Annotated in this window: 57 protein-coding genes and 6 pseudogenes (1 of these 63 only partly in view); 25 read left to right on the forward strand and 38 right to left on the reverse strand. The window is 58.7% G+C overall.

Translation table 11 applies throughout. From position 1 onward, the window contains the following. Window positions 1–349: 349 nt before the first annotated feature. From AC19YY_RS28735 to AC19YY_RS28755, 5 genes and pseudogenes are all read left to right on the forward strand, one after another. Window positions 350–724: a heme-binding protein gene (locus AC19YY_RS28735; RefSeq protein WP_223816886.1), complete on the forward strand. Its 375-nt coding sequence runs from the start codon at window positions 350–352 to the stop codon at window positions 722–724. Between the two features lie 33 nt (window positions 725–757). Beyond that, entirely contained in the window at window positions 758–1033 is a 276-nt protein-coding gene (frmR, locus tag AC19YY_RS28740) for a formaldehyde-responsive transcriptional repressor FrmR (protein WP_102605449.1), read from the forward strand. A gap of 65 nt (window positions 1034–1098) precedes the next feature. Further along, a complete protein-coding gene (locus AC19YY_RS28745; protein WP_060765788.1) occupies window positions 1099–2208 on the forward strand; it encodes an S-(hydroxymethyl)glutathione dehydrogenase/class III alcohol dehydrogenase in 1110 nt (369 codons plus the stop codon). 76 nt (window positions 2209–2284) lie between these two features. Then, on the forward strand, window positions 2285–2854 hold the full coding sequence (gene gfa / locus AC19YY_RS28750) for an S-(hydroxymethyl)glutathione synthase (protein ID WP_060765787.1): 570 nt from the start codon (window positions 2285–2287) through the stop codon (window positions 2852–2854). A 145-nt stretch (window positions 2855–2999) separates the two neighbouring features. After that, window positions 3000–3781, forward strand: a pseudogene (locus tag AC19YY_RS28755) (NAD(P)/FAD-dependent oxidoreductase); the annotation flags it as partial. A gap of 70 nt (window positions 3782–3851) precedes the next feature. Here the strand turns inward: AC19YY_RS28755 and AC19YY_RS28760 are convergent. The 3 genes and pseudogenes from AC19YY_RS28760 to AC19YY_RS28770 form a co-directional block, all read right to left on the reverse strand. Continuing rightward, window positions 3852–6848: a Tn3 family transposase gene (locus tag AC19YY_RS28760; RefSeq protein WP_133077468.1), complete on the reverse strand. Its 2997-nt coding sequence runs from the start codon at window positions 6846–6848 to the stop codon at window positions 3852–3854. Window positions 6849–6871: 23 nt separating this feature from the next. Further along, window positions 6872–7105: pseudogene (locus AC19YY_RS28765) on the reverse strand (putative toxin-antitoxin system toxin component, PIN family); the annotation flags it as partial. Beyond that, entirely contained in the window at window positions 7105–7344 is a 240-nt protein-coding gene (locus AC19YY_RS28770; RefSeq protein ID WP_102605451.1) for a ribbon-helix-helix domain-containing protein, read from the reverse strand. The pseudogene AC19YY_RS28765 and the gene AC19YY_RS28770, both read right to left, overlap by 1 nt. 314 nt (window positions 7345–7658) lie before the next feature. Between AC19YY_RS28770 and AC19YY_RS28775 the strand changes: the two genes are divergently transcribed. The 3 genes from AC19YY_RS28775 to AC19YY_RS28785 all read left to right on the forward strand — a co-directional run bounded on the left by AC19YY_RS28775 (window position 7659) and on the right by AC19YY_RS28785 (window position 8652). After that, a complete protein-coding gene (locus AC19YY_RS28775; protein ID WP_102605452.1) occupies window positions 7659–7901 on the forward strand; it encodes a hypothetical protein in 243 nt (80 codons plus the stop codon). A gap of 167 nt (window positions 7902–8068) precedes the next feature. Then, window positions 8069–8386, forward strand: a complete 318-nt coding sequence (locus AC19YY_RS28780) for a hypothetical protein (RefSeq protein ID WP_500605195.1) — start codon at window positions 8069–8071, stop codon at window positions 8384–8386. After that, entirely contained in the window at window positions 8383–8652 is a 270-nt protein-coding gene (locus AC19YY_RS28785) for a hypothetical protein (RefSeq protein ID WP_095030925.1), read from the forward strand. Before AC19YY_RS28780 ends, AC19YY_RS28785 begins: the two co-directional genes overlap by 4 nt. A 75-nt stretch (window positions 8653–8727) precedes the next feature. Here the strand turns inward: AC19YY_RS28785 and AC19YY_RS28790 are convergent, their stop codons facing one another. After that, window positions 8728–9348: a glutathione S-transferase family protein gene (locus tag AC19YY_RS28790; RefSeq protein ID WP_173883064.1), complete on the reverse strand. Its 621-nt coding sequence runs from the start codon at window positions 9346–9348 to the stop codon at window positions 8728–8730. Between the two features lie 342 nt (window positions 9349–9690). Between AC19YY_RS28790 and curR the strand changes: the two genes are divergently transcribed. The 9 genes from curR to AC19YY_RS28835 all read left to right on the forward strand — a co-directional run bounded on the left by curR (window position 9691) and on the right by AC19YY_RS28835 (window position 18314). Next, window positions 9691–10284 (forward strand): TetR family transcriptional repressor CurR, encoded by a 594-nt coding sequence (gene curR / locus AC19YY_RS28795; protein WP_095030926.1) that lies wholly within the window; start codon window positions 9691–9693, stop codon window positions 10282–10284. Window positions 10285–10398: 114 nt separating this feature from the next. Continuing rightward, entirely contained in the window at window positions 10399–11433 is a 1035-nt protein-coding gene (gene curA, locus AC19YY_RS28800) for an NADPH-dependent curcumin/dihydrocurcumin reductase (RefSeq protein ID WP_095030927.1), read from the forward strand. Window positions 11434–11550: 117 nt separating this feature from the next. Beyond that, a complete protein-coding gene (locus AC19YY_RS28805) occupies window positions 11551–11775 on the forward strand; it encodes a hypothetical protein (protein ID WP_095030952.1) in 225 nt (74 codons plus the stop codon). Window positions 11776–11873: 98 nt separating this feature from the next. Continuing rightward, a complete protein-coding gene (locus AC19YY_RS28810; RefSeq protein WP_095030928.1) occupies window positions 11874–12335 on the forward strand; it encodes a (2Fe-2S)-binding protein in 462 nt (153 codons plus the stop codon). A gap of 1 nt (window position 12336) precedes the next feature. Beyond that, window positions 12337–14529: a xanthine dehydrogenase family protein molybdopterin-binding subunit gene (locus tag AC19YY_RS28815; RefSeq protein WP_095030929.1), complete on the forward strand. Its 2193-nt coding sequence runs from the start codon at window positions 12337–12339 to the stop codon at window positions 14527–14529. A 10-nt stretch (window positions 14530–14539) separates the two neighbouring features. Continuing rightward, a complete protein-coding gene (locus AC19YY_RS28820) occupies window positions 14540–15760 on the forward strand; it encodes a cytochrome c (protein WP_095030930.1) in 1221 nt (406 codons plus the stop codon). Window positions 15761–15773: 13 nt separating this feature from the next. Then, a complete protein-coding gene (locus tag AC19YY_RS28825) occupies window positions 15774–16982 on the forward strand; it encodes an XdhC family protein (protein ID WP_133077470.1) in 1209 nt (402 codons plus the stop codon). A gap of 28 nt (window positions 16983–17010) precedes the next feature. Continuing rightward, on the forward strand, window positions 17011–17349 hold the full coding sequence (locus tag AC19YY_RS28830) for a putative quinol monooxygenase (protein WP_095030932.1): 339 nt from the start codon (window positions 17011–17013) through the stop codon (window positions 17347–17349). Then, window positions 17346–18314, forward strand: coding sequence for a radical SAM protein (locus tag AC19YY_RS28835; protein WP_133077471.1), 969 nt, complete (start codon window positions 17346–17348; stop codon window positions 18312–18314). The genes AC19YY_RS28830 and AC19YY_RS28835 overlap by 4 nt, the downstream gene beginning before the upstream one ends. On the opposite strand, the gene AC19YY_RS28840 is transcribed toward AC19YY_RS28835, so the two are convergent. The 6 genes and pseudogenes from AC19YY_RS28840 to AC19YY_RS28865 all read right to left on the reverse strand — a co-directional run. Next, window positions 18292–18891: a nucleotidyltransferase family protein gene (locus AC19YY_RS28840; protein ID WP_102605456.1), complete on the reverse strand. Its 600-nt coding sequence runs from the start codon at window positions 18889–18891 to the stop codon at window positions 18292–18294. The genes AC19YY_RS28835 and AC19YY_RS28840 overlap by 23 nt on opposite strands. A 243-nt stretch (window positions 18892–19134) precedes the next feature. Continuing rightward, entirely contained in the window at window positions 19135–20259 is a 1125-nt protein-coding gene (locus AC19YY_RS28845; RefSeq protein WP_095030935.1) for an alkene reductase, read from the reverse strand. A gap of 95 nt (window positions 20260–20354) precedes the next feature. Next, the gene (locus tag AC19YY_RS28850; RefSeq protein WP_500605196.1) at window positions 20355–21032 is read right to left on the reverse strand and encodes a type 1 glutamine amidotransferase domain-containing protein; all 678 of its coding nucleotides are present in this window, start codon (window positions 21030–21032) and stop codon (window positions 20355–20357) included. Between the two features lie 85 nt (window positions 21033–21117). Beyond that, window positions 21118–22275: an iron-containing alcohol dehydrogenase gene (locus AC19YY_RS28855; protein WP_500605197.1), complete on the reverse strand. Its 1158-nt coding sequence runs from the start codon at window positions 22273–22275 to the stop codon at window positions 21118–21120. Between the two features lie 27 nt (window positions 22276–22302). Next, on the reverse strand, window positions 22303–22788 hold the full coding sequence (locus AC19YY_RS28860; RefSeq protein WP_256579817.1) for an SDR family NAD(P)-dependent oxidoreductase: 486 nt from the start codon (window positions 22786–22788) through the stop codon (window positions 22303–22305). A gap of 300 nt (window positions 22789–23088) precedes the next feature. After that, window positions 23089–23295: pseudogene (locus AC19YY_RS28865) on the reverse strand (transposase); the annotation flags it as partial. Between AC19YY_RS28865 and AC19YY_RS28870 the strand changes: the two are divergent. From AC19YY_RS28870 to AC19YY_RS28880, 3 genes and pseudogenes are all read left to right on the forward strand, one after another. Continuing rightward, window positions 23261–23682: pseudogene (locus AC19YY_RS28870) on the forward strand (EamA/RhaT family transporter); the annotation flags it as partial. The pseudogenes AC19YY_RS28865 and AC19YY_RS28870 overlap by 35 nt on opposite strands. 481 nt (window positions 23683–24163) lie before the next feature. Next, a complete protein-coding gene (locus AC19YY_RS28875) occupies window positions 24164–25720 on the forward strand; it encodes a methyl-accepting chemotaxis protein (RefSeq protein WP_057978233.1) in 1557 nt (518 codons plus the stop codon). 252 nt (window positions 25721–25972) lie between these two features. Continuing rightward, window positions 25973–26089: pseudogene (locus tag AC19YY_RS28880) on the forward strand (lysis protein); the annotation flags it as partial. A 602-nt stretch (window positions 26090–26691) separates the two neighbouring features. Here AC19YY_RS28880 and mobH read toward each other — a convergent pair. Continuing rightward, window positions 26692–28548, reverse strand: coding sequence for a MobH family relaxase (gene mobH / locus AC19YY_RS28885; RefSeq protein ID WP_057978232.1), 1857 nt, complete (start codon window positions 28546–28548; stop codon window positions 26692–26694). Between the two features lie 295 nt (window positions 28549–28843). On the opposite strand from mobH, the gene AC19YY_RS28890 reads away from it, so the two are divergent. Genes AC19YY_RS28890 through AC19YY_RS28900 form a run of 3 tightly spaced genes read left to right on the forward strand, consistent with a single transcriptional unit; the run spans window position 28844 to window position 30011 of the window. Beyond that, the gene (locus AC19YY_RS28890) at window positions 28844–29164 is read left to right on the forward strand and encodes a type II toxin-antitoxin system PrlF family antitoxin (protein WP_057978243.1); all 321 of its coding nucleotides are present in this window, start codon (window positions 28844–28846) and stop codon (window positions 29162–29164) included. Beyond that, complete coding sequence (locus tag AC19YY_RS28895; protein ID WP_057978230.1) at window positions 29164–29622, forward strand: type II toxin-antitoxin system YhaV family toxin; 459 nt, start codon at window positions 29164–29166, stop codon at window positions 29620–29622. The genes AC19YY_RS28890 and AC19YY_RS28895 overlap by 1 nt, the downstream gene beginning before the upstream one ends. A gap of 29 nt (window positions 29623–29651) precedes the next feature. Beyond that, window positions 29652–30011 carry a DUF3742 family protein gene (locus tag AC19YY_RS28900; protein WP_057978241.1) on the forward strand — a complete coding sequence of 120 codons (360 nt, stop codon included), beginning with the start codon at window positions 29652–29654 and terminating at the stop codon, window positions 30009–30011. An 8-nt stretch (window positions 30012–30019) separates the two neighbouring features. Here AC19YY_RS28900 and AC19YY_RS28905 read toward each other — a convergent pair whose 3' ends face one another. The 16 genes from AC19YY_RS28905 to AC19YY_RS28980 all read right to left on the reverse strand — a co-directional run bounded on the left by AC19YY_RS28905 (window position 30020) and on the right by AC19YY_RS28980 (window position 43957). Continuing rightward, entirely contained in the window at window positions 30020–31543 is a 1524-nt protein-coding gene (locus AC19YY_RS28905; protein WP_057978227.1) for a conjugal transfer protein TraG N-terminal domain-containing protein, read from the reverse strand. Window positions 31544–31558: 15 nt separating this feature from the next. Continuing rightward, window positions 31559–31897, reverse strand: coding sequence for a hypothetical protein (locus tag AC19YY_RS28910; protein WP_057978225.1), 339 nt, complete (start codon window positions 31895–31897; stop codon window positions 31559–31561). Continuing rightward, a complete protein-coding gene (locus AC19YY_RS28915; protein ID WP_057005376.1) occupies window positions 31894–33285 on the reverse strand; it encodes an integrating conjugative element protein in 1392 nt (463 codons plus the stop codon). Before AC19YY_RS28915 ends, AC19YY_RS28910 begins: the two co-directional genes overlap by 4 nt. A gap of 10 nt (window positions 33286–33295) precedes the next feature. Further along, window positions 33296–34231: a TIGR03756 family integrating conjugative element protein gene (locus AC19YY_RS28920; protein WP_057005375.1), complete on the reverse strand. Its 936-nt coding sequence runs from the start codon at window positions 34229–34231 to the stop codon at window positions 33296–33298. After that, complete coding sequence (locus tag AC19YY_RS28925; protein ID WP_057005374.1) at window positions 34228–34647, reverse strand: TIGR03757 family integrating conjugative element protein; 420 nt, start codon at window positions 34645–34647, stop codon at window positions 34228–34230. Before AC19YY_RS28925 ends, AC19YY_RS28920 begins: the two co-directional genes overlap by 4 nt. Window positions 34648–34841: 194 nt before the next feature. Further along, window positions 34842–35321, reverse strand: coding sequence for a RadC family protein (gene radC, locus AC19YY_RS28930; protein ID WP_231990967.1), 480 nt, complete (start codon window positions 35319–35321; stop codon window positions 34842–34844). Window positions 35322–35514: 193 nt separating this feature from the next. Continuing rightward, a complete protein-coding gene (locus AC19YY_RS28935) occupies window positions 35515–36264 on the reverse strand; it encodes a DsbA family protein (RefSeq protein WP_057005372.1) in 750 nt (249 codons plus the stop codon). 16 nt (window positions 36265–36280) lie between these two features. Then, window positions 36281–39145, reverse strand: coding sequence for a conjugative transfer ATPase (locus AC19YY_RS28940; RefSeq protein WP_133077473.1), 2865 nt, complete (start codon window positions 39143–39145; stop codon window positions 36281–36283). Beyond that, a complete protein-coding gene (locus tag AC19YY_RS28945; RefSeq protein ID WP_133077474.1) occupies window positions 39145–39579 on the reverse strand; it encodes a TIGR03751 family conjugal transfer lipoprotein in 435 nt (144 codons plus the stop codon). The genes AC19YY_RS28940 and AC19YY_RS28945 overlap by 1 nt, the downstream gene beginning before the upstream one ends. Next, window positions 39560–40996 carry a TIGR03752 family integrating conjugative element protein gene (locus tag AC19YY_RS28950; RefSeq protein ID WP_057978220.1) on the reverse strand — a complete coding sequence of 479 codons (1437 nt, stop codon included), beginning with the start codon at window positions 40994–40996 and terminating at the stop codon, window positions 39560–39562. The genes AC19YY_RS28945 and AC19YY_RS28950 overlap by 20 nt, the downstream gene beginning before the upstream one ends. Beyond that, entirely contained in the window at window positions 40986–41894 is a 909-nt protein-coding gene (locus AC19YY_RS28955) for a TIGR03749 family integrating conjugative element protein (protein ID WP_057978218.1), read from the reverse strand. The genes AC19YY_RS28950 and AC19YY_RS28955 overlap by 11 nt, the downstream gene beginning before the upstream one ends. Then, window positions 41891–42583, reverse strand: a complete 693-nt coding sequence (locus AC19YY_RS28960) for a PFL_4703 family integrating conjugative element protein (protein ID WP_048350987.1) — start codon at window positions 42581–42583, stop codon at window positions 41891–41893. Before AC19YY_RS28960 ends, AC19YY_RS28955 begins: the two co-directional genes overlap by 4 nt. After that, window positions 42580–42981, reverse strand: a complete 402-nt coding sequence (locus tag AC19YY_RS28965) for a TIGR03750 family conjugal transfer protein (RefSeq protein WP_028622317.1) — start codon at window positions 42979–42981, stop codon at window positions 42580–42582. The genes AC19YY_RS28960 and AC19YY_RS28965 overlap by 4 nt, the downstream gene beginning before the upstream one ends. 10 nt (window positions 42982–42991) lie before the next feature. Further along, on the reverse strand, window positions 42992–43318 hold the full coding sequence (locus AC19YY_RS28970) for a TIGR03745 family integrating conjugative element membrane protein (protein WP_082631599.1): 327 nt from the start codon (window positions 43316–43318) through the stop codon (window positions 42992–42994). 52 nt (window positions 43319–43370) lie between these two features. Then, window positions 43371–43604, reverse strand: a complete 234-nt coding sequence (locus tag AC19YY_RS28975) for a TIGR03758 family integrating conjugative element protein (RefSeq protein WP_057978215.1) — start codon at window positions 43602–43604, stop codon at window positions 43371–43373. Then, entirely contained in the window at window positions 43601–43957 is a 357-nt protein-coding gene (locus tag AC19YY_RS28980; protein ID WP_057978213.1) for an integrative conjugative element protein, RAQPRD family, read from the reverse strand. The genes AC19YY_RS28975 and AC19YY_RS28980 overlap by 4 nt, the downstream gene beginning before the upstream one ends. 376 nt (window positions 43958–44333) lie before the next feature. Between AC19YY_RS28980 and AC19YY_RS28985 the strand changes: the two genes are divergently transcribed. Continuing rightward, the gene (locus AC19YY_RS28985) at window positions 44334–44657 is read left to right on the forward strand and encodes a helix-turn-helix domain-containing protein (protein WP_024718120.1); all 324 of its coding nucleotides are present in this window, start codon (window positions 44334–44336) and stop codon (window positions 44655–44657) included. Further along, on the forward strand, window positions 44654–45943 hold the full coding sequence (locus tag AC19YY_RS28990; protein WP_173883009.1) for a type II toxin-antitoxin system HipA family toxin: 1290 nt from the start codon (window positions 44654–44656) through the stop codon (window positions 45941–45943). Before AC19YY_RS28985 ends, AC19YY_RS28990 begins: the two co-directional genes overlap by 4 nt. Window positions 45944–45958: 15 nt before the next feature. On the opposite strand, the gene AC19YY_RS28995 is transcribed toward AC19YY_RS28990, so the two are convergent. The 11 genes and pseudogenes from AC19YY_RS28995 to AC19YY_RS29045 form a co-directional block, all read right to left on the reverse strand. Beyond that, window positions 45959–46708 carry a TIGR03747 family integrating conjugative element membrane protein gene (locus AC19YY_RS28995; RefSeq protein WP_133077475.1) on the reverse strand — a complete coding sequence of 250 codons (750 nt, stop codon included), beginning with the start codon at window positions 46706–46708 and terminating at the stop codon, window positions 45959–45961. Continuing rightward, the gene (gene traD, locus AC19YY_RS29000; protein ID WP_500605198.1) at window positions 46705–48876 is read right to left on the reverse strand and encodes a type IV conjugative transfer system coupling protein TraD; all 2172 of its coding nucleotides are present in this window, start codon (window positions 48874–48876) and stop codon (window positions 46705–46707) included. Before traD ends, AC19YY_RS28995 begins: the two co-directional genes overlap by 4 nt. 10 nt (window positions 48877–48886) lie before the next feature. Next, window positions 48887–49438 (reverse strand): PFL_4695 family integrating conjugative element protein, encoded by a 552-nt coding sequence (locus AC19YY_RS29005; RefSeq protein ID WP_133077477.1) that lies wholly within the window; start codon window positions 49436–49438, stop codon window positions 48887–48889. After that, window positions 49435–49965 (reverse strand): transglycosylase SLT domain-containing protein, encoded by a 531-nt coding sequence (locus tag AC19YY_RS29010; RefSeq protein WP_500605199.1) that lies wholly within the window; start codon window positions 49963–49965, stop codon window positions 49435–49437. Before AC19YY_RS29010 ends, AC19YY_RS29005 begins: the two co-directional genes overlap by 4 nt. 35 nt (window positions 49966–50000) lie before the next feature. Next, complete coding sequence (locus AC19YY_RS29015) at window positions 50001–50738, reverse strand: TIGR03759 family integrating conjugative element protein (protein WP_133077479.1); 738 nt, start codon at window positions 50736–50738, stop codon at window positions 50001–50003. A gap of 9 nt (window positions 50739–50747) precedes the next feature. Then, a complete protein-coding gene (locus AC19YY_RS29020; protein ID WP_102604608.1) occupies window positions 50748–51404 on the reverse strand; it encodes a hypothetical protein in 657 nt (218 codons plus the stop codon). Then, complete coding sequence (gene pilL2 / locus AC19YY_RS29025; RefSeq protein WP_173883008.1) at window positions 51401–51985, reverse strand: PFGI-1 class ICE element type IV pilus protein PilL2; 585 nt, start codon at window positions 51983–51985, stop codon at window positions 51401–51403. The genes AC19YY_RS29020 and pilL2 overlap by 4 nt, the downstream gene beginning before the upstream one ends. Before the next feature lie 226 nt (window positions 51986–52211). Beyond that, window positions 52212–52520: a hypothetical protein gene (locus tag AC19YY_RS29030; RefSeq protein WP_048350974.1), complete on the reverse strand. Its 309-nt coding sequence runs from the start codon at window positions 52518–52520 to the stop codon at window positions 52212–52214. A gap of 450 nt (window positions 52521–52970) precedes the next feature. Continuing rightward, window positions 52971–53798: a DUF932 domain-containing protein gene (locus AC19YY_RS29035; RefSeq protein WP_048350973.1), complete on the reverse strand. Its 828-nt coding sequence runs from the start codon at window positions 53796–53798 to the stop codon at window positions 52971–52973. A 263-nt stretch (window positions 53799–54061) separates the two neighbouring features. Further along, a complete protein-coding gene (locus AC19YY_RS29040) occupies window positions 54062–54613 on the reverse strand; it encodes an STY4534 family ICE replication protein (protein WP_102604607.1) in 552 nt (183 codons plus the stop codon). A 319-nt stretch (window positions 54614–54932) separates the two neighbouring features. After that, window positions 54933–55122 (reverse strand): annotated as a pseudogene (locus AC19YY_RS29045) (adenine nucleotide alpha hydrolase family protein) (it continues 652 nt past the right edge of the window).

The following is a 55122-nucleotide window of genomic DNA, read 5'->3' on the forward strand; positions in this document are numbered from 1 at the left end:
CTTTTCGGTCACTTGCTTGACCGCCTGGATTTTGAATTCTTCGGGATAACGCTGGTTGCTCATGGCACCTCCTAATGGGCCTCATTTTAAGGCTTGGAGGTGTCTACGAAACTAGGGGCGATTCACTGTCTTGTGCATTTGCTCAGTCGGTAAAATGCCGACTCTCAAGCAACCAAACCAGTCATCACCTTGCACTCTGCGAAAGCCGCAATCAATCGAGAAACAATCCTCATGAAAACGCGACTCCATCGTCATCTGTATCGTAGGTGATGGGGTCGGGAGTGGGATGGTCGAAGCCTCGATCTCAAAGTAGAAGACGGCCTCGATTTAAGGTTTCATCACGAAAGCATTGGAGGAGCAAATCGTCCAAGGCCATCTACACTTCCAAGAGCTGCCTAGAATCCTACCGATGAAAGGTGGCGTCCCTGTCGCGCTCAATGAACACCTTGCGGGAACTATCCGCGTCGCCGGTGACATGTCACGTGATGATGGGATGATCGCCGAAAAACCGCTGTCAGACTCGCTAGCCCGAAACCTCGACAATGAATCTCTTGTTCGTTCTGAGTCAAGATGGCCGCCCCGCTATCTGCCCATTAAACAGGTAGTAGGCGTGCAAAAGGCTGCAGCGACTGTGAGCCGCACGATACAGCTGTATACTCCGGGGGAGTTTCACAATATACTCCCAGCCAGTATCTTGATATGTTCCCTGCCAGCACCAATGTAAAATTCCTGCTTCAGACTGCCAAAGGGTTATCACATGCCACATTCACCTGAAGAGAAGAAGCGCGTTCTGGCTAGAGTTCGCCGTGTAAGAGGTCAGCTCGATGCACTGGAATCAGCGCTGGAAGCGGGTGCTGACTGCGCGCCTGTCCTGCAGCAAATTGCTGCAATTAGGGGAGCAGTGAACGGGCTGATGGCTGGGGTACTGGAAAGCCATCTAAGAGAAGAATTCACGACATTAGTAGATTCAACTGAGGCGCAGCGGTCTACTATTGATGAGGTTATTTCCCTGGTGAAGACGTACCTGAAATAGCAATCAATGGCCTACCGCGATGACAGCCCAGACTAAATGAGCACCATCCTCTGGAGAAAAACCATATGAAATCTCGTGCTGCAGTAGCCTTCGAAGCAGGTAAACCGCTTCAAATCGTAGAGATCGACGTCGAACCACCTCGCGCAGGCGAAGTGCTGATCAAGATCACCGACACGGGTGTTTGCCATACAGATGCCTTCACCCTGTCCGGTGATGACCCTGAAGGCCTCTTTCCTGTCGTTCTGGGCCACGAAGGCGCTGGCGTTGTCGTTGAAGTGGGCGAAGGCGTAACTAGCCTCAAGCCTGGCGATCACGTAATCCCTCTGTACACCGCAGAATGCGGTGAGTGCCTATTCTGCAAGTCTGGAAAGACCAACCTATGCACCGCAGTGCGTGCGACCCAAGGCAAGGGTGTTATGCCGGATGGTTCTACGCGCTTCTCCTACAACGGCCAGCCTCTGTACCACTATATGGGGTGTTCGACTTTCAGCGAGTACACGGTGGTTGCTGAGGTGTCGGTCGCAAAGATCAACCCAGATGCCAATCATGAGCACGTCTGCCTGCTGGGCTGCGGCGTGACTACCGGTATCGGCGCTGTGCACAACACCGCCAAAGTACAGCCAGGCGACACCGTGGCTATTTTCGGCCTGGGTGGCATTGGATTGGCAGCAATTCAGGGTGCACGTCAGGCCAAAGCCGGTCGCATCATTGCTATCGACACCAACCCTGCCAAGTTCGACCTAGCTCGCCAGTTCGGTGCGACTGACTGCATCAACCCTAAGGATCATGAGCAGCCGATCCAGCAAGTCATTATCGAAATGACTGGCTGGGGCGTGGATCACTCCTTTGAGTGCATCGGTAACGTGCACGTCATGCGTGCTGCGTTGGAGTGCGCCCACCGTGGCTGGGGTCAGTCCATTGTCATCGGTGTTGCCGGTGCAGGCCAGGAAATCTCTACACGCCCATTCCAGTTGGTTACCGGGCGCACCTGGAAAGGCTCCGCATTCGGTGGCGTGAAAGGCCGTAGCCAACTGCCGAAGATGGTTGAAGATTCGATGAAGGGTGAGATCGAACTCGCCCCGTTCGTGACCCACACCATGCCCTTGGAGCGCATCAACGAGGCGTTCGACCTTATGCACGAAGGGAAGTCGATCCGTACGGTAATCAAATACTGACGGGTTCCCCCCTTGGGCATATGCCCAGGGGGGGGCTGTCGTATTCCCCCCACCCACGCAACGTTGGAGATACAAAGTGAGCAATGTAAAACTGCATCCTTCTCTGGATAACGGTATCAAAACTGCCATCGACGGGTTCGCCGGTGGCACCCTTCAGTGCCTATGCGCAACCAACAAGGTTGAGGTCGAGGTAGGTGCTCAAACTCTGCACAATCATGCGTGCGGTTGCAGCAAGTGCTGGAAGCCTGCAGGCGCGAAGTTTGCGGTGATCGCGGTTGTTCCTCGTGACAAGGTCAGCGTGACTGCTAACGCCGGAAAACTTGCTATCGTCGACGCAAACGCCACTATCCAGCGTCATGCTTGCAAAGACTGCGGTGCGCACCTGTTTGGTCGGATTGAAAACACTGGTCACGCCTTCCACGGCCTGGACTTTGTTCATACCGAACTGTCGCCACAAGCCGGTTGGGCTGCTCCAGGCTTTGCCGCGTTCGTTTCTTCGGTAATCGAAACCGGCACTCCGCCAGCAGAGATGGATGGAATCCGTGCCCGCTTCGGCGAAATCGGCCTTCCTACCTATGACTGCCTGTCCCCGGCACTGATGGACGCCCTGGCTACTCATACCGCCAAGCAGAACGGCGTGCTCTAAACTGTTTGCAACACCGTAGTCGATAAGCAATACCTCCGATAACACATAGTGCTATCGAGCGTACTCGCTCGCCCGTAAAAAGGCGGGTGAGCGAGTACATCCTTTTTTTTCAGTGCATCTTTCAAATTTATTTAGAGCGACTTCAATGAAACACAAAATCGTTATTGTTGGGGGCGGTGCAGGTGGATTAGAGCTGGCGACTAAGCTAGGTAAGCGCTTTGGGAAATCAGACAAGGCGTCTATTACTCTGGTCGATACCAATCTCACACACGTTTGGAAACCGCTTCTTCACGAGGTCGCTGCGGGTGCGCTCAGCTCGGCTACCGAAGAACTTAATTACCATGCTCAGGCTAATGGAATCACTTTTCCTTTGAGCTAGGCACGATGGAGGGCCTTGATCGAAAGGCCAAGACACTGAGTCTGGCCGCTGTTATGGATGAGGACGATAAGCCTCTCATCGCTCCTCGAACTCTCTGCTACGACACATTGATCGTTGCAGTTGGAAGCAACTCAAACGATTTCGGTATCACTGGAGCCAGAGAACACGCGGTTTTTCTGGACACCCGAAAACAGGCTGATTTTTTCCATCGCAAGTTGTTGAATGCTTATCTCTCCTCCACTAGGCACCAAGATGCTACAGGGGCGATCTCCATCGCTATTGTGGGCGCTGGCGCAACAGGTGTAGAACTCGCCGCAGAACTACGCCATGCGGCTGAAGAGCTTTTTAGCTATGGTTTGGGGCAGGTTAAGCCGGACAATCTTAAGATTACTGTGATCGAGGCTGGCCCTCGGATCTTGCCTGGACTGCCAGAGCGTATCAGTAACTCGGTGTTGAAACAGCTGACTCATCTGGGCGTTAACGTCTTGGTGAACGCTGCAGTATCTGGCATCGACGAAACAGGTCTCACGACACGTGAAGGCGGGGTTTGGGGAGCAACGGAACAGAAAGTGCACTTAAGCTCGGATGTCCTGGAGGCGACCTTTCACCGAAGAGATGTCACTGATCGTCGTCTGGATTGCGCAGCGGTCTCAGCTCACCTCGAGCAACCTCTTCCGGTACCGCGAAGGAGTACCGACCCAGCATGTTGATGTGCTCATAGATCAGCGGCGACAGCCGAGCCAGATCCTCCTCCTGCACCGGGTAGCCGTGCTGCCTTAGCCGTTCCACGGCGGCGGTCATGTAGAGGGTGTTCCACAGCACGATGATATTTACCACCAGGCCCAAGGCGCCGAGTTGGTCCTCCTGACCTTCGCGGTAGCGCTGGCGAAGCTCGCCGCGTTTGCCATGGAACACGGCACGGGCCAGGCTGTGCCGGCCTTCGCCGCGATTCAGCTGGGTCAGGGTGGCACGACGCTTGGATTCGTCATCAATGTAGGTCAGCGTGTGCAGAGTTTTCTCGATCCGTCCGAACTCTGCCAATGCCTGGGCCAGACGGGTCGGACGATCCCCCATTTGCAACGTGCGCATGATGCCGGTCGCCGGTACCCGACCGAGCTTGAGCGAGCCGGCGAGACGCAGCAGGTCATCCCAGTGCTCGGCGATCAGGTCGATTTTTACCGACTGGCGTGCCAGTCCGTTGAGCTTGCCATAATCCGCGTCTGGGCTCGTGCGCCAGAAGCGGGTACCGCCGACATCGGCTAGGCGCGGGCAGAAGTGATAACCGAGCAGGCGGAACAACCCGAACACCACATCGCTGTAGGCACCGGTATCGGTCATGATTTGTGTTGGCTGCAATTCGGTCTGTTGTTCCAGCACGACCGCTAGCAATACCAGGCTGTCGCGCAAGGTGCCAGGCACCGTGATGGCGTTCAGGCCGGAGAACTGATCGGAAATCAAGTTGTACCAGGTGACTCCCCGTCCGGTACCGAAATACTTCGGGTTGGGACCGGCATGCACGGTGCGCACCGGTACGACGAAACGCATGCCATCGGCGGAGGCCACCTCGCCGCCGCCCCAGACCTGAGCCAGCTCCAGTTGGCTTTGCGCAGACACCAGAATGGCATTGGCTGCTGACAGGGTGTCGTCGCGGAGATAGTTCTGGCTGACCCAGGACAGTCGGTCACGGCGCAGCGCTTGGTTATCATTGCGTATCAGTGGCTCCAGGCCGGTGTTGCAGGCTCCCCCCAGGAGTACGGCACACAGGCTTGTCACTAGGTTATCGGCCCGCGCATTGCGTTCGGACACATGGGTGAAGGCTTCAGCAAAGCCGGTGCGGGCGGCGATTTCCAACAGGATTTCTGGCAGATCGACACGCGGCATCAAGTCGGCCACGGCCGCACGCAGTTGCAGTAGCGAGTTCGGTTCCTCCAGCTTGTCCAGCGCTCCGAGGGACAGCTCAGTTTTACCATCAGCGCTCTCGCTCAACTGGATGGCAGGGTTTTCGGGCAAGCGGGCAGCGACTGCCTGCCACGTTGCATCCAGCTCGACAGACAAGGCGTCCAAGGTGGTTTTGGCATCGATGGTCAGGCCCAGCGAGCGGCAGATGATCGGTCGTGCCGTCAGCCATTCAGCGCCATCGAGCAGACCGATACGCGGGTCGGCATAGCGCCAACTGGGTGAAACAAAGACATCGCGACGACGTAGGGCAGTGCGCAGTGCATCAAGCGTACAGAATACATAGGCACCCATGTCGAGGGAGCCATCTTCGCGGGTGATGTGCTGCTGCCAAGCCTTGGCCACGATCTCCTGTGGAGCATCGTCTTCCGGTTTTCTACGAGGTAGGTTCAGTTGCAACCAGTCCAGACTAGCCGCCACACCCTTGCCAGCTGGACTGAAGCCAAAGCGAATATGCTTCAATAGGTCGGGGAGGAAACGGCGCACGCTGCGGTAGCGCTCCTCCAGGGCGAGGTAATACACATCGTTGGCCGGACGGATCAACGCGGTGACCTCTTCGAGGGCTTTCTCCAGAGTGATACGTGGCAGTTCGTTGAACAGCCGGGCGCGGACGTTGTCATCGCTAATTGAGCTATCCAACACCACCTTGCAGGCGGCGGCGAGCGTTGCTGCCGAGCGATCCAGGTCTTTTAGGCTACGCAACCGAGCTTTCTTGTCGGCCCTCTCTGCGTTGCTGAACAGGTCGCGCAGTAAAGCTTCCAGAACTTCCAGGGCGTCGTCATGCGCAGTCGCCTCCAGACAAAGCGCAAACGCCACCAACGTTGCCATCCGCCGCGATGCCGGCAGCCGGTTGATCGCTGTGACCTTGGCCGTGTTGGCAAAGCGTGCCAGGGCCGCGATTCGGCTGGGCGGGATATGCGCCGCTGCGGGCAAGGTGATGCCGATGCCACGCACGTCATCGAGCCGCCGCAGCGCTCGGATCAGTGCAGGCCCACTGATCATCACCGGGCCGAAGCGCAATTGATCCAGGCGGGAGTAGCGGTTACCTTCGACTACTACCAGTAATTCTTGCAGGTGCTGTCTCTGTTCATCGGTCACGCTGCGGCCCAAGGTGAGCCAGAGGCGTTCTTCGACCCGACTGCGCAGTTGCGCGATAAACCGCTCCAGTACGGTTACGCCAGGCAGTAAAACCTTGTGCGTCAGCAACCAGGTCGTCGCCCGATTGAACAGCTCACCAGGACGATCTGTCCCTGTCCAGCAGAGCGTATATAGCCAGCGAGCAAGTCGAAAGCCGACGCTGGAGTCAGCAAACACTTGATAGCCATAACGCTCCTGAATCTCGCCGGCATGACGTTGACGCTGACGGGTTTCAGCATAGGCCAGGATGCAAGTCGGATCATTGATGGCGAGCTGACGACTGAGCGCTTGCAGCACCTCATCCGGAACGGCTGAAAAGTCTTCAGGGAAGGTGCCCAGGTAGCGGACGCTGGTCAGTTGCGTGGCGTAGCCGAGGCGGTTGTGTTCGCCGCGCAGCGGCAGGAGGGCTTTGTGGTCGTCATCGCTCAGGTGAAAATAGCGTTCCAGCTCTTCGCGGCTAGGAGGATCGACATAGCGACCAAAGCCGTCGCGTTGCTCTTGAGTCAGAAAGTCAACCGGCATCGATCACAGTACCTCGGTGCAGACCGCTCCAGTACCATCGCCCGTTGCAGGTTATTGATCATGGCACCCACGTTGGCAAGCTGCAGGATAGCCTGAAGCTTGGGGTAACGACTGGCGCGACGAATTTCATCGAGCTGTGCCCGTGAGGTCACTACCTCGAAACGTGCCGCCCGCCAAGCCTGGTAGATCGCATCGGGCGCGCCATGCGGTGAAATCAGCGCGCTGAACAAGATGTTGGTATCCAACACGACCCGCATCAGCGCCTACGTGCCCAGTGGAGCGCTTGATCAACTGCTTCGGTCAGTTCTGCCTCATTCAGAGGGGCGTTAGCGGCCTTGGCCTGTTCGGCGCTCAGTACAAGGATGTGTGCCCGCACCGTTTCTTCGATGAAGCGCGACAGATCGCCCTTATGCCCACCGCCTTGGCTGGCTAGAAACATGCGAAGCGATTGGTCAGTGTCGGTGGAGACAGCGACGTTCCAGCGAGTGGTTTTCATGATTTTCTCGTCGAAAGGTGTTTATGTGCCTATACACTCACCATACGCCACTCTGCAACAGTTCGAATAAACCTTAGTTTTGTCTAACTTTGACGCGACATGACTCATATCAATTTAAGAGAACAGCACCAATTGATGAGCTCTGACCCACCTTGTGCATGGGATTTCTGACAAGCAAGCATTCAGAAACGCTATGCATCATCTTTGTCTATGCTCAAAACTCCCCTTCAAGAAAGTGAGGCATGGAGCATGGCGCCGGAGACACTGTTCATTACCGAGCGTGGTCTGTTGACGAACAGAAAGGACCCCACGACATGACCCAGACCGAGAAAACCCCTGAGCAACTTCAAGCGCGCATTGCCGAGTTGAAAGCCCAGTATCAGCAGCTGCAGGACAATTACGACGATGAAGTTCTCTTGTGCTCAAGCCTGCTGCGCGCCTTGGTCAACGCTGACGCTGGCTTCTGTGAGACGCTGGTCAAGCATGCCGATTGCTCGGCTGAGCGTAAGGCCGACGCGCTGGATTACCTCGTCGATGCACGCGCGGGGTATGGCTGAGTGGACTGATCATAACGGCGTTTTCGTTCAATCGCCCCCCACAAACAGGCCCACTGCGGTGGGCTTTTTTGCGTCGGCTGGACGCCACAACCCTATAGACTGGTCCATCAGTCATAGGGCGAGTGGTTAATCCACAGGTCGTCCCTTCCCCGATAGGAAACGCTGTAATGCCATTAACCATCACTAATCCTTACCGTCTGCGTTTGGAGTGCCTCCGTAACGTGTCGCCAGGCTGCGCGGACTTGGCCGGACGCATTGTTGTGGCGTTACGTACTGAAGTCATCACCCTATCCACCGCGACTCTAATCGAGGATTTATTCGATCACCTGGACGCAATTGCCGCGCAGCACAGCGGTAGTGTCACGCGTCTGGGTATATGGATGATGGGCTTGATCCACGCCAAAGCGTTGCTAAGCACGGAGGTAGAGACGTTCCTCTCTGACGCCGCCACTTTGGGCGGCCCATCCAGTGTGGGGCCGGCATGAGGGAAGGCATTCACGAAGACGCGCTACGGGCCATGCTCGAGGGCGGCGCGGTGCGCGAGGTGCTGGTCAGCCGGCACGGCGAAAAATGGGGTTTGGGGATTCGTCTGGGCGGCGCCGGATCACGCTGGCTGCCGATCCGCTCGCGGCGCGAAGCACTGCGCACCTGGGCCAGTTTGACCGCCGTGGGACGCTTTGCCGAAGCCCAGGGCGTGAAGGGGTTTATGGTAAATCAGAGCAGCATCAGAGCAGCAAGGGCGCGGCTCTGATGCTCCGCTTCCGACCAACAAAGGTCGGTGGCGATAGTGAGAAGCGTACTAAAAGTGGACCGTACTAGGAGCGATTCAGTTTGCGTCGATTCTCAGTGCGCGTATATAGCTATTCTGATTTTCAAGGTTGCGAACATAGCGCTCAATATGTAATTTGCTCCCAGGTTTTAGCCAATTGAGTGCGCCTTTCACGACAAACCCCAGCATGAAGTCTGCTCCTGTGAGTCGATCTTCGACTAAGAATCTCCTATCCTTTAGATAGTCGTCTAAATATGAAAAAACTTTATCAAATTCCGCTCCGGCGTAATCTTCGAGAAACTTGAGATCAGTTCCAGATTTAATTTCAAATTCGTTAAATACCTTCAACAAAAATGGCAGCATTGCTGAGCTTTCTGAAAAGTGAATCCATGTTAGGTAATCGATGTACTCAGCTGAATCTTCATCAGGCGCTAAGTGAGGCGCAAATCGCTTTATCAGAATTTCCATCATCGCACCCGACTCAGCAATAACCTTGCCATCTAACTCAATAACCGGCGATTTGCCGAGTGGGTGCATGGCCTTGAGTGAAGCGGGTGCTAAATGGGTTTTTTCATCGCGCTGGTATTTGATCAACTCATAAGGCTGGCCTATTTCCTCCAGTAGCCAGAGGATACGAATCGAGCGTGAAGCATTCAGGTGGTGAAGTTTTATCATCATTTTAACTCCGACGGGGTGTGCGCTGGCCCATTAGGCGCAGTGCTGATGGTGTGGTCATTAGACGGTGGCTCGCATGCTACTCGGTTACTAGTCAACCGGTCTACTACTGCTTAATTAGGCTCAGCGCTGCATATTTTGCCTACGGATTGGACTCCCTATGGTGCGATTTACGTTAAGGCTTGGGGCTGCTGTAAGCGCCGGAGGGTGGCAGGCGCGTCTAGATTTAGCTGAATCGAGCTTTTCGATGCCGCATGAGGTGGGTGGCGGATTGGCAGTGTTGCTATAGTAGAGCATTGACATTCAAAGTAGACGACTGGTCTAATTTTTTGGTAATCTTCCGCAATGAAGCAGACTTACGATGATACGCGCCAACATTTACTCGACACCGGCCATCGCATGATGGTGGTTAAGGGCTTTACGGGTGTGGGACTTAACGAGATTTTGCAGGCGGCCAGCGTGCCGAAAGGCTCGTTCTACCATTACTTCAAGTCCAAGGAGCAATACGGCCAGTCCTTGCTGGAGGATTACTTCCGCACTTATTTGGCGAACATGGACGAGCGTTTCGCGGTAAGGGGCAATACTGCCCGCGAGCGGCTCATGGGCTATTGGCAGAAGTGGCTTGATAGCTATTGCGAGCCCTGCGATGAGCAGAAGTGTCTGGTCGTGAAGCTGAGCGCCGAGGTGGCGGACCTGTCCGAGTCAATGCGCATTACGCTGCGTGATGGATCAGATCAAATAATTGAACGTATCGCTGGCTGTATCGAGCAGGGGCAGCGCGACGGCTCGTTGCCGCAAGGTGATGCTTACCGAACAGCGACAGCCCTTTACCAGCTTTGGCTCGGAGCCAGCCTGCTGAGCAAACTCCACCGTAATAGTCGGTCGCTGGAAAACGCCAAAGCTACGACCTTGGCCATGCTGGCGTTTAATCAAGCCTGATGATGAGATTTCCCACCCGTAGGTGGGTGTTCTCTATCATATTTGTAGCAGACTGGTCTAATTAATTTGTGGCACCCCTAACCATTTCTCCAACACCAGCCCTGGAATTTGAACATGCCCCAGTCAAAGCAAGTGAATCGTCGCGTTGTTCTGGCGTCGCGTCCGCACGGTGCGCCTGTCGAAGCGAATTTTCGCATTGAACAAAGCCCCATTCCTCAACCTGCAGAAGGCCAGGTGCTGTTGCGTACCGTTTATCTGTCGCTCGACCCTTACATGCGCGGCCGCATGAGTGATGCACCGTCCTATGCTCCTCCGGTGGAAATCGGTGGGGTCATGGTGGGTGGTACTGTCTGCCGTGTGCTAGCTTCGAAAAATCCGGCCTACAAAGTCGGTGACTGGGTGCTGTCCTTCAGTGGCTGGCAAGACTATGCCCTGTCCGATGGCAGCGACCTGACTCCTTTGGGTAATTCGCCGACTCATCCGTCTTATGCCTTAGGCATATTAGGTATGCCTGGCTTTACCGCTTACATGGGCTTGCTTGACATTGGCCGTCCCCAGACTGGTGAAACGCTAGTGGTTGCGGCGGCTACCGGTCCGGTGGGAGCGACTGTGGGGCAGATCGGCAAGATCAAAGGCTGTCATGTGGTCGGAGTAGCAGGCGGGGCGGACAAATGCCGGCATGCCGTCGAGGTGCTGGGTTTTGATACCTGCATAGATCACCGTGCGCCGGACTTCCCCGAGCAACTGGCCAAGGCCTGCCCTGCGGGTATCGATGTCTATTTCGAAAACGTCGGTGGCAAGGTTTTCGCTGCGGTTCTACCGCTGTTAAACGCCAAAGCCCGTGTGCCGGTCTGCGGCATTATTGCGCATTACAACGATACCGATTTACCCATGGGGCCAGATCGTTTGCCATCTTTGATGGGTGCCATTCTGCGCAAACGCATCAATGTCCAAGGCTTTATTATTTTTGATGATTATGCGCACCGTTACGACGAGTTCTTTAACGAAATGTCGAGCTGGTTGGCGCAGGGGCGGATCAAGTATCGCGAGGAATTGGTGAGTGGTTTGGAAGAGGCGCCCAATGCCTTTATTGGGCTACTAGAAGGTAGAAATTTTGGCAAATTAGTAGTTCGCGTCAGTGACCACTGAATGCCTATTGTTGTGCTGACATAATTTTTGCTCTGCCACTTCACGTTCCTGAGTGGTAGGGCTTTTTTATTTATATATTCCAGTCCAATGGACGCAGCACTGGCTGCAGAGAGCTTTATGACTACACGCAGTAAAGATTTAGGTTGGCGAATTTTGGTGGGCTGTCTGGGGCTATACCCAACGCTATTATTGGTACTGAGTTTATTGGGGCCGCTGACCCATGATCTGAGCTTTCCGCTGATGGTCTTGGTGGAGGTGGTGGTTTTGGTGCCTTTCACTCAGATCATCTCCTTTCCGCTGGCAGGGTGGCTGGTTTCTCGTTTGAGGCGAATTAATCAGTGAGTACGTGGACTGTTTCAGTCAGCGTCACGTGCCATTAACACATTAAAAAGCGATGACTACAGTTGTCGGCATTAACCCAATTAGGCAGAGGAAAGACCATGCAAACGTTAATCATCAACGGACAGTCGCAGCAGGTTGACGTTGCAGCGGATATGCCTCTGCTGTGGGTCTTGCGCGATGTGCTCGGCCTGACAGGGACAAAATACGGCTGTGGCATTGCTCAGTGTGGGGTGTGCACCGTGCATCTCGACGGCCAGCCGATCCGTTCGTGTGTGACTCCTATTTCGGCTGTGGCAGGTCGCTCAATCACCACCATTGAGGCCATCGGTGAGACGGCCGTGGGCAAAGCCGTGCAGCAGGCCTGGCTAGCGCATGAGGTGGTGCAGTGCGGTTACTGCCAGTCAGGACAGATCATGGCAGCAACTGCTCTTCTGAATAGCCAGCCGACGCCCGATGACCAGGCGATTGATGCGGCCATGGCGGGTAATCTTTGTCGCTGCGCCACTTACACCCGCATTCGCACGGCCATTCACAGTGTTGGCCGTGTAGAGGAGGCGTGAGATGAAAAAGCCTAACGAAATGAATGTTCATATGTCTCGTCGTCGCCTCCTGCAGGGCAGCGGCATCGCCCTCGGCGGCTTGGTGTTGAGTACCTGGCTACCGCCCTTAGTGTCCAAGAGTGCAGCCGCCGAGGCGGCTGCCGCAGGCCGGCTGGGTGATCGCTCCGCTGAGGGTTACGGAGCCTTTGTTCGGATTGGCCACGATGGCGTGGTCACGGTGATCTCGCCAAAAATTGAAATGGGCCAAGGCGCACAGACCGGTATTGCCATGATGGTGGCGGAGGAGCTTGAAGTAGGCCTCGATCAGGTCGTTATTCAAGAGGCGCCACCAAACTCGGCGCTGTATACCGACACCTTGCTGCAGTTTCAGGCCACCGGTGGCTCGACTTCTACCCGCTACACCTGGGAGCCGCTGCGTCGGGCGGGCGCCACGGCGCGTGTCCTGTTGATCCAGGCTGCAGCGCTGCAATGGCATGTAGCGCCGAGCCTGTGCCATGCGCAGAACGGCCAAGTGTTTGGCCCTGGTGGCTTTCAGGCTAAATACGGCGAACTGGTCGAGGCCGCGGCTACGCTGCCACTACCCACTGACGTACCCTTGAAAACCCCCGAGCAATTCAAGCTGTTGGGCACCCCCGCGCAGCGCCTGGACACGCCCGCGAAGGTCAATGGTAAGGCGCGTTTTACCATCGACCTACAAATCCCCGGCATGCTGGTTGCCTCCACCATCACCTGTCCTGTGTATGGCGGGCGATTGCGTACGGTTGATGATGCTGCGGCACGGCGAGTGCCAGGGGTTCGCGACATCGTGCGATTGGACAATGCCGTGGCTGTTACCGGGAGTCACTTCTGGGCCTGTCAGCAAGCCATCAAAGCGCTGAAAATCGAGTGGGACTTTGGGCCGAATGCCTCTATTGGTTCTACGCATCTGGACCAAGAACTACTCGCGGCCAGTAGCCGTGATGGCGTGGTCGCTAAACGCACCGGCGACATTGAACAAGCCAAGCTACAAGCGGCCAGCCAGTTCGAAGCTGTTTACGAGCAAGCGCTGTTGTCGCATTCGCCGCTTGAGCCCATGAGCTGCGTGGCCCATGTGCGCAAAGATGGCTGCGAGCTGTGGGTCGGCACCCAAGTGCCAGTTTTCGCTCAACAGACAGCAGCCAAAGTCACCGGGTTGCCAGTTGAAAAAATCCAGGTGCATAACCAACTGATCGGAGGGGCATTTGGCCGGCGTTTGGAGTTTGACTTCATCACTCAAGCGGTGGCCATCGCGCGGCTGGTTGATTACCCGATCAAGCTGATCTGGAGCCGTGAGGAGGACATGACCCACGACCTCTATCGGCCGCTGTATGCCGATCGTATGAAAGCCGCCCTCGACGACAAGGGGCGTCCGCTAGGATGGGAACATCGCATTGCCGGCGCCTCAATTCTCGCCCGCTATGCCGGCAGCTTGCCACCCAACGGCGTGGATGCCGATGCCGTTGAAGTTGCGGTGGACCCTATCTATAGCTTGCCGCATTTGCAGGTTCGTTATATCCGCCAGGAGCCTAGCGTCGTGCCTGTGTCGTGGTGGCGAGGCGTGGGCCCGCTTCGCGGCACCTATGCCCATGAGTGCTTCATTGATGAACTGGCGCACAACGCAAAAGCCGACCCAGTGGCCTACCGCTTGGAGCTGATGGCTGAACAACCACGCGCCCAGGCAGTGCTGCGTTTGTTGGCTGAGAAGACTGACTGGAATAAGCCTTTGCCACCCGGACAGGGTCGAGGTGTGGCGGTCAGTGCGGTGTTCGGTAGCTATGTGGCCACTTTGGTTGAACTGGAGATGCAGGGCGACTTTGGCGTGCGCATCAAGCGCCTGGTCAGCGTGGTCGATTGCGGTTTTGCAACTAACCCGACGTCGGTTAAGGCACAGATCGAGGGCGGCACCTTGTTCGGCCTTTCCGCTTCGCTGTTCAACGAAATCCTGATCGAAAACGGTCAGGTGCAACAGACCAACTTCCACAACTACCGACAGCTACGTATCAACGAAGCGCCTGCGGTGGAGGTGCATTTGCTTGCGAGTCTGGAAACGCCGGGTGGCGTTGGCGAGGCCGGTACTGCGTTGATCGGCCCAGCCTTGGTCAACGCCCTTTACGCAGCATCGGGCCAGCGTATACGTCGTTTGCCGCTTAGCCGTTTCGGCTATTACCCGGTTTAAGGAGCTACTGATGAAATTAATAAGAAGCCTACTGATGTTCGCCAGCGGGGCTTTACTGGCGCAAGCGGCCAATGCACAAGAGGATTCCCTCGCTAAAGGCGAATACTTGACGCGCGCCGCCAACTGCGTGGCTTGCCATACCGTGTCAGGTGGTAAACCGTTCGCAGGTGGCGTCGAGTTTAAGCTACCGTTCGGCTCGCTGTTTTCGCCCAACATCACCCCGGACACGCAAACAGGCATCGGCGCATGGACGAATGAAGAGTTTGTAAGCGCGTTGCAGACCGGCGTGGGCCGTGATGGAAAACACTACTACCCGGCGTTTCCCTATACTTCCTACAGCAAAATGTCTCGAGATGACATCCTCGCCATCAAGACCTATCTCGACAGCCTAGAACCTGTCGAGCAGGCACCGCGCGAAAACCAAATTGGCTTCCCGTTCAACCAGCGTTGGGGCATGGTTCTTTGGAATTCCCTCTTCCTTAACGATGAACCATTCCAAGCGGACAGCCAGTACTCTGCCGAGCGCAATCGCGGCCAGTATCTAGTAGAAGGGCCCGGGCACTGCGGTGAATGTCATTCGCCGCGTAACTTGTTCCAGGCGGTCAGTAACGATCGTTCGCTGGCCGGCAACCTTATCCAGGGTTGGAATGCTTACAACATCAGCGCTGACCCGGTGCATGGCATCGGTGCCTGGCCCACAGACGTACTGGCCAACTACTTGAAAGACGGGGCAGCGCCAGGCTTGGGTTTGTCCGCTGGGCCTATGACCGAAGTAGTCGAGCACAGTTTGCGCTATCTGACCGACGCCGACCGTCACGCGATCGCCGTGTTCCTCAAAGACTCACCCGCGCGCAGCGAAGGTGTGGCTCGTCCGCAGCAGGCAGCGCTTGCGGAGCAGGGCAGTGGCAATCCACTCGGCAATAAGTTGTTCGCTGGAGCTTGCGCCAGTTGCCACCTCTGGAACGGCACTGGCAGTCAGAGCCAAACGGCTATGCTGCTAGGTTTGAAGACAGTCAACGACCCTACCGCAAGCAACTTGCTCGGCGTCCTGTTGAGCGGGCATGGCTCGGCCGACGCCCAAGTAAACCGGCGCATGCCGTCGTTCGGGCGCATTTACACCGACCAAGAATTGGCTGCGCTGAGCAGCTTCATCCTGCAGCGCTTTGGGGATAGTGGTGCGCAGGTATCGGCACCGGCTGTGGCCAAGCGACGGACTGAGTCCCTGCATTGAGTGGAGGTATGTAATGTCGGGCCTGAATGCACTGTTGGACGCACTCTTGGCGGAGCGCGAGGCTGGCCGCGAGGCGGTGCTTGCGACTGTGGTAAGGGTCGAAGGCTCTGCGTATCGGCGGCCGGGGGCGCGCATGCTGGTTTCGCGTTTCGGCAGGCCTGAGGGCACCATCAGTGGTGGCTGCCTGGAGGCGGAAGTGGCTAAAAAAGCTTGGTGGCTGACCGAAACCGGGCCGACGTTGCGTAGTTACAGCACCGCTGAAGCGGATGAAGCCAGCGAGGAAGCGCTGAGCTTCGGCCTGGGCTGCAACGGTAAGGTTCACGTGCTGTTCGAGCGTCTACCGGCCAGCGGCCCGTGCGCGTTGGTCGATGCCTTGCTCAGCGTGCGCGATACCCATCAACCGGCGGCCATTGCCACAGTGATTGCCAGTCCAGCGGGTGTTTCGCCACGGTTAGGCGAGCGCTTGTTCTTAGTGCCCGGGCAGCGCGCCGCGGGTGAGCTGCGGCACTCGGTGTTGGCTGAGCAGATCAGCTCGGATTTGCAACAAACCCTGGTACGCGGCAAGTCATCCCGCTGTCTCTACCCGAATGGTTCTGACGAGATGGACGTGCTCCTGGAGTACATACCGCCTGTGCTGCGTCTGGTGATATTCGGTGCGGGCCACGATGCCCAGCCGCTGGTGCGCATGGCCAAACTGTTAGGCTGGCATGTCACGGTGATCGACGGGCGGGCGCACTTCGCCCGAGTCGAGCGCTTTGCCGACGCTGACCAGGTGCTGGTTGGCGATGTCGAACAGCCTTTCGCCTACCGCGAACATGTGCGTGGGGCCGCGGTGGCGGTGATGACCCACAGCCTGGTGCAAGACGCGCATTGGTTGCAGGGCGTGCTGCACAGTGAACCCTGCTATGTCGGCCAGTTAGGCCCGCGCGAGCGCACCGAGCGCCTGTTAGCCGGCATCCACGAGCATTTGGCTAAACCACAGGACGAGCTGCCGGGGCTGGATTATTTGCATTACCCGATTGGCTTGGACCTGGGCGGCGACACTCCGGAAAGCGTAGCCATGGCCATGCTCGCGGAAATTCAGGCGGTGCTCAATGGCCGCAGTGGCGGCAGCCTGCGCTTCAGGTCTGCGAGCATCCATGACAGCGATCCTGTGGTGGTTGGCCGGGATGAAACGGATGTTGTTGCAGAGGGTTGTCGGCATTTCGCCGTGCAGCGTTGACGATTTATAAAGCGAGGAACCCATCAGCATGAGTGAAGCCATAAGTGTTGTAGCGATATTGACAGCCAAGGAAGGTAAAACCTCGGAGGTTGAGCGGGTCTTGCGCGCCTGCGTGCAACCATCGCGCGCCGAAGACGGTTGCCTGTCTTACGTCCTGAGTCGTTGCATTGAGCAGGCCGGGCGTTTTGTCTTCGTCGAGCGCTGGGCCAGCCACGAGGCGATAGCGCGCCATCGGCAGATGTCGCATTACACGGTCATGGCCAAAGCGCTTGACGAGCTGCTGAGCGATCGTCAGGTTTATGTGCTTGAAACGCTGGCGGAGAACATCGAACCCTCCACTGATTCCCACGCGGGCGTTGTCGGGTGATTGTTGATCGACATGGCCGGCGTTTCCGCAAACTGCGCCTGAGCCTGACCGCTGCCTGCAATTACGCCTGCACCTACTGTGTGGCCGATGGCCGTCGGTTAGTGGCGGCGCGGGATGAATTGACGGCCGCGTCGATGCTGCGGGCCGTTGAGTTGCTCAGGGATGTTGCCGGTGTTGAGGAGCTGCGCATTACCGGCGGCGAGCCGCTGCTGAGCGACAGACTGGAGCCCTTTCTCCGGGGGATAGGCGTATTGAGGTTGCAGGACATTAGCCTGACCACCAATGGCCAGTTATTGGCGGGCAAGCTGCAGTTATTGCGCAGCGCGGGTATCCGGAGGCTCAATGTTTCCCTTGATACGCTTGACCCGAGCGCCTTCCGCAAGATCGCCAAGGGCGGCGACCTGCAAACTGTGCTGAGCGGGATCGAGCAGGCGCGCCGAGCCGGCATGATCATCAAGATCAACATGGTCCCGATGCGAGGCAGCAACCTCGACCAAGTTATGCCCATGCTGGGGTTCTGTTTGGAGCAGGGATACGAATTGCGCTTTATCGAACTTATGCGGATGGGCCATTTGGCCCAGCATGCAGAGGCTTTCTGCACACAGTTCGTCGGCCAGCGCGAGCTGCTGGAGCTTATCGGTGAGCGTTATGAATTCACCCAGGCTGAGGCACCAGTAGACTCCACCGCGCTGCGTTATAGCGTTGGCGAGAGTGGGGCATTTGGCATTATTGCCAACGAAAGCGTGCCATTTTGCCGTAGCTGTAGCCGCCTGCGTTTGTCGTCTACAGGCTGGTTATACGGATGCCTGTCCTCGAATCGCGGACATTATATGGGTGAACTGTTGGAGCTGCCGAGTGAGCAGGCGCACCCGCAGCTGGCCGGTTTGCTCAGCCAAGCGCTGGGGGACAAACAGGACGCAGCGTTTACCGGCAGCGCGCTGATTATGAAGTCGCTGGGTGGCTGAGGTCAGCGGGCTTGTCGACGTCTTGCAGAATGCCGCTGTCATTGAACGTCACTTCAATCACATGCTGCGCATGGGTGGCTATTAAACCCTTGGCCCCATTCTCCCCTTGCAGTTGCATCAGCTCCGGCCAAAAGCGCCGGCCGAACAACACCGGGTGTCCGCGCTGGCCATCGCAGTAAGCGACAACAATATGTTCAGCGTGCGCATGCGCGCGCAGCTGCAGCAGCGTTGCGAGAGAAACCCACGGCATATCCCCGAGCAGCACCGCCACCGCGTCGGCCTGAGAGTGTGCAAGACTCTTAATACCTGCCGCTAGGCTTGAGCCCATCCCCTGTTTGGCCTGTGCCGCACGAACCACCTGAATGTACGGCGGAATAGCCAGGGCCTGCGCATCGTCTTCAGCCTTCAATACGATCCGAACATCACTGAAGGCTTCTTGCGCCCGCAGCAATGTTGCCACCAGTAGGTTGTTACCGTCGGCCAGCTTGGCCAGGCGTTTGTCGCTGCCAAAGCGTTGTCCGTAACCGGCGGCGAGTACTAAACCGACACACTCCGGGTAGCTGTGCAGTTCTGTCATGTTGAGATGTCCCTCATGGTTTGCCAGGTTATTTATCTCCGCAGCGCTGAGTGTGGACGGGTAGGCAAGGTGTTGAGTGGCAATCAGGTGTGTCTCGCGAGTAAGGCTCCATTATCCAGACGCGGCATGACGGCGTAAGTAATTCTGCGCTACAGCGAAGTCGCTAGCGAGGTGGCGACCGCTTTTGTTGTGCCTGAAGAATACGGCCGTCAGGGTTAAGCCGTGACGGCCGGTGGAGCGGATTTACTCGGCGTAGGTCGGGTAATCGCTGTACCCCTTTTCCGTGCCGCCGTACATGCTGCTTGGGTCGACCGGGTTGAGCGGCCAGCCATTGGCAATGCGCTGCGGCAAATCGGGGTTGGCAATGAACGGGCGACCAAAGGCAATCAAGTCGCCCAGGCCAGCCTCCAAGGTTTCCGCGCCGCGTTGTGCGGTGTAGCGGCCGGCGTAGATGATGCGCCCGCTAAATACCTGCCTGATTTCGCGGCGGAAGCCTTCGGGAAGCGCCGGGGCATTGTCCCAGTCGGCCTCGGCAATCGACAGGTAGGCGATGCCGGCCTCTTCGAGCACCTTGATGGCCTCGATGTAGGTGCTGTGTGGGTCTTCTTCGACAAGGCCCAAATAGACCCTGTCCTCTGCTGTACTTTCAAACAACGGCGCGAAACGCACGCCTAGGCGGTCAGCACCGACAACTTCGGATACGGCCTGGATAATCTCGCGCAGGAAGCGCAAACGGTTGTGCAGCGAACCGCCATATTCATCGTCGCGCTGGTTGCTGTGGGCGGAGATGAACTGGTTGACCAGATAACCGTTGGCGCAGTGAATTTCCACACCATCAAAGCCTGCACTCAATGCATTGCGCGCGGCCTGCGCGTACAGCTGCACCAGTTCTTTTACCTCGGCATTGGCCAATGCGCGAGGTACCGAAGGCTCGGCTAAAGTACCTGCACCTGGACCGGTTTCAATAAATACTTTGACGTTGTTCGCAGCAATAGCCGAAGGCGCTACTGGTGCGGCACCATTAGGCTGCAGCGAGATGTGCGATACCCGGCCAACGTGCCAGAGCTGGGCGAAAATGATGCTGCCAGCGGCATGCACAGCATCGGTGACGTTGCGCCAACCTTCGATTTGTTCTTGGCTATGAATGCCTGGCGTCCAGGCATAACCTTGGCCACGGGGTTCGATCTGGGTGCCTTCTGTCACCATAAAGCCCGCCCCAGCGCGTTGCTGGTAATAGGTGGCCATCAATGGGTTCGCAATATTCCCTGGCTGTGTGCTGCGCGAGCGGGTCAAGGGTGGCAGAACTATACGGTTGTTGAGCACATAAGGGCCCAGCTGCACTGACTGAAAGAAACGACTTGTATCCATTTTGTGAATTCCTGGTTAGGCCCGCGGCAACCTAAATGGCGCGGGCGAAAGTTGGTATATGCCAGTACTGGTAGAGGCATTAGCCTTACGCGGCCTTAGGCCAGTAGTTTCAGCAAGGCGTGCGCAGTGGCTGCGGAGGAAGCCGGGTTCTGGCCTGTGACAAGCAGCCCGTCGGTTACAACATGGACCTGCCAGTCGGTGTTTTTGCTGTAAATACCGCCCTGCGCCTTGAGCATGTCCTCGACCAGAAACGGCACCACCTGAGTCAGGCCCGCGGCGTCTTCCTCGCTATTGCTGAAACCGGTGACCGCTTTGCCTGCGATCAGTGGCTTACCGTCGCTGCCCTTGACGTGGAGCAATACCGCCGGCGCGTGACAAACAGTTGCGATCGGCTTGCCGGATGCGTTGGCGTGCTCGATCAGGGAGATGGACGTGACATCTTCGGCAAGATCCCACAGCGGGCCATGGCCGCCGGGGTAGAACACAGCATCAAACTCGGCGCTGGAGAGGTCACTGAGCGTTCGCGTATTTGCCAACGCTTTCATGGCGGCGGTATCGGCCTCAAAGCGACGAGTGGCGTCGGTCTGGAAGTCGGGCTCGTTACTCTTCGGATCCAGCGGTGGCAGGCCGCCTTTTGGCGATGCCAGAGTCAACTGCGCACCGGCATCGAGGAAGGCGTAGTAAGGCGCGGCAAGCTCTTCAAGCCAGAAGCCGGTCTTTTCGCCCGTGTCGCCCAGTTGGTCGTGGGAGGTTAAAACGACGAGGATTTTCATGCGGTTTACCTTTTGCTTCAATACGCGGGTTGGCGTTTTTCAGTTAATTGCTGCGCCGCTAATTAATGGGCGCATCGAAGAGGGCTTAGAGACTCGCCTCTAAAATCTGGCGGCTGACGTCTAGGGTGACGTTGCTGTGTTCACCCAGTGCCGTCAGGCGTAGAGCATCTAGCTGCTTGAGCAATCCGTCGATGTCGTCCGCGTCGAGTTGGTAAGCTGCTAGGCGCGTGGGTAAGCCCAGGCTCTCGAAGAACGTCCGGGTCTTCTGGATGGCGGCATCAATGCGCTGCTCGTCATCCCCTTGACTGATGTGCCATACCCGCTCGGCGTATTGCAGCAACTTGGCGCGCTTGGCCTCACGGCGAACCTCTAGGTTGGCGGGCAATACGATTGCGAGCGTGCGTGCGTGATCGATGCCGTGCAGTGCGGTCAGCTCATGGCCGATCATGTGGGTGGACCAGTCCTGCGGCACGCCCGCGCCGATCAGGCCATTGAGCGCTAAGGTAGCGGTCCACATGAGGTTGGCGCGGGTGCTGTAGTCCGCGGACTCTTTCAGTATTTGCGGGCCGATTTCGATCAGTGTTTGCAGCAGCCCCTCAGCGAATCGGTCCTGAACCCGGGCATCCACCGGGTAGGTCAGGTACTGCTCCATCACATGCACGAACGCGTCGACCACACCGTTTGCCAGTTGGCGAACAGGTAGGGTTTGCGTCTTACTGGGGTCGAGAATCGAGAACTGCGGGAACACATGGACGCTGCGAAAGGGCAGCTTGGCTTGCGTCGCCCGGCGAGTGACCACTCCGCTATGGTTCATTTCAGAGCCGGTGGCGGGAAGCGTCAGCACGTTAGCGAACGGAAGCGCTTGGCGGATTCCTGCCCCGCGTGTTTCCAAAATGTTCCAGGCATCGCCCTCGTAACCGACCGCAGCCGCGACGAACTTGGTGCCGTCGATCACCGAGCCACCACCCACTGCGAGCAGGAAGTCCAGCTGCTGCTCACGGACCTGCGCCACGGCCTGCATCAAGGTTTCGTAGCTTGGGTTCGGTTCTATACCGCCGAACTCCTGTACATGCCGGGCACCCAGCGCTTCATTTACTTGCGCCAGGGTGCCGGTCTTGCGAGCGCTCTGGCCGCCGAAAAGCACCATTACGCGTGCATCGGTCGGCACCAAATCATCCAGGCGGGCGATCGTGTCGGGGCCAAAGACAATGCGGGTGGGATTGTAGAAGTCGAAATTAAACATGCAGTTACCTATAAATAGACCAGTCTGCTATTCGATGTGCAGAGCTAGATGCGCTACCTGTCGCGGCTTAGCCTTATTCATTGGCTGATGCGAGCATTCGTTGGTCTGGATTAGGCAGCTGGCTACAATATAGGTAGAAATAGACCAGTCGTCTATGGCAAAGTGGGTTACGTTGAACGTGCCATTGAGGTTGACTTGAACCACCTTCGCCCACTCAGCCGGATCCAATTTCTCGACAGGAGCGGTAGGCCCTGAGATACCAGCGTTATTAACCAGGACGTCCAGGCCGCCCAGGGTCTTGGCTGCCAGCGCGACCATTTTTTCAATGTCAGCTTGACTGGAGATGTCGCACAGGGTGGTTTGTACTCCTGGGAAATCCGTTTCGAGTTTTGCTAGGCCATTGGAATCAATGTCACAAACAAAAACCTTGGCACCTTTGGCCGTGAAGGCTTCGACAATGGCACGGCCGATACCACCCGCCCCTGCTGTAATCAAAACACGTTGCGCCGTCATGCTTAGTCTCCTATCACGTAAGAACAGGCAGAGCCGTAAATCCGGACTCTCTAGGGTTACTCAGTCACGTATACGATAGCTCCCGAGTTTTAATAAATGAAATCTATGATTGATATATGTCATATAATTAGACCAAATAGGTTTAGGGGAGGTCTGAAGCCCCCCCCCCCCCCCCCGATTTATTGACATTCCAGCCATTGGGAGTTCAAAAGTCGGTGGACAGCCAAAAATCAGGTGTTGGTTCTACTTAATTTATTGTTTTTCCTTTGAATAACACCTTTTATCCGCGCATTTCGCGAATCACAGGCGCACCACTTCCGCAACCAGCAGCCGTTTTCGCATCTTCAGGTTCGACAAGGCAAATAGCGTGGTCTGTTGCGCGGTGTTTTTCATCCGTCCGCGATAGCGCACTTTCGTATTGCCAAACTGGCGTTTGATCACTCGAAGTGGATGTTCAACCTTGGCCCTTACTGTAACTACGCTCGGCCCAATACTTCTGGTTGGCTTTCTAGGGTATGGCGTCAGCTTGGTGTTGTTCGTCCTTGCCCTTCGCGGACTTGGAAACGCTCGAGTCGGTGCGTGCTTCTCAACGCCTCCATTTCTGGGGGCGGTTATCTCGATTCTGATCCTGGGTGAGTCAGTGTCGCTTTTGTTCTTATTCGCTGCCGCATTGATGGCCATCGGTGTCTGGATTTATCTCACCGAAAATCACGCTCACGAACATCAGCACAACCTCTCAAGCACAGCCATCGTCATATCCATGACGAGCACCACCAGCATGAGCATGAATTCGACTGGGATGGAGTGGAACCACGTAGCCACTTACATGAGCACGCCGCGATCCAGCACACCCACTCGCACTTCCCCGACATCCATCATTGTCACAAACATTGATCCTATTGGGCAGATCGACAGTATTCACTTTGACGGGCACCGACTCGGCTGCTGGCCAAATGCGATATCAGCGTAATATGGGTTTATCCCGCATTTTATCCGAGAGCCATGTCAGCCGGGCCTTCCTGCTGGCTGGTGTTGGCCAGGGACGGCGAATCCGTCTCATGCCTGTCCCACCTCTGTCCGCCATTCCGTCAAAGCGTGGTCAAAGTGGCGGACACCAGGGCATAGGCATACCCCATAACCTTGTCACTCTCCGACACACCGTGTTGATTCCTATACTGAGTGTCATTTCCTACACGCCGGAACCTGAGAAAACCTGATATTCAAACCGCAGGTGGCGGGTCATTCATGGGGGTTTGAGCCTCTGAGCCTCGAGACACATTCCGCAATATGTTATTGCTCAAGCCTATCGACGAGCCAACCGATAAACATCTGTGATAAATCCGTAGGCAAACTCAATCTACTGCTTGGAGTATTTATGTTCGGCTGGATCAGCAATATCCGTGTAGGTACCAAGCTCGGTCTTGGGTTCGGCCTGGTATTGGCGCTGACTTTTTTCCTTGCTCTCACCGGCTGGATAGCCATCAATGTTCTTGCTGAACGCGGCGTCAAAGTACAGGACATCGCTCGTGTCAGCGAGATGACCAAGGACCTGCGAATTCATCGTTTGCAGATGGAGCTCAACCCAAAGGGGGAGAGCTCCCGGATGATCCTCCAGACGCTCGACGAACTGGCTGGGTATTTGAACTCTGCGCGTGTCCAACTGACTGTGCCCAGCGATGCGGCGCTGATTGATCAGCAGATAGCCGCGGTCAAGGTGTATCGCGATGCCTTGGGCGCCTTAAACCAGGTGGGAACCAATCTGGCTCCGGTGTTCGCCCGAATGGGCGCGCAAGGCGACATTTTGCTCAATACCACCCAGCAGTTGATAGCGTCGCAATCTGCCAAGCGCGATGCCGATTCGTCTTTTGCTAAAACTCTGCTTGCTAGTATCGCTGCGCTGGCGTTGCTGCTCGGCGCCGTCGCGGCTTGGATCATTACCCGGCAAATCGTTACACCGTTGCAAAATGTCCTCAAGGACGTCGATCGTATTGCCTCCGGCGATTTGAGTCAGGATTTGGAGGTTAATCGCCGCGATGAGCTGGGTCAACTGCAGAGAAGCCTGCAACAGATGACCACCAGCCTGCGCGAACTGATTGGCGGTATCGGCGCCAGTGTCATCCAGATTGCTAGCGCTGCTGAAGAGTTGTCAGCCGTCACCGAGCAGACCAGTGCTGGTGTGAACAGCCAAAAAGTCGAAACTGATCAAGTTGCTACTGCCATGAACGAAATGACCTCCACCGTGCAAGAGGTCGCGCGTAATGCGAAAGAGGCCTCTGACGCCGCCGCTACCGCAGATAAGCAGGCCCGCGAAGGTGACAAAGTTGTTGGTGAGGCCGTGGCTCAAATCGAACGCCTGGCTATCGAAGTCGGCAACTCCACCGTGGCTATGAGTAATCTCAGAGAGGAAAGCGACAAAATCGGCGGCGTGCTTGATGTTATTAAGGCGGTCGCACAACAAACCAATCTACTCGCTCTCAATGCCGCCATTGAGGCAGCGCGAGCGGGTGAAGCTGGACGAGGTTTTGCGGTAGTTGCCGATGAAGTTCGTAGCTTGGCGCAGCGTACCCAGCAATCTACCGAGGAAATTGAAACGCTGATCTCCAGCTTGAAAAACGGCACTCAAGAAGTCTCCGCCGTTATGGAGAGCAGTCGTATATTGACTGATAACAGTGTTGAATTAACTCGTCGTGCCGGAACCTCTCTGGAAAATATCGCCCGCACGGTGTCTACAATCCAGTTGATGAATCAGCAGATTGCCTCAGCCGCTGAACAGCAGAGCGCAGTGGCTGAAGAGATTAACCGTAGCGTGCTGAACGTGCGTGATATTTCTGAACAAACCGCTGGCGCGAGTGATGAGACAGCCGCCTCAAGTATCGAGTTGGCACGCTTAGGTCATGAACTTGACGACTTGGTTAAGCGCTTTCGACTATAGGGCTGGTCTAAAGCGCACCCCAATCAGCTATCCAGGATAGATTGAGGCTGACGAGCATGACTGCATGGGGGCGCTTCACAAATTGGAGTAGCGCTTTACGCAACACCTCCGCAGGCTTGTTCCGCAACTGGCCAAGCTGCCAGTGAAAAACACTGCAATATCGTGAAAACCATAGTGGAAACCAGCGTCTGGAAACCATGACTTTTGACAGCAGGTGCGCCGCTGTCTGGTTTGCTGTAGTGCCGTACCCAGCGGGCCAGATTTGCCCCAGCACATGCTCAACGAATTATCGGAATCACCGACGCCAGCGATCAAGGACTGATCGCGTTACGGGCTTGCCAGGCGTACGTCAGGGCCGTGGTGCGCTAAGCTGATCTTGAAGGTTAAGCCATGCACAAGGAGCGGCGATGGATCAGCATTTTATTTGGATGGGAATACTACTGATCGTTTCCTGGGTCGTAAGCTTGTCGCTGATTATGTACGTGCTCGCCAAGTAGAAAAGCAAAGCCCCGGAGGTTCGCGGCTCCAGGGCTTCTATTTTCGCCTCCATCCCTTAATGTTTGGCGAACGTGGTCAAGAGATTACCAGCGGTCTCTGGATATTTCACTACGACTATAGGTGATTGTGTTCGGTCAGCGGGGTGTCGAGGGAGGAAGTGCGAAATTCGCACGCCCTTTTAACCATCTTCCTTGTTAGCCGCCGATGGCATCGTGAAGCACGACCTCATGCACTAACTATCCCTCACCGCTGGTGGAAAACCCCGGAGACTCGTGGAGCAGTCGTCGATGGCTATCCAACGTCCCCCGCTGGGGGAGTTGTCCGTCGCCAGCCGAGACTGGAGACTTCCGGCAATGGCGGGAGTTAGCTTCCTCAAATTGTGGGCGTTGGCCAGCCCGCAGTGCGGGGCGAGGTTTTGTCACTCAACCGTGGGGGGATCATCGCAGGAAGAATATCGTTTACGTGAGAGCCTTTCATATCGCGCCCTTGTGCTTCGCGGCAGAGTTCGTCGTTGACAACACCGTGAGATAGGGGTTGTTCATAGGGATGTCATTGAACAGTCGCAGAGGGTCATTCAGCAGATAGCCATGCAGCCTGCGTGATTTGCGCGGTCCGGTGACTTCACAGGACCAGATGTTCAAGCCGTTCTCCTGCTTTCGGTGCAAGTCCAGCTTCTCGAAGCGCTTTTGCACCCACTGCCAGTCTGTCGTCTTTTCTTCTTTGGCGAAGACGGCTGACTGTGGGTGTTCCTGTGCGTAACGTTGAAACAGCCCAGGACTCACCAGGTACACGGTATCGGCTACGGTATGGACCAGAGCTTTCGCGTCATTGATGATCAGCTTGCGGCTATCAATGTGCTGGTGCAGCCAAATCATGAAGTGTTCGCCTGAGAGCCGCGTCCATGGGGCTTGCTCCTGTATGACAGATACTGGTGACGTAGCAGGCGCATTGGATTCTTGTTGAACTGGCGTTCGTTTGGGTTCGTTGTTGCCCGGTGGTGAAGGTCTAATGTGTGCGTTATCCGGCGTGGCGAACAACTCCAGTAGATCATCCAGTCCATCAGCAGGGACCGCGGTTGCGGCTGGTATCACTGGTGCGGATGAAGGCCTTCCGTTCACCGTCATCGCAGCGGCTTCGCCACTGGGCGGTATGCAGGCGGTAGACTCTATTGACGCAGCTTCTTCCTGTACGACCTTCACAGTGCCGCTAAAGGGCGAGGGCCGCTCCCCGGTTTCCCAGATTAAGGCTGGGGCCAGCCGTAGCAAGGTGAACGTATGCGACCATCCACCCTCGCTCGTGATGACTGCCTTCCAGATGGCCTTGTCATCGGCTGTTGGCTGAAGCATGCCGTGATCTTGCAGAACGTTGAATACTGCGGTGTTACTCGATGGGATGCCTTCGATGCCTTGCGAAAGCAGGTGCGCGCGCAGCTTGTCTGAGACGGTCTTGCTGACGAGCCATAAGGCGTCCTGTGTCAGCCAGCCATCTGATGCTTGGGGCTGGTTCAACCTCAGCTCCTCCTTAAGCAGGAAGCGCAGTCCCTCCAGCAGTTTGCGTTGCAGTGCGTGTTTCGGCGCGGCCATCGCCCTGGCTGGATCGCCACCCAACTCCTGAGCGACAGAGGCACGGTCGGCCTGGGTTACGAGCTCACCGAGCACGCCGGCATGTTCATATTGGCCTGCCAGCACATACAGTAACGACGACCACAGCGCGGGATAGTCGCTGAGCCAGTCCAGGATGTGACCATCAAGCAGGCGGTTGTAGAGTAGTCCGGTTGCGGCACTGTGCAGCCGGTACTCACGCTCCTTGCGATAGCGGAAGCGGTACGGATGCAACAATGGTCCGTGCCAGGGGTGCCAGGTGTTGCCGTCGGCATATTCCACATGAAGGTCGACGGCGATCTTGCCAATATCGTGCAGGAGCGCTGCGTAGGCAATGGCGGCTGTCCAGGCTTCGGCTTGTGCTACTTGGTCCTCAGGTGTTGTGCCTGCTGGAAGAAGGTGCGATTGCCGCAGCTTGAGCGCGTAGGCGACGATTTCCAGCCCGTGGTCGAGCATGCCGCCTGGATAGGCATGGTGATGGCTTTCCGACGCGGGGAACTGCTGGACCAACTCGGCGTAACGTTCCAGTGGTGCGAGATACAGGGACCTGAACTGCTTGCGTGAGAGCGAAGTACGTTGCCAGATGTGTTCTAGCAACTTCTGCCGGCGTGGGGTGGCCAGCAGCGATGCGGCCGACTCCGGCCGCGTCAGCCCCTTACCTTTTACAGCCGCTTCCGTGGGCGCCATCGGTGCCGACGCCGAGCGTTTTCGTTGGAACAGCGCGAACATGATGTCACCTGACGTTGCGGTGGATGGGAGAGCCTTTTCCTTTTACGGGTAGAGCCTTTCCCCTTGCCCCCATTCCATTGACCCTTCCCAGCCCTTTTACCTTTATCGAAGCCTTTACATGTAGCTCGGCTCGGGGAGTCGCTCTACAAGCTATCCGACACGGGGTCAGTCCTTTTTTTTTTGAGGTAAGCGCGATCCGCCTACCGGCGTCTGAAGATCTCGCCAATCTGTCTTGACGAGGAAAGGAATGTTCCTTACCATCGAAAAAACTGTCATCCAAGGAGCACGCCACGCCATGCCAGCCATTCATGAACTAGCCACGCTCACATCGAAGGGCCAGATCACGCTGCCCAAGCCGATCCGTCAGGCGTTGGGCGTCGATACCGGCGGCAAGGTAGCGTTCGACCTGGGCGAGGATGGACAGATTGTTGTCACCCGCGCGAATGCCGAGCACGAAGATCCGGCCATCGGCGCGTTTCTGAGTCTGTTGGCCCGCGATATCGAGGCTGGTCGGCATGTTCGCGGGTTGCCGGACGAACTGGCTCACGCCATGCTGATGCAGGCTGGGCGTGATGTGAATCTGACCAACGAGATTGACGGCGATGTGGCGCTCTGATGCAGCGGCACGGATGGACGCTACTCTTCCACGACTGTGTGATCGAGCAGTTGCAGAGGTTGTATACCGCCGCGCAGCGCGCGGAGCAGAATGACCCGATAGGATTTGCATCCAATGCCAACGTCAAGCTGTTCCGAGCCCTGAGCCAACTGGTGCTTGAAGTCGTTCCCGATGAGCCGGCGCGCGATGAGTACCGTCAAGGAAACACACTGGGGCCGGAATACCGCCACTGGCGAAGGGCCAAGATTGGGAGACGGTTTCGGCTATTCTTCCGTTATGACTCGAGGGCGAAAGTGATTGTCTACGCTTGGGTCAACGATGAGCAAACGCTGCGTGCATCGGGGAGCAAGTCCGATCCATATGCGGTGTTTGAGAAGATGCTGGGTCGTGGAAATCCGCCAGACGACTGGGACGCGTTGGTGACAGCCAGCCGGCAGAATTGGAGCAAACTGGAGTAATTGTTCAACGCGCTTAGCAGGTGATGACTATGAGCACAAGAACTCGCATCAGCAATGCAGAACGCTTTGGCCGCTGGCTCGGCCGCAGATGGCGTGCTTATGTGTGCAGAGAGCGGCGGGTATCGGGATGGCTGATTGGGCAAGGCGTGCCTACGTCAGCGGCGGCTGTGTTGATCTGGGGCGTCAAGCTCGCGGTACTGGCTGTGCTGCTCTATACCGCGTTCTGGCTGGCTTTGCTGCTGATATTCGGCGTGGTCATCTCCCGGGTGGCAAATAACGCAGAATTAGATGAAACGTCTGAGCCTGAGTGGAAAAACGGACCAGCCGGCTTCGGACTTTACACGTATGATGGCTATCGTATCGATCCGCACGTTCATGATGACAATTGACTACCCGCTCATTTCTTTGAAACGGCCTTCATCAATGCATTGGGTCCCTTTCCACCGGCGGCTTTTGCATCTCCTGTAGCGCCAACAAGCCCCTGAAGAATGTTCCCTGCTTGGATACCCGCCCAAGATAGCGCCATCACCCAGAAGGTTGGCAGCACAATGAACATCGTCCCCATGACGAAGTTCAGCAACAGATCGCCAAAGGCGTTGTTCAACCCCATCACTGGATCGAAATTAGTGACGGGCCGGTTCCAACCCCAGCCCGAGCCATAGAGCGCGTTGAGGATGGTGCTGTCGATCCAGCGAGCGAGCTGGAACCAGAAGTCGACGAAGAACAGCGCGAACTGGACCACGCTGACGGTGACCACGGTCTTCAGGTCGTAGGTGCCCATCAACAGCACTAGCGGGATGCAGATCACCAAGGCCATCTTCAGCAGCGACAACACCATTGGCAGGGCCTGGCGCACCACGTCCATCGCCGGAAATGCAGGAATGGCTCCCACCGCAAGACCTACGTCGCCCGCCGTGCGGGTAACGATGTTCGGCAGGGTCTTGTCGATCTGGCCACCATAGTCGGTGTAAACCGTTCCCTGATTGAGCTTCTGTTGGCGCGGGGAGGCGATCGCACGGACCACCGAGTTATCCACTTCGGCACGACTCAAGAATCCGGCCCATCCTGCCATTCGGTTGAGCAGGTTGGGGTCGACTTGGGCCAATAGCCGTGTGCGCAACCCGTTACTGCCATCGCTCCACCACTGATGACATGTTGGATAACCCGCTCCGCTCGGCACCTGTGCGAGTCCGGCGTCTCGGTTGCTATCGTAGGGCCAGCCATCACGGGGTGTCTTAGCATGGTAGGTGTCGTAGAAACCGTTGGTGTTGACGAAGTAACTGGAGCCGATCCAGGTCACGTCATGCATCTGTGCTTCATCCAGTTCCGGTCGACTCATGAACAATTTCGCCCTGGCGGGTCCATAGCAGTCGTGGGTGAAGTCCGCCACGTCCTGTGCGAGGAGGGGGTCGTCAATGCGCGTAGTGTTGATGTCCATCCTCATTTGTCGCAGATCTGTTCCGCACGGGATCGCCGCAACCGAGGCCCCCGTCACCGCACGCGAGAGTGCATGCATGAATGCCCACCACACCGGCACCTTGGCACTCTGGTTGTTGAGCGTGCTGAATGACTGCGACCAGCCGGTATCCGTAGGTTGCGGAATATTAACCTGGCACTGTGCCGATCGCGCCTGGTCGTACTTGATCGTGCCGAGGTCAATATCGATAAACGGGATGCCGGCGAACATCAGCACGACGATGGCCACCCAGATGCGGTTCTCGATGCGCATCGAGGACAGTACGCCCTTGTTGCCTTCGTCGGCCCCTTCAGTACGTGCTTTGAGCCATTCCTGGATAATAATGGCTATAAAGGGAATGGCGAACACGCCGCTGGAAACCAGCACCGCCCAGATGCCGTTGTGGACGATCCAGCCCACGAGGGTCAGGTAATACTCCAGATAGTCAGTGGTGAAAAGCGTCATGTTCCAGGTCTCCCGCTAGACCGCCTGCATCAGCAGGCTGGCCTCCAGTGCGACGATCGCAGTGACTCCGGCGATTTCGGTACGTAGCAGCCGGCGCTGTGTCGAGGCATCCGATTCGCGTGCCAGCAACCGACGGCGCATCCACACCCAGCCATAGACAGTCGCCCCGTAGAGGCAGAGCCGCCACAGCAGGAAGTAGCCAGCCGCGTTCGCCAGCCAGAGTTCCCAGCCGGCAATGCTGCCGACCCGATAGAGGCCAGCGATGTTGGCCGCCACTGCCAGCGCAACGAGCAGCAGCATCCATAGCAATGCCCTGGCGACGCGCCAGCGCGGCCGTAGCCATGCTGCGTTCATGGCGGGTCTCCTGGATGGGAGCGCTGTAACTGGTCGAGGCGATCCGGCACCGGGTCGCCCTCGTAGATACCACGCGAGCCTGACGCGCGCGTGCCATGGCGCTGAATGATCGTCATCGGCGAGTTGTTTGCCAGCTCGCGCCTGATCTCCAATTCGGTTTTGAGGTTGAGGATTTCGCGGTCGAGCGTGTCGCTTTCATGATTGACCGCTTCGACGGCCAATTGGTTAGCCGCGACATTGGGTTCTTTCTTGCCGGTCAATAGTGTGCGCTGCAGCAGCAGAGCCTTTTCCAGTACCGACGCCAGCGCTACCTCGGACGCTAGGCGGTGGGCGAGGACATCTTGGTCGGGTTCATCGCGCAGCGCTTCGATCACGCCGCGGGTAACCGGCAAGGATGTACTGCCGGCTGCACGCAAGTTCTCAGCGGTGGTATGGCGGGCGCCGCTGATCAATTCCTGCAGCGTTTCCAGCTTGGCCTCGTACTCTTCCTGAATCAGCGGCGTCAACCCGACGCCTGGCACGGTCTGGGTCTTGGTGCAGATCGCGCAGGTGCGCTGCTCCTGTTCGCCGAGCACGCGTGTGGCCCAGTCGGTGGCCGCTTGCGGCGACGACCAGGTCTGGCAGGCCAGGCTATTACAGCTCGTCGGGTCGATGGATGTTGGGTCGGTTGCACTGCGGCCATTGACCAGGTTGTAGCCGGCACGCGTTACATCGCCGATCACTTTGATCGACGGCTGGCCGGCACCGCCAGCATTGCCGCCGCCCACCCACGGCACGCCATCCTTGCCCCGGCTGGTCTCAGCCTGTTCGATGGCTGACACCGCGTCAGTGCTCGCCACCGCCTGGCGCAACGCCATCCCCTCGGCGAGCTGGCTCCAGCTCATCTGTCCGCCTGCCGTGTCGGCCATCTTCTCGGCCATCGCGCGGCAGGTCAGTTTGGAACGATCGAAATCGAGCCTGGCCTGAAGAATACCGTTGGTCAACAGGTTGTAGAGGCCGGGGTCTGCCCGCTGAATGATCAGCGCCGGCAACGACGCGACCGCGCTCGTCGCGTTCTGGATCACGCTGCTCATGATGTTCTGAAAGCCATTGGTGAGGCCGTTGAGCTGATTCTGGATCGTGGTGCTGATGTTCATGTCGCCGCACATCAGGTTGCTGTTCCAGCCCGCGCCCACACCGAGCGAATGCATGCCGGCCGCGCGGCTCATAGACACCGCGCTGCCGCCACCGATCGAATACATGAGGTCGTCGCCAATCACGCTGCCGCTGTTCTGGAAACCGTCGGTTTGGGCCGATACCAGGTTGCTGACCAGCACCAGCGCGCTGGCCAGCAGGGCCACCTGCCACCGCAACGGCAATGGGTGGAAGAGGGTGACAGGACGCTTCATTGTTTTCCCCTCAGTTGAAGTCTGTACTGCCGAGGAACGTCTGCCCGCGGCGTTCGCAACAGCTGTATGGGCGCCAAAGCGCCCAGGCATAATCACCTTGCTGGGCCTGGGTCAGCGGTTCGCTGTGGGGGAACACCGCGCAGCTGTTGGAAAGACGCGGCGTCAGCTCCTGCCACTTGCCGGTCGAGGCATTGCTTTCCTCCAGCGCTCCGGCCGGCCAGTAACCGGGCTGCGAGTTCGCGAGCAATGGCTGATAGACATGCAATTGCCCCCGCCGGGTGACGATGTCGCCGGCGCGTTGGGCGACCACGGCACCGGTCTTATAATCGTCGGTCTGATGCAGAAATCCGCCGCGCGGATAGACGGCGCCCCACAGGTTGAACGTGCTGCGCGCGCCGATCTCGCGCATGCCCGGAATCAGGGCCTCTGGGTACACGGCTTCGGGCACGTTGTAGCGCCAGGCCACGGTGTCGAGCGTGCTCAGCAGGTACGGCATGAACGCGGTGCCGGCACCTTTGCAGGCGTAACCTGAGGTGCTGGCAAATTGGCCGAACACATGACCGCCGGGATGGCCGATCACGTCGGCGTTCTTGAACTTCGCCATGTTGCTTTCATTGTCATGGTTCGTCGTGCCGTCGCCACCGGCCTGGGCCGTCACGTTGGGTGCGCTCATGGCCCGCACTTCGAGCCACGGGTTCTCACCGGTATTGGAGTAACTCGAAACCACGGCATCCGGAATGTAGTGGCGCACCTTGGTGGACGTCCGCACCGAGCAGCCGAACGGCGTGCAGAACAGCCAATAGCAGATCCCTACCACCCGGTATTCCAGGCACGATGGGGACAAAGTGGAAGACACGATGGTCGCGGTGTTGAGCGCGAACGATGACGAGGCGGTCATTAACAGAATGGTGGCGATGCCGGTACGCCGAAGCCGGGCACACTTCATGGTTGAGTCCTCCGGTAGGCCTCGATGCGTGCGATCGCCGTGGCGACGCCCGGCTCGCCATAAACTACGTAGCGTTGATCCATGACGATGGCGGGGAGAGAGGTAATGCCCAAGCTCCAGGCATCGGTCACGTCCTGGTAGGTCCTGGCCAGACGCTGCTCCAGCGCGGGGCCGCCGTGCTTGAGGCGCTGCTGTACCAAGAGTGACGCTTGCTGGACATCACTTGGAAGATCGGTCGACAGTTCGGCTTCAATACGCGCGGGTGCATCCAGCTCGATCAGTCGGTCAGGTGTACCTTGCACGGGATGTTGGCGGTCGGTGATGACCCAGATATCCATTGCACTAGCCGCAGAGGCACACAGCGCAATGGCCAAGGCCAGGCAACTGATCGGGCCGGGCGAAAGAGAACACAACATGGCGCAGCATCCGGTGGTTCATGACCTCGGTAGTGCAACGCATCGCGCTTAACGCGACAACAAACAATCGGAAAAGGGAGGTGCCCGGTTTCCATGCACCGATGAATCGCGGTATTTCGTGGACCGCAGATACCCCATCGAAAGCATCGCTTCCGATGGGGTGTTGGAGCGTCAGCAAGCTGGCGCGAGGAGGATCAGATCAATCCGTGTTCGGCGAACGAATAAGGATCGCCTTTCCCGATGATGAAGTGATCCAGCAGACGGATATCGACCTGTCCCAATATCTCCTTCAATCGCTGGGTCAACGTTTCGTCCGCCGTACTGGGTTCAGTACAGCCGGAAGGGTGATTGTGGCAGAGCACCAGAGCGGCGGCGTTATGGTCCAGGCAGCGCTTGAGCACCACCCGTGGATAGACGCTGGCGCTGTCGATAGTGCCTTGGAACAAAGGCTCGTAGGCCAGCACCTGATGCTTCGAATCGAGGAACACGGCGCCAAAGACTTCATGCGGCTGTGCTGCGATTTTCAGCTGCAGGAAATTGCGCACATCCTCCGGGCTTTGCAGCGAGGGGCCACGAGTGAACACTCGCTGCTCAAGGATGACCAACGCCTGTTCGATGATTTGGTCGTCGTCCGGTGTGCCGACGGGATTGAGTGACGCATTACCACTGATCATGGCGAGGGATGTGGACATGGGAACCTCCTTTAGGAATTGGAGGCAGCCGTCCCTGGAGGGCGGACCCTCCGGAGACAGTGACGATAGGCATCCGCCATCGCTTGCGCAGATGACCGTTCGCTCGGGGGATGCGTGGCGAACTGGCGTGCAGTCAACGCGGTCGAAACCGCGCCATAGCCTTGAAGACCGCGGGCTATCTGGGCATGTCGCCGACGACGTCGGCAGGCATTTGGTGATGAAGTTGTGCTGCGTATGGCGCCGTACCGTTGGACACCAATAGGTCCAATGCCGACAGCAACGCGTCGCCTTCGGCCGGGCCGGCCAGGGTCAGTGACTGGCCGCTGTGGTGGTCGATCAGACGCAGGGTCGGGGTGGCGCTCACGCCGCCATGGCGTGCTTCGTTGGCCTGCCCCTGGATGATGGTGTCGGGCCGCTCACTGGCGAGGCAGGCTTGCACGGTTGGGTCCTGGCCGTGGTACTCGGTGTCGGGCGGCAGGCCCTGGCCGTCGCTGCGGGTGTGCTGGTAGATCCAGGTGATGGCTTGCCAGAACGCATCATGGCCGTGGGACTCGCCGATGCATTCGGCCAGACGCGCCTGTCGAGTCGCTGCCGGCTCGTGCATGGCTAGCGGCAGGTGGTGCCATTGCAGATTCACCTCCGGGTGCTGGTCGATCCAATGCCGCAGTATGGGGTCATAGGCCTTGCAGTAGGGGCATTCGAGGTCGGCGTATTCGACAATGGTGAAGCGCGCATTCATGCGTCCATAGCGCCAAGGTGGGCCGGCCGGGTGCTGGGCAGCGGTGGTGTCCGACGTGTGGGTTGACTCATGCGACTCGTCGGCCCACGACCAAAGCCAGAGCACGAGCAGGCCAGCAATCACCCACCCCAGCAGCCAGACCCCGCACGGCCACCGACGGTAGAGGAGGAAAGTGGGCGAAGGCATGGCGGAATCCTCGACGTCAATCAAACAGGTCGTAGCGCAGCGGCTCGATGCCCCGCGCTCGGTCGATCTGGTCGGCAACGCGTAGCGCGGCTTCCAGTTCACTGATGCCGTGCTGCTGCATCAACTGAAAACGTTCGGCTTTCTCTTCGGGTTCCGTCATTGCCAGCGCCAGGTACAGGCTGGGCGGTACCGCACGGAACAGCAACTCCATTGATTTTGACAAAATCACCCCCTCCGTGAATTTTCTGGCTTCCTTGCGTGCGGACAGCATCAGGGCCTTCTGCGAGGCGTTCAGTTCACGAAACCGGGCAATCTTCTCCACCTCGTCGGGCGGCATGCTCAGGCAAATCCACCACTCGATCATGTTGAGCATGGGCTCGGCGGCTTTCGGCAGGTCGTCCAGGTTCTGCGTTGCCAGCCAGTACCAGGCGCCCAGTTTGCGCCACATCTTGGTGATCTTGACCACATAGGGCGCGAGCAGCGGGTTCTTGGTGATGATGTGGCCTTCATCGGTGACATTGATGATCGGGCGGCCGAGGAACTGGTCGCGCTCGGCGATGTTGTTGACGGTGTTGATCAGCGAAATGTAGGCAATCGACAGCTGCGCGTTGTAGCCCTCGCGGGCGAACGTGGCCAGGTCGACAACCGTGATATCGGCCTCCGGCCAAGGCGTACCCGGCCTGTCGAACATCTCGCCATCGACGCCCTGGCAGAACATGTCCATCGCATCGGCCATTTCCAGCAGACGAGTACGACGTGTCTCGGGTAACGTCGAATCGCAACCGCGTTCGCGCAGCGCATTGCGTACATCACGGGTCAGTACCGTGCGTTTTTCTATCACGCAGCGATGGGCGGCCTCGAGGATGCACTGACGGATCAGACTGCGATCGGCACGGGTCATCCTGGCTTCCTCTCTGTCCTCCCCGCCGGTGATCATCAATCGTGCGGTGATCTCCAGTTCACCCAGCACATCACGTTGCTCGTCAGCACTGGCATCGCCCTCGGCGGATTCTTCATCGAGCGCGTCGGCATCGAGTGTCTGGACCTGGCTGGGCGTGTCGACCAGGCGCCAGGCGTCGGCGAAGGGCGCAAGGCTCACGCCTGCACCGGGCGAAAGCCTGACGCGATGCACCGTCAGCCCCAGACGCGCGGCGAACTCACCGTAGAGGCCAAAGCTGTTACCGGCTTCCACGATGAACAGCCGTGGCCGGTAGATGGCGGTGATCTGGTTGAGGATGTTGTTGAGCGTGGCCGACTTGCCTGAACCGGTGGGGCCGAACAGGAACAGGTGTGCATTCATCTGGCGGTCGAGTCGGTTCAACGGATCAAAGGTGATGGTGCCGCCGCCACGGTTGAAGAAGGTGATCCCGGGGCGGCCGGTGCCGGCACTGCGCCCCCAAGTCGGTGCCAGGTTGGCTACATGCTGCGCGAACATGAGTTGGGTGTACCACTGACGCTTGTCTTTGCCCGGGTCATAGACACAGGGTAACCAACGCAGATAGCTGTTGAGCGGCGCGACTTCATCTTCTTCGCGCACCGGTTGCAGGCCTGCGTTGAGCAGGACGTTGCCCAGTTGCAGACCGCGGGTATCGAGGTCTGCCATGTCCCGACCCCGAAGGTAGAACGCCAGCGAGGCGCGATACAGCTTGTGTGCACTGCCAATCAGCCCGCGCGCCTGCTGGACGTCCTTCAATGCCTGTTCCGAGGCCAGGGTTTCACCAACTGCCTTTTTCGCCAGGTGATTCAGGTGCGCCTCAAGAATGTCCTGCGGCGTGACGACCATCGTCAGGCACATCACCGTGTCTTCGGGCATCTGATCCATCAGGGCATTGATCGCATCACCGCCCTTGCGGGTTTCACCGGTGATGTGCCCGGTGTTGGGCGGCGTGCGCAACCGGTCGACAACAACGGTCCGGTGGGGCAGGTCGTCGAAGTACCACAGGCCGTTTTCGACGTCAGAGCGGGGCTGGCCGAAAAACAGGCGCTGCGCGAAATCCGTACCACTGGCCAGTTCCAGCTCGCCGGGTTCGGACTCCGTCGGATAGGACGTGAGGCGGTAGAAGCGTTCGCGGTCGTCTAACGTGGGGCCGAGCATCGTCGGCCGCGGGTTGAACCAAAGCACCAGCCAGGCATGAATATCTGCCGCCTGCAGGCGACGGGCGCGTATGCCCGCATTGGACAGGCCGCCGAGCAGCCGGTCGCAAATGACATTCAATGCCTGCTCGGGGGATTGCCCGCGTCGGGCGGGCGTACTCCCAGCCCGCCGATATACCACCAGGCGGACGCGGCGCGTTTGGCCGCGCCAGGGTAACTTGGTGACTGTGCGGTCCTCGAACAGGCCGCCCTGCTTGGCAACGGCCCGCAGATGGTGACCGAAAAAGCGCAGGTAGAACTCGCTGAAGGCGCTGCCCTGTGCCCGTGGCTGGAGATAACTGCGCAGGGAGGCAAGGTACGGGTTCCAGTCGGTCTCGTCCTGAGCGTAGAGCTGCATCACCCAGGGCGAGTTATCCAGTTCATCGAAACTGTCCTGTAGTGCGTTTTCCAGGGCGTCGCGCGCCTGCGCAAGCCAGGCCGCCTCACGGCCCTCCGTACCGACGGGCATCAATTCAAAAAATGCCGCGACGGAGACGCCGTCTTCGAGCAGCATGCATTTTGAGTCGGACAGGTATTCGACCCAGGGCAACAGATCGGCAAACGAGGGCGCGACGTCATAAAGCGCCTGCTCGTCAGCCTGTGTGGCAGGACGCCGCCGCGTGGCACCGGGCTTGCCCGGCGTCGGAATGCCGTGAGCCTGCAGTTCGGCAACATGGCGCTCCCAGGCATCCGGCGTTGGCCTGTCTGTCTGAGTTGTCTCAGGTACGCGGGAAAATGGCCAGCGCATCAGTAGTTCTCGACCCGTTCACCGGGCATGGCGTACTGGACCCGCTGGTACAGGGGAAAGACGGTCGTGTACCCGGGAACGGGAGCGGGATCAGTGCCTGCCAGATGGGGGAAGACGTACATCACAAGGTCTGGATTGGGCAGGCGGTGGAACTGCCGGTAGATCTCGTTCTGCGCGGTGCGGGTATAGCTTGCGTTGACAGTCGGCGCCGCGTTCACATCGTCTTGCGTGAGTGACCGGCGCAGCGACTGCCGGGCGTCCAGCAACTGCTGGGCACTCTGCCCGCCACGCGCGGCACCGCCGGTCTCCTCGTTCCAGATATCGAGCATGGTGTTGCCGTCATGCGGCAGCATCTTTTCCTTGCTGGTCGAGCAGCCGGCCAAGGCCACGGCCATCATGAGGACCGTCAGGCCGTTAATCCAGATCCTGCGCATGGGGAGCGCCTCCTAAACGGTGATCGACGCGACGACCTTTGGGGGCGTAGTCGATGCTGAGGGGTTGTTCGAGATGGACGGCGACCTGGGCACCGGGCTTGACGTAGACGGCTGCGAAGGCCTGCCCGTAGAGCTTGTTCACCCACTGCGACATGTCCTGCACACCGCCCGCGAGGATGCGGCCCACCGCTTCGTTGCCGGTAATACCCACGGTGCCCATTGAACCGTTGTTGTTAGCCACCACAGCGACGCTGTCGTTGTCCGATTTGATCAGCGATGCGACGCCGGCACCCGCCGCCGTAATCAGCGCCTGACTGCCGAGGTACTGCTGGGCGTTGCTGCGGCGTTCACCTGAAACGCACGGGATGCCATAGGGATCGCTGATCCAGCCCAGGCCTTCCTGGGTAGCGTTGCTGCCCCTGTTGTCCTGCTGCTGGTTGCCACCGAGCTGGCCCTCTTCGGGCACGGTGCGGATGGTGCCGTCATGGAACACGAACGTCACACTGCGGATCTGGCCGCGCACGCAGGACAGCGTCCAGTCGCCTGATGCGGTACCGCTGACCACCGCGCCGGACACCTCGGGGAGGTCGATGCCGTTGGCGGTGAGGTTGTCGGGACCAATGAGGACCTTGAACGGGTAGGGGTCATTCACCGTACCGTCCACCGGCACGCGCCCGATCAACGCAGTCATCGCAATCGAGCCCATCAGCGTTGCGTTGGTTGGCACGGTGTAAACCGGCGTTGCGGTGGACACACCCGTCGCCTTGCTGCCAGCTTCCACGACGGTCTCCCGGGTCGCTTCCAGCGTCTTCTGCGCGGGCCCGAAACGGGTGGGGAAGCTGAAGCTGTCGCGCTTGCCAGAGGCGCTACTTTTACCATCGCGCCTGGCATCGTCCGGTTCAATCCAGTGAATACCGTCACTGCCGAGTCCATCGCCGTCCCCGGGTTTCAGGCCCAGACCGATGGGAAGGTCGGCATCGCCACGCTGACTGGACAGCCCTTCGATTTGGCGCTGCAGGTCTTGCAGCAAGCCCTGAGCTTGCTGCCGCTCGCCGGAGACCTGCTCACGGTCGTTGCGCAACTGGTTGCGTTCAGTCTCCAGCGCACTTTGGATGCGCCGGTCAATTGAGCCTTCACGCTGACGCAACCGCTCGTTTTCAGACTTCTGCGTTTTGTTGTCCGCCATCGCACCCTGCAATTCGGTACGCAGTTGTTTGACCTGACCTACCAGCGTCGCCACGGTGTCGCGGGGCGTGTCGCCTTCGATACCCAATGCCTTTGCCTCTTGCGGCGTCAGCCGGGGAGTGCCGTCATTGACCGGTTGGACGTTACCGTCGGAAAACAGCTTGATCCCGACGAACACCAGCAAGAGCGCCATGGGCACCATCAGCCACTTCAGCAGACCGTTACCTTTCATGACGAACTCCGTCCTTCGGGGCAGGCGTTGAGGGGGACGGCAGATTCAGCGCTGCATTGATCGGGCTGACTGCCGGCAACAGAGATTCGGCCAGGCCATGCCCTCGGGTCACCAGGTAAACCACCGAGGTGTCTTCCGGGGTACCGACAGGGCCCAAGGCTGAATGCTGAAACGTTGCGTTCGTGAAATCACCCAGCAGTTCGCGCGGATCCAGGGTGAGCCAGTAGGTCGACCTGTTGGCCAACCTGACGGCGGTCACCCACAGATCATCCAGCCGCCAGGCGGCGATGGCTCTGGCCTGAACGGGCAGGGTGGGCAGCAGCGCGTCTAGGGGCTGATGGCGGCGCAGGTTCACGCGCGTCACGCCAGGAACGGATTCGACTGTGCGCAGTGGGGCGTACAGGTGCTGCGCGGCGTAGCGGGTCAGAACCACGGGCACAGGTGTTTCACGGGCAGCACGAGGCGGGCTGGTCGTGTCGGCGCTGTCATGACTGTCCTGAGATGTCTGCGCCTCGCCGTAGCGTTGAGCAGGGCCCTCAGCCTCAACAATGCGCACGGGCTCCATCGCTGCCTGGCCTGCCCGAGCGGGCTCAGCCGCGATGTCCAGCAGGATCAGTGTCCCGTTGTCAGCATCCTGCAGTTGCAGGCGTGTTGGTTCGATGGGCTCACTGGCGCGCAGATAGAGTGCACCACCGGCACTTTGTACCCGCAGGCGTCCGGCGAGTGAAGCAGGCACACCCACGCGGACGTTGCGGTCGATGAACACGATCCGCTCCTGATCCACGACCAGGGAAACCGCCAGGGGCAGGCGCTCCCAGCGAAGGATCTCCACGGCGTGGACTGTCGGCGACAGCACAACGGTGAGCAGCAGGCTGAAGGCACAGAGCAGGTGTTTCATGGCGTCTCTCCCATAGCGCCACCCAGCCCGCCCGGCGTGGTGCTGGCAGGTGTGACGGGGTCGGGGCTGATGATGCGTTGCGGCGCGCCGCTGTAGCAGTCCAGGGCCAGGCCGAACGGGTTGCGCTCGGGGTCGACGTCCACCCGTACGACCTTGAGCGGGTAACGAACCAGCGCTCGTTTGACCTGCTCGGCGCCGTAGTACTCATCCGCCGTCACATCAAGCGTGACGATCCAATCGCGGTCGGAGACGACTTTCACCCGCTGGGCCGGGTTCTCGCCGTAGCCACGCCCCGGAATTTCATAAATGCCTCGTACCCGCTGGCGTAACTCACCTGCCGTACGGCGGTATTCATAGTCATTGCGCAGAAAGGTCTGGCAGGCGGGGGTGAAGTAGGGCGCCAGTACATGAATGTTGCGCGCATAGTCTTCGTCACCGTTGGTGGGCCAGCGCTGGAGTTGCTGCCAGATGTAGAACGAGAAGGCGTAGACGCTTTCGGGTGGCACTTCCCACCATTTCCGGGTACTGCCGGAGCGCAGGTCGGGCGGGACGTGCACGGTCAGGTCACGCGGTGCGCTCCACCAGCCGCCGCCCATCACCAAGGCGATAACAAGTAGTGCGCCAAGCCCCAGCCGCAAGGTCTTGATGTGCGACTGGAGGTGAGTGATTTCGTTCTTGAACCGGCTCACGCTGCCTTGCTCCTGCGCGTGCTCCAGTAACCCGATCGGATCACTAACGCGTGCGCGCCCACAAAAGACGCTAAGGCTGGATGACGCTGTGCAATACGCCACTGCAGTTGGCGATACAGCCAGGTATCGGGTCTGCCACGTTTCTGGCGACGCAGCATGCCTCCACCTGCAAACACCCCGGCAGCGATGCCCAGCATGATGGCCGTGGGCACGATGGCGATCGTCGAAAATACAAAGGCCAGCGGCACGCCAACCACCAGGCTGCCTGCCGCCGACAGCCCGGCGCAGATCCACAGCTCATCCGCGGTAAGGCCGCGGACGACCACGGGGTGACGGTTGAGACGGTGTGGAAGAAACACCACCGTCCCGTCAGGCCGAATGTCCTGATGCGTGCTCATGGCATGACTCCTAGAGCACGCCGGTGGCTTCAGTGAGCAGCCAGACACCAACGACCAGCAGGACGGCGCCCACGGCCACCGTCAGGCCGAATTGCCCCCAGGTTTTGCGGCCCGTGTGGATTTCCGCATAGGTACCGTAGGCGTGGTAGCAGACACCGACAAACATCGAGGCGACCACCAGCAAGGCAACGAGCATCACGATGTCGTAACCGTAATTGCGCAGCGTCTCCATGATGCCGGAGCCGGTGCCCCTCGACGGATCTTCCAGGGTTGGGAGGTCGGCCCGGACAAACGTCGGCAGCATGGCGAGTGTGGATGCCGAGGTCAGGACGGCCATACGTGCCGAATGCAAGCGATACGAGAGCAGGTTCATGATGTGAGCCTTTGCGTTAGGAGAGCAGGAAAAAAGTCAGCACCACGTACATCGCGATAAACCTCACCGCAACGCCGACGAACTGACGCTGGGAAATCCGCTGTTCCGACCAGCCGACATAGGCTGTGCGCAGGGCCCATACGCCCCACAGCAGCAGGGTTGCGAACACGGCGCCGAGCAGTACGCCGGCGACAGCAGAGGGGGTGAAGCCTGCATTGGCCTGAAAGGCGGCAAGCTGGTTGGCGTTCATCGGTCATCCTCCTGTTTGGCGTCCTGGCGGTAATCGCCAAGCAGTGCAGAGGGATCGCGTGGCTGTGCACGCTGAGGCGTCAGGTAGTCGTTGATGCCCGACCGCATGCGCTGCAGGTCGGCATCCAGACGCCGATAGTCGAAGTGATAGCGGGAGCGTGACTCGGGGGCGGTGCTGGCGGATTGTTTGGCCAGACGGTCAAGCAGGTCGAGCTGGCGGGCGACGGCCGCCAGGTGTTCACGCTCATACCCATCGTCAGCTGCGGCGGCGAGCTGTGTGATGAAGATACTGGTGAGCAGCAACGCTACGACAGGACGTCGCCATGCGTAAGCCGAATTGTGAAACCTTGCCATTGCGCCATTTCCGATGGACTCGAATGGCTCGATGCTGCGGGGATAGCTGGTGGAAAGCCGCAAACAATGGGGAGTTACTCCTCACCACTTTCCTTACAACATTTTTTTGGTGGTGTTGCGTTGTGCATTCTGAAGAGAGTGGCAGGGGCGATTGTTTCATCGCAGAACAGCTATCTCTTCATCTGTGTCTCTGCGTATCGAAATCGTGGACGCTCAGGGCGGATATCTTGTCAAATTTCACTTTAGCATTCTGATTGGAGTGCTAATCGCTTATTAGCGCTCCCGTGGGATGTTTATTGACAACAGTAACAAGGCGTGAGGTAATTGTTCTCATGGGAACTGATAATAGCCTTAAGCGTTCCTATGAGGATGATAAATGAGTACACCATTGCCGTTGCCCGTCGAGCGGGCGCTCCGCAAGCTCGGCAGCGACATTGAGCTTGCACGCAGGCGTCGACGGATTTCACAGGCCTCGCTTGCAGAGCGAATGGGAGCTTCTGTGTCCACTGTTCGGCGCATGGAGAAAGGGGATATGCGGGTGCCTATTCATTTCTTCGCCCGCGCCTTGCACGTGTTCGGTGAGGTACAGGCGCTGGCCAACCTGCTGGATACGGCGCACGACGACATCGGGTTGACGCTGATGGATGAACAATTGCCTAAACGTGTACGCAGTAAACCGCCGGCATCGGGGGCATTATGAAATCGGTTACTTCAGTTCGCCAGCAAGTCCAGGTCTGTCTTGGTAAGGCGGGAATACCTGTTGGCACTCTTATTTACGTCAAGCAGGGACGCCGTGAGAACACCACCTTTGCCTATGAGCAGGGATGGTTGGGGAATCAGGAGGGGTTCAATGTTTCTGCCGATCTCAGCCTGATCTCGGGTTATCAGCCACGTAGAGCTCCCTCAGCTCACGATTCGGTCTTTCATTTCGCCATTGCCGATACGACACCGGACGCTTGGGGACGCCGGGTCATCGCACGTGACCATGCCAAGCGTCGTAAGGGTAATCCATCGCTCGCGTCGCTGACAGAGATGGACTACCTGCTGGCGGTTGACGATTTCAGCCGGATCGGCGCGCTGAGACTGCGCGATCAGAACGGACATTATTGCCGGACGATTGAAGATGGACGGCGCGCTACACCGCCACTGCTGGAATTGCAGCGCATCTACCAGGCCAGCCGGGCAGTTGAGAAAGGTCAGGAAAGCACTGAAGATTTGCGTTACCTTCAGGGCAAAGGCACATCGCTCGGCGGGATGCGCCCCAAGAGCACGGTGGTCGATGAGGATGGCGCACTCGCCATTGGAAAATTCCCAAGCGTGGGCGACACCCGTAGCGTGACGCGCGGCGAAGTGCTGGCCTTATGCTTGGCAAAACAAGCAGGTATCAATGCCGCGCCGGCCCGTATCATAGAGTTGGACGGCGTACCGGTCGCTATCATCCGTCGTTTCGATCGCGATAGTGCTGATGGGCGTATTCCATACCAGTCCGCCGCGTCTTTGCTGCAGGCGTCGCGCGAAGAGGATCGAAGCTATACCGAAATTGCCGATGCTATCCGTTCCGTGGGGTATGCACCGACCGCAGATGTGCAGCAGCTGTGGCGGCGACTGGTTTTTAACCTACTGATCACCAATGTGGATGACCACCTGCAGAACCATGGCTTTCTTCATGTGGAAAAGGGGCTCTGGCGGCTGGCACCGGCATTCGACGTCAATCCCTTCCCGGACAAAGAGCGAGAGTCGAAAACCTGGCTGTCGGAGGAGGATGGACCGATCACCGATCTTGAGATGCTGCTGGCGCGGAGCACCTATTTTTCGTTGAGTCGGGAGGATGCGTTGGCCGTGCTGGCAGAAGTGTATGACGCCGTGCTGGACTGGCGGCAGATTGCGCTCAGTGCAGTGGTGGGGTTGCAAGCGAGCGAGTTGGACGATTTTGCGCCAGCGTTTGAGCACGAGCAAATGGAGGCGGCGCAGGCATTACTGGCCTGAAATACCGGTCAGCACTTATAGGTATTTTTTGAAGCTGCCTGCTGCGAGGTCTGTTGCGGCACCTAACAGAATTGCGCAGGGAAGCAAGATAAGAAGCGGGTGTGCGCTGACGGGCAGGGTCAGGTAAAGGACCCAAGGCATGACGGCGAGAGGCATCAGACTGGCCTTTGCCCGGTGGTAGACAAAGCCTGACTCACGGCCCGCACCAAAGCGCCTGATGTCCCGCCGCACCAGGCCATCGACCAGTCCGACGAAAGCTGCCATCAGGAATAGTGGGATGGTCAGTACCAGCACCAGCAGCCGGACGAGGAACACCAGTAGCGTGTACGCACTGGCGATCAGATCGTTCTCCAGGTACACATAAACCTTACTCAGATAAAAACGGAAATCCCGACCCGCTCCCTGGCTGGGTGAACTGGCTTTGGCCGATGCGTCGCGCATCCAGTCAATGAGCCCGCTTTTGACGAACACCCATTGGTAAGCCGTTTCTACCAACCAGGACGCCGTTTGTCCCGGTTCCTGCACCACGGCGCTGCGTGTGAAGTGTTGTGAGAGTTGCGTCAGTTCGTAGTCCAGCATGCCTTGCGCGTGCCGCCAGCCTTGATCGGCCCAGAACAGGTGCATACCCACACATTCGATCACGATGGACAGAAACAAAGACCCCAACAGCACGGCCACAAACCGGAATGGCAGCGTGATGATGCCGGTGATCAAACCCTGCTGTTGGGTCTGCTGGCGCTGCGCTGTGTTGGCCGGGTCACTCACGGTTGCGCCTCTTCAGCATCCACTTCGGCGGTCGCCATATGCCGGAACCCGTCAAGCAGGTCATCAGGCAGAGGGGCATCCTGCAGGCCCGGTAGTGCTTTGCTGTCCCACCAGTCACCCGCCTCGACGTAGTGTTGGCGCATGTACCCAGCAAGCTGCTGCAGGTCCCTAGGCATCACTTCGTCAGGGTCGGGTGCCGGCAGCGGCATGCGAATCTTCCAGAGGTTGCCGCCTTCGATCAGTGCAAAGCACTGCCCCTTGGGCAGGCCGACAACATGGGCGGGTTCGATCAGGGGCACACTCGTCGTCGTGATGCGGTCCTGGGTGTTGCTGGTAAAATCGGTCTTGCCGTGAATGTCGGAGCTGTCGGTGGCGCCGCTCATCAGTGAGGTGGTGTACACCTCAACCTTCGGCAGTTGTTTCGTGAGTAATTCGGCGGTCGCAGTTTCCCGCACCCTCAACATAAACAGATTGTTGAAGTTACCGACCACTTGACCGGCTTTGGCGCGGTTGCCAATACGCGCTTCAATGTCACTGAGCGTTTGCGTGTAGGCGGTGACCTGGAGACCGGCACCGCCGCCTTTGTTGACCATGGGGATGAACTCATCACCCATCAGTTCGTTGAACTCGTCGGCGTGCACGTTGATCGGTACTTTGACCCCAGACGCCGTGCCGGGTAGACCATCGTCAATACCGAACTTGTAGATGTGTCCAGCGACCGACACCAAGTCGCTGAACATGCTGTTGCCCACGGCGGCTGAAACCTCGGCATCCGAGAGCGCATCCAGGCCCACATACACCACGGCCTTCTTCCGGATAATCTGCATCCAGTCGAAAATGGGCCGCGGGTCGGCCAGATCGGCATAGTCTGGGGCCAGCAACTGAGAAATCTTGCCGGTCGTGAGTTTTTCCAGCAGGGGCAGCAACGAGGCGACGATCTTGTCGAAGTAGGTGCGGTCATAGCGTACCGCAGACCTGAGCCCGTCCAGCACCGGATCGTAGACCCTGACCTGTGACAGGTATTGTTCGAGCGCAATGACGCGCTTCTCGCGGCCGATCATGTTGCGGGGAATGTTCTTGTCGTTGAGCCTGGCCTCGATCTGCACGATGACTTCCCAGGCCTTCGGCTCGTTGCTCGCGAAGTAGTGCTGGGCGTATTCGATAAACAAGGCATCGATGTTCACCACATGCCGCTGGATCAGCAGGTAGTCGGGCCGCTGCCCCAGCTCGACGAGTGCACGGGCGATGATGTTGACGAAGCGCCAGGCGAACTCGCGAAACGCCGCGGAATTGCCCTCGCCGGAGAGTTGGCCGGCAATGCGTGTGGCCACCTCGCTGATGCGACCAAACCGGCCCACGGCGTTGTAACGGGCGGAAATATCTGGCCAGCCGAGGTGAAAAACATAGAACTCGCCTTCGCGTCCGGCGCGTTGGGCCTCGACATACATGCGCTTGAGCAGGTCCGCATCGCCCTTGGGGTCGAAGACGATGACCACTTCGTGCTCGCCAACTGCGTTACGCCGCCGGATGTCCTGAGTGATGAACAGCTCGGCGAGTCTTGTTTTGCCCACCCGCGTGGTGCCCAGGACGAGTGAATGCCCAACCCGTTCCCCCAGCGGCAGCGTGACGTCCACCTCATGCGGTTCAATGCCATGTAGGCGCGGCATACCACCGACTGGAGGTAGCGGCCGCGCCGGATTAAATGGGCTGTCCCAGGCCGTCAGTCGGGCAATCTTTGAGAGTGGAAAGGGTGCGAATTCCAGCCGCTCTTCCAGGCAGCGGGCGATGCGGTAGGCAGCCGTGGGTTCCACATAGCGACGAAACTCGGGGCGGTACGTTTGCATCAGCCGATGCGTGTGCCGTTGATCCCAGCGAAACCCCCGACCGATGAACAGGCGCTGCTGACTGACCGGCACCGCGCGGCTGGTCATCACGTACTTCGGCAGACGGCGGATGTTGCGCCGATAGCGCAGGATGAACCGTGCCTCACGGAGTCGAAGAATGCCAAACACCAGGAACGCCAGGGCTGATCCCAGGCCCAGCAGTGGATTTAACGCGAGTGACCATGGCGCCACCAGGCACAGCAGCGCGGCGGCGGCGCAGACGGCCACCGTGTACAACTCCACCGCTGGCCGTAGCAGGACTTCCACCGCATGAGACTGGGCCATGGCGAGCGGCTCACTGCTCAATGCCGGTGGCAGTGACCAGCACGGGGTAATGGCGCAACCCCAGACGTTCTGCGAGATCGTCGCCCGATACCGGAGACAGTGTCAGGCCCGGGGCCAGCCCGCGCAAGGTGGCAAGGGCGTCGGCAGATGCCACGTTGACGACCAGACCGACCGCCTTCAATTCGCCCAGGATTGCTGCACGCTCGCGTAACCATTGGCGCGAGTGGTCGTCATCGCCGACCAGAAACATTGGCCGCAGCCCGGGGGCCTGGATAACCCTGCGCGGTTCCTCCCCCGGCGACAGGCGTCCGGAATGAACCGGCAGCATGTCTGTTTCGCTGAAACGTTGCTGTGACGAAAGAGATGCGGAGCGGGCAGGGGCCAACGGCGGGTCCTGGCGTGGTCGCAGATTCAGTGATTGGTAGTAGGACAATGCCGAAACACCGCCACGGTCTTCGACCACGATCAACGAGGGGGCGTCTGCGAGCGCTCCCTCGGTGGCCAGGCATAGCAGGCCGAACAGCGATGGGGCGGCGATTCGCAGAGGAGAATGGAGCTTCATAGTGGTTTTCTCCTGAGGGAGTATTCAGCGAGGGCGCCGCCGAGCACGCGCTGCAGGTGCTTGTGCACACTCGAGCGGTAGCGGGCGGCCGCTACCCCTCCTGCCGGACGGTGATAGCGTCCAATGGCGAGCAGCCAGTCCTCGCCGTCGGTGTGCTGTTCGCGCAGAATTTCCGCTGCGATAGCGAGGTTGCGATACGGGTCGAGCAGATCGCAGGGCTGCGGGTAGCGGTGCTTCTGATAACCCAGATTGACCTGGCCGAGGCCGGCGTCGATCCGTGTGGGGGGAACCTCCCGCAGCGCCTTTTGCAGACCCGCACAGGCTTTGGCGCGGGAGCTGAAACGGTGCGGCGCGCCCGCCACATTCAGGGTCCAGGGCCACGGCACCAGCCGGCCATCGCGTTGCAGCCCGCTCTCCTGCAACGCCACTGCATACAGCACTGCAGAAGGAATGCCAGCCCGGTGCGCGGCGATCTGGTACGCCGGAGGCGGCACTTCCTGCGCGCCGGCGGGGGCGATGATGGCCATCCACCCCAGTACCACGAGCCGATGACGCCAGCGGGTCACTGCCGTTGCCATTGGCCATTGACCTGCCGCACAACGGCGGGCAGGTCCCCCGACAGGCCCAAAGACAGCCAGCGACCGGCATCGTGGTTGAGCGTGATTGAACCGGTGCGTACGCGATCTGGATTGATGCTGGCTCGCTTCGCCCAGTCGCGAATGAGCGCGTCGTTGGCGCGGCTGCCAACCATGTAGAGGTCGAAGCCGACATCGGATACCTGCAACTGCTGAACCGCCAGGCCACATGGCGCGCAGCCGTCCTTGATGAACACGGCGATGCGGTCGGTGCTGTTGGCGGTGGTGGAGGAGTTGCCAGGAGTTTGGCTGGGCAGGATGACACGCTGCATGCCCGGGTGCAGGCGTTGCCAGGCGGCGTCGTAGGCCCGCTGGTATGCCAGCGTCTTTTCGACGCGGCGGGCTTCAACCTGAACCTGCAACTCGGCATAGCGGTCGCCTTCTTCCTCGGAGCGCGCTTCGATGCCGAGTGCGGTCAATGGGTCGAGGTTGGGCGAAAAGATGCCCAGCGGTCCCTGCATCAATTGGCGATAGCGAGCCCATTCCTCTGTGTGCAATCCCCAGTCACGGGCCTGTTGTTCGTCGCTGACGCGTGAGGTCGTTGTTTGTTCCTCGCTGGGCGAGACGGTAGAGGCGATCGTGCGAGCGTTCTGTGCGATTGCCGGAGAGAGAAAGGAGACGGCCAGGCTCAGCGTTAACGCGCGGAAGACGAGAGTGTTGTTCATTCCGAGCTCCTACGGCAGCGTCAAACGATGCATCTGGCCACCGTTCTCGCGCTGAAACACGGCGGCCTGGCCATCGATGGCTTGCAGGCGCCAGCCGCTGTCAGTTTCACCGGGACGCAGGACGCGCATCTCGGAAAAGGCGGCATTGCCGGTTGGCAGGATCGACAGAAATCGTTCGCCGCCGCGAAGCTCGATCCCCATAACCGTAAAAGGTAGGCCCGCTGCTTGGGTCGGTTTTGTCGGGGGTGTCACACGGGTGCGCACCGGTACTGGAGTCGTCTGGTTGGGTTTATCCAGACGGGCGGTCAACTGGTCGATGCGTGTTTCCAGAGAAGACAGGCTGGCTGCTGTCAGACGCTGCTCGAGTCCGATTTCGATGGCGGTCATTCGTTGCTCAAGTGTTTTGCTATCAGTATCATAACGGGCTTGGGTCAAGGTAACAGGCCGTTTCTGCAGAACGTCGAGGCGCTGGCTCAGATCAGTCAGCCGGGCTTCCAAGGTAACAACCTGGCTGCCCTGAGCGCTGGCGCTGGTCTGGGTGGCCAGACTCGACAGCGAGACGTGGTTGACGATCGTGGCTGCGCTAATCAGGATCAGCCATGCGATGCTGGCCGCACGCAACAGCATGCTGCGGGAGTCGCCTGGGGTGGATTGAAATTCCCTCATGGTCTGGCCTCCGTTTTCAATGGAGGCCGCGCTATGTCGACAGGGGCGACCGGTCCGGATTGGGAAAGTGCACCATCGGTGGTGGGCTGCACTGCGCGTGTGAAGCAGATCCGGCGTGCGCCGTCGTCGACCTCCAGATCCCAGGCAGGACCGGCCAGCGTGAGCAGGGCATCACGCAACAACAGCGGGCCCAGTCGGTAGTGCGAAGCCGGTAGCGGGAGCACATTCAGCGCTGCGATATCACTGCTGGAACACAACTGGTAGCCAGAACGGAGCAGGACATGACGCAGGGCGCCCCCAACGGTGGCTGTGCGTGTGTCGGGAACGGTCACGTCGACGACCTGAAACAATAGGTCCTGTTGCGCTAATACCGGAGCCAACTCGACCAGGGTGTACCTGCCATAACGCACCACTGAGATGAACTCCGGCATCCCGCGCGCGGACGCGCTGGGACCTTTCTCTGCGGGTTTAACCGGAGTGGGTGGAGTCGGAGCGGATGCCGTCGTGCAACTGGCCAGAGCGGCTGTCATCAGCAGGCAGAGTAAGACCTTGCTGGGGTGATTTTGGCTGAATGCTGGCATCGGTCGATTCTCTGGAGCGTGGAACCGACACCATCGCCTCACAAGGCCGGTGTATCAGCAAACAATAGGATTCGCCGAGTCACCAGATTAATCATGCCTTTGGCCTCGCTCGGAAACTCTGCCTTAGGCCAAGGGGGACAGGGGCCGAGTTAGGCCCCCGGGCGGTGAAAAAAGTGACTGACCGGTACTGGCGACCGGAAGTCGGTAGATAATGGCAAGAACGGCCTCAGCGTTCCGACGGTAGTCGGATCATGGTGGCACTGCGGTCGGCCTCGGACATGATGCTAAGGCTGATTTCACGGGTGACCACGTAGAATGAATTGAGCTGCCCGTCGATCTTCAGCGCGGCGTTGTTGGCGTACCAGGTCTCGTCGGAAACCTGGCCCCAGTCACCACGCGCATGACGTTGAAAGAACGGCATTGGATCAAGGCGACCTTCACGCATCAGGCGATCGACGCCCTTGCTGAAGATCAACGCGCCAACCGGAAACAACAGCTTGGAGTGGTGGCGGTGATATCTGGATGAATGTGCCATGGAAGTCTCCTTGTTGAGGACCACAGCACCCTTGGGGGGATGGGCCCCAACAGGTGGATAAACCGACAATCTCGGCCTTCAGGGGGCAACTGCCTCGACGAGTAATTGAATGGTCGTGAGACTGCGTTGCTCGTCAGTGATAACCACCAACGCTAAATCACCACTGATGGCACGGTGCTCCTTGGGCGGAGAAGGGCTGCGCGGAGCGCAGATGTGGGAGGTATCGAAGGTTCATGGTAAAGCTCCTTTGGGATAAAAGAAGTCGGTCCGTGGATGCGCAGTAGCGGTTGGATGGCGGATGCATGGGGCATGGTGATGTCCTTACGAAGAAGCAGGGACGGCACCAGCCCGTGAGGCCAGTACAGTCCCTTGGGGATTGAAGAGCGCTCTGGCAGGAGCAATGTGTGAGAATCGCAGACTCTGCCCGGAGTGGGCAAAGTCAGCGAGCGGTCAAGCTTTGAGCTGTCGCAAACCTTCGGCCAGCAACCACAACGCCCGATTGAGGCGCACGTTCTGGTCGATGCCTTGCACAGGGCGTGTGCGTTGATGGCGACCGTTGGCGGTCCGACTAGACAGACCTCCTTTGACCAGATTTTCCTGTACTCGGTTAAACACCGACCACAGATCCGTGCGTTGGTCATCGAACCGGCGTGTCGCCAACACCTGGCTTTCAGTGATCGGCAGCACCTTGTCCGGGCTGTCGTACTTGAGCATCAGTGCCGAGCGCGCAAAGACCTCTGCTTCGCCATCGTCGAGCATGATAGCTCGCATGGCTTCGTGGGAGTCCTGTACTTGGTCGAAGCCACGCAGGACTTCATAGGCGCCCTCGATGACATGTTCCGTCACGTTGCCCTTGTGAGGCACACGGACGTCACCGACGATGTTGCCGCACACCAGACCGTTTTGGCAGACAAAGCGGAACATGCCCGCCAGCATCTGATAGCTGCTCGTACCGTCGTGACTATTGAGCAAGATAATTTCATTGGCCTCTTTGCCATTGATCTGGCTCGCATGACGAAGCCGGAGCATGTGCTTGGTGAATTCACGACGGTCTTCGTGACGCACGCGGGTCTGGCATACCATGAAGGGCTCGAACCCTTCATCGCGTAGTTTCGCCAGTACAGCGCAGGTCGGTATGTAGCTGTACCGCTCGGAACGGCTTTCATGCGGGTTTTCCGCGAAGATGGAAGGGGCGACTGCGCGGATCTGGTCATCGGACAGCGGATGATCAGTACGTAGCACGGGGGAACGTGATGCAAAACGAGAGGCAAGTTGCATGACAAACTCCTTGAAAATTGAGCAGCCGACAACGACTGGCTAGGAGCCAGGCGAGCACGAGTGCATAGGACAAAAAGCCCCGCGATGCAGGGGCTGGACGAAACTTGGCAGGAAGAAGCCCATCTGCATGTCGGTCGTACCGATGCGGATGGATACGCCAATGGCGTAATAACCCAATAGGCAATGAAGGAAGGCCGGGGCTTATGTTGGCCCGATATCAACCGCACGAGGGTTGAATCGAAGGACCACCCCGGCGTTACGGATCAGAACGACTCGGCCAGTGCCGGTGTTTGTGCATCGGTGGCTTCGTCGACAGGTTCTGCAACAGGCTCGGAGGTTTCCGAAGCGGGTGCTTCCTGGCTGACAGGCGATTCGGAAGCCGCAGGGGCTTGCGATTCGCTTTCATCGGCCTTGGTCGATTTCGGCTCGGCCTTGTAAACCAAAGCACTGTCGACCTTGATCCAACTGATGAACAGCAGACGGGCCTTGAGGCTCACTCCCTGTTCGCCTGCACGTTTACCTTTGGTGTAGGTGAACGTATCAGCCCACAGGTCGCTGAGTCGGAACCCGATCATCACTTTCTTCTCCGCCTCGACGGCCTCGATGCAGCGACGAACCAGGTGTTGTGCTTCCGAGCCCGATACGCGCGTATCAAAACGCACGTACGAGACGTCGTCGCTCGGACCATTGAGCGCTGCGATATCGCAGGCCAGGAACGGATCACCTTTCTTTGGCTTCACTTCGCGAACGCGATTGAGATAACCGAGGCCGGTGATGTGAAGATCGAAAAAGGTTTTTTCGGATGAAGTGGTCATGGTGAATCTCCAGACTTGCAGGACAAGAGTGCGGAGACACACCGACCTGGACGGGAGGTGTGTAACCCCCGCGTGGGTTGATGGATCCTGGGATCCGGTACAACTAGACTGGCATCACCATCGAAGACTCGATGGGCGTTCGCATCTGGGATGCCGAGTGCGAACTGGATTGATCAACGCGGACGGAACCGCGCCGTAGTCTTGAAGATCGTGACCACCTGGGCATGTTGCTGACAACGTCAGCGGAACATGGCTGAAACGTGGCACCCGTGGGATGTGCCCGCTACCGGAAATCGGTACTGGCGCGCATCCCCATTGTTCAGTCACCACAAAAACAGGCGATGGACGCTTCGTCGGAATCGAACATGTCGCGCTGGTGGGCGGCGAATCGGGCCAGGTCGGCATAGGTCGGGCCATCGTTGCGAAAGCGGGCGCCGCTGGGTTTGCTGGCAAGACTCAAAGACTCCATACGTATCCACCAGACGGCGGACCCCGGTTTGGCCTTGAAC

The sequence above is a fragment of the Pseudomonas sp. MF09156 genome (assembly GCF_059862305.1).

Excerpts from the sequence above, each read along its gene's own strand:
- frmR (WP_102605449.1), top strand. The coding sequence starts at position 758 with ATGCCACATTCACCTGAAGAGAAGAAGCGCGTTCTGGCTAGAGTTCGC.
- AC19YY_RS28745 (WP_060765788.1), top strand. The coding sequence starts at position 1,099 with ATGAAATCTCGTGCTGCAGTAGCCTTCGAAGCAGGTAAACCGCTTCAA.
- AC19YY_RS28760 (WP_133077468.1), bottom strand. The coding sequence starts at position 6,848 with ATGCCGGTTGACTTTCTGACTCAAGAGCAACGCGACGGCTTTGGTCGC.
- AC19YY_RS28770 (WP_102605451.1), bottom strand. The coding sequence starts at position 7,344 with ATGAAAACCACTCGCTGGAACGTCGCTGTCTCCACCGACACTGACCAA.
- AC19YY_RS28775 (WP_102605452.1), top strand. The coding sequence starts at position 7,659 with ATGACCCAGACCGAGAAAACCCCTGAGCAACTTCAAGCGCGCATTGCC.
- AC19YY_RS28780 (WP_500605195.1), top strand. The coding sequence starts at position 8,069 with ATGCCATTAACCATCACTAATCCTTACCGTCTGCGTTTGGAGTGCCTC.
- AC19YY_RS28785 (WP_095030925.1), top strand. The coding sequence starts at position 8,383 with ATGAGGGAAGGCATTCACGAAGACGCGCTACGGGCCATGCTCGAGGGC.
- AC19YY_RS28790 (WP_173883064.1), bottom strand. The coding sequence starts at position 9,348 with ATGATGATAAAACTTCACCACCTGAATGCTTCACGCTCGATTCGTATC.
- curR (WP_095030926.1), top strand. The coding sequence starts at position 9,691 with ATGAAGCAGACTTACGATGATACGCGCCAACATTTACTCGACACCGGC.
- curA (WP_095030927.1), top strand. The coding sequence starts at position 10,399 with ATGCCCCAGTCAAAGCAAGTGAATCGTCGCGTTGTTCTGGCGTCGCGT.
- AC19YY_RS28805 (WP_095030952.1), top strand. The coding sequence starts at position 11,551 with ATGACTACACGCAGTAAAGATTTAGGTTGGCGAATTTTGGTGGGCTGT.
- AC19YY_RS28810 (WP_095030928.1), top strand. The coding sequence starts at position 11,874 with ATGCAAACGTTAATCATCAACGGACAGTCGCAGCAGGTTGACGTTGCA.
- AC19YY_RS28815 (WP_095030929.1), top strand. The coding sequence starts at position 12,337 with ATGAAAAAGCCTAACGAAATGAATGTTCATATGTCTCGTCGTCGCCTC.
- AC19YY_RS28820 (WP_095030930.1), top strand. The coding sequence starts at position 14,540 with ATGAAATTAATAAGAAGCCTACTGATGTTCGCCAGCGGGGCTTTACTG.
- AC19YY_RS28825 (WP_133077470.1), top strand. The coding sequence starts at position 15,774 with ATGTCGGGCCTGAATGCACTGTTGGACGCACTCTTGGCGGAGCGCGAG.
- AC19YY_RS28830 (WP_095030932.1), top strand. The coding sequence starts at position 17,011 with ATGAGTGAAGCCATAAGTGTTGTAGCGATATTGACAGCCAAGGAAGGT.
- AC19YY_RS28840 (WP_102605456.1), bottom strand. The coding sequence starts at position 18,891 with ATGACAGAACTGCACAGCTACCCGGAGTGTGTCGGTTTAGTACTCGCC.
- AC19YY_RS28845 (WP_095030935.1), bottom strand. The coding sequence starts at position 20,259 with ATGGATACAAGTCGTTTCTTTCAGTCAGTGCAGCTGGGCCCTTATGTG.
- AC19YY_RS28850 (WP_500605196.1), bottom strand. The coding sequence starts at position 21,032 with ATGAAAATCCTCGTCGTTTTAACCTCCCACGACCAACTGGGCGACACG.
- AC19YY_RS28855 (WP_500605197.1), bottom strand. The coding sequence starts at position 22,275 with ATGTTTAATTTCGACTTCTACAATCCCACCCGCATTGTCTTTGGCCCC.
- AC19YY_RS28860 (WP_256579817.1), bottom strand. The coding sequence starts at position 22,788 with ATGACGGCGCAACGTGTTTTGATTACAGCAGGGGCGGGTGGTATCGGC.
- AC19YY_RS28875 (WP_057978233.1), top strand. The coding sequence starts at position 24,164 with ATGTTCGGCTGGATCAGCAATATCCGTGTAGGTACCAAGCTCGGTCTT.
- mobH (WP_057978232.1), bottom strand. The coding sequence starts at position 28,548 with ATGTTCGCGCTGTTCCAACGAAAACGCTCGGCGTCGGCACCGATGGCG.
- AC19YY_RS28890 (WP_057978243.1), top strand. The coding sequence starts at position 28,844 with ATGCCAGCCATTCATGAACTAGCCACGCTCACATCGAAGGGCCAGATC.
- AC19YY_RS28895 (WP_057978230.1), top strand. The coding sequence starts at position 29,164 with ATGCAGCGGCACGGATGGACGCTACTCTTCCACGACTGTGTGATCGAG.
- AC19YY_RS28900 (WP_057978241.1), top strand. The coding sequence starts at position 29,652 with ATGAGCACAAGAACTCGCATCAGCAATGCAGAACGCTTTGGCCGCTGG.
- AC19YY_RS28905 (WP_057978227.1), bottom strand. The coding sequence starts at position 31,543 with ATGACGCTTTTCACCACTGACTATCTGGAGTATTACCTGACCCTCGTG.
- AC19YY_RS28910 (WP_057978225.1), bottom strand. The coding sequence starts at position 31,897 with ATGAACGCAGCATGGCTACGGCCGCGCTGGCGCGTCGCCAGGGCATTG.
- AC19YY_RS28915 (WP_057005376.1), bottom strand. The coding sequence starts at position 33,285 with ATGAAGCGTCCTGTCACCCTCTTCCACCCATTGCCGTTGCGGTGGCAG.
- AC19YY_RS28920 (WP_057005375.1), bottom strand. The coding sequence starts at position 34,231 with ATGAAGTGTGCCCGGCTTCGGCGTACCGGCATCGCCACCATTCTGTTA.
- AC19YY_RS28925 (WP_057005374.1), bottom strand. The coding sequence starts at position 34,647 with ATGTTGTGTTCTCTTTCGCCCGGCCCGATCAGTTGCCTGGCCTTGGCC.
- radC (WP_231990967.1), bottom strand. The coding sequence starts at position 35,321 with ATGATCAGTGGTAATGCGTCACTCAATCCCGTCGGCACACCGGACGAC.
- AC19YY_RS28935 (WP_057005372.1), bottom strand. The coding sequence starts at position 36,264 with ATGCCTTCGCCCACTTTCCTCCTCTACCGTCGGTGGCCGTGCGGGGTC.
- AC19YY_RS28940 (WP_133077473.1), bottom strand. The coding sequence starts at position 39,145 with ATGCGCTGGCCATTTTCCCGCGTACCTGAGACAACTCAGACAGACAGG.
- AC19YY_RS28945 (WP_133077474.1), bottom strand. The coding sequence starts at position 39,579 with ATGCGCAGGATCTGGATTAACGGCCTGACGGTCCTCATGATGGCCGTG.
- AC19YY_RS28950 (WP_057978220.1), bottom strand. The coding sequence starts at position 40,996 with ATGAAAGGTAACGGTCTGCTGAAGTGGCTGATGGTGCCCATGGCGCTC.
- AC19YY_RS28955 (WP_057978218.1), bottom strand. The coding sequence starts at position 41,894 with ATGAAACACCTGCTCTGTGCCTTCAGCCTGCTGCTCACCGTTGTGCTG.
- AC19YY_RS28965 (WP_028622317.1), bottom strand. The coding sequence starts at position 42,981 with ATGAGCACGCATCAGGACATTCGGCCTGACGGGACGGTGGTGTTTCTT.
- AC19YY_RS28970 (WP_082631599.1), bottom strand. The coding sequence starts at position 43,318 with ATGGCCGTCCTGACCTCGGCATCCACACTCGCCATGCTGCCGACGTTT.
- AC19YY_RS28975 (WP_057978215.1), bottom strand. The coding sequence starts at position 43,604 with ATGAACGCCAACCAGCTTGCCGCCTTTCAGGCCAATGCAGGCTTCACC.
- AC19YY_RS28980 (WP_057978213.1), bottom strand. The coding sequence starts at position 43,957 with ATGGCAAGGTTTCACAATTCGGCTTACGCATGGCGACGTCCTGTCGTA.
- AC19YY_RS28985 (WP_024718120.1), top strand. The coding sequence starts at position 44,334 with ATGAGTACACCATTGCCGTTGCCCGTCGAGCGGGCGCTCCGCAAGCTC.
- AC19YY_RS28990 (WP_173883009.1), top strand. The coding sequence starts at position 44,654 with ATGAAATCGGTTACTTCAGTTCGCCAGCAAGTCCAGGTCTGTCTTGGT.
- traD (WP_500605198.1), bottom strand. The coding sequence starts at position 48,876 with ATGGCCCAGTCTCATGCGGTGGAAGTCCTGCTACGGCCAGCGGTGGAG.
- AC19YY_RS29005 (WP_133077477.1), bottom strand. The coding sequence starts at position 49,438 with ATGAAGCTCCATTCTCCTCTGCGAATCGCCGCCCCATCGCTGTTCGGC.
- AC19YY_RS29010 (WP_500605199.1), bottom strand. The coding sequence starts at position 49,965 with ATGGCCATCATCGCCCCCGCCGGCGCGCAGGAAGTGCCGCCTCCGGCG.
- AC19YY_RS29015 (WP_133077479.1), bottom strand. The coding sequence starts at position 50,738 with ATGAACAACACTCTCGTCTTCCGCGCGTTAACGCTGAGCCTGGCCGTC.
- AC19YY_RS29020 (WP_102604608.1), bottom strand. The coding sequence starts at position 51,404 with ATGAGGGAATTTCAATCCACCCCAGGCGACTCCCGCAGCATGCTGTTG.
- pilL2 (WP_173883008.1), bottom strand. The coding sequence starts at position 51,985 with ATGCCAGCATTCAGCCAAAATCACCCCAGCAAGGTCTTACTCTGCCTG.
- AC19YY_RS29030 (WP_048350974.1), bottom strand. The coding sequence starts at position 52,520 with ATGGCACATTCATCCAGATATCACCGCCACCACTCCAAGCTGTTGTTT.
- AC19YY_RS29035 (WP_048350973.1), bottom strand. The coding sequence starts at position 53,798 with ATGCAACTTGCCTCTCGTTTTGCATCACGTTCCCCCGTGCTACGTACT.
- AC19YY_RS29040 (WP_102604607.1), bottom strand. The coding sequence starts at position 54,613 with ATGACCACTTCATCCGAAAAAACCTTTTTCGATCTTCACATCACCGGC.